Annotated in this window: 47 protein-coding genes, 1 pseudogene and 1 riboswitch (1 of these 49 running past the window's edge); of the genes and pseudogenes, 26 read left to right on the plus strand and 22 right to left on the minus strand. The window is 56.3% G+C overall.

The features are described 5' to 3' along the window. Positions 1–152 precede the first annotated feature (152 nt). The 3 genes from asmA to udk form a co-directional block, all read right to left on the minus strand. Positions 153–2,003, minus strand: coding sequence for an outer membrane assembly protein AsmA (gene asmA / locus C6A40_RS06975; protein WP_045337242.1), 1,851 nt, complete (start codon positions 2,001–2,003; stop codon positions 153–155). A 22-nt stretch (positions 2,004–2,025) separates the two neighbouring features. Further along, positions 2,026–2,607, minus strand: coding sequence for a dCTP deaminase (gene dcd, locus C6A40_RS06980; RefSeq protein ID WP_008500854.1), 582 nt, complete (start codon positions 2,605–2,607; stop codon positions 2,026–2,028). A 91-nt stretch (positions 2,608–2,698) separates the two neighbouring features. Next, positions 2,699–3,340, minus strand: coding sequence for a uridine kinase (gene udk, locus C6A40_RS06985; RefSeq protein ID WP_008500855.1), 642 nt, complete (start codon positions 3,338–3,340; stop codon positions 2,699–2,701). Between the two features lie 346 nt (positions 3,341–3,686). On the opposite strand from udk, the gene C6A40_RS06990 reads away from it, so the two are divergent. Then, on the plus strand, positions 3,687–7,016 hold the full coding sequence (locus tag C6A40_RS06990) for a diguanylate cyclase (RefSeq protein ID WP_008500856.1): 3,330 nt from the start codon (positions 3,687–3,689) through the stop codon (positions 7,014–7,016). On the opposite strand, the gene alkA is transcribed toward C6A40_RS06990, so the two are convergent. Next, positions 6,975–7,853, minus strand: a complete 879-nt coding sequence (gene alkA, locus C6A40_RS06995) for a DNA-3-methyladenine glycosylase 2 (RefSeq protein WP_045337240.1) — start codon at positions 7,851–7,853, stop codon at positions 6,975–6,977. The genes C6A40_RS06990 and alkA overlap by 42 nt on opposite strands. A 130-nt stretch (positions 7,854–7,983) precedes the next feature. Between alkA and yegD the strand changes: the two genes are divergently transcribed. The 8 genes from yegD to trhP all read left to right on the plus strand — a co-directional run bounded on the left by yegD (position 7,984) and on the right by trhP (position 22,072). Next, entirely contained in the window at positions 7,984–9,336 is a 1,353-nt protein-coding gene (yegD, locus tag C6A40_RS07000; RefSeq protein WP_045337238.1) for a molecular chaperone, read from the plus strand. A gap of 268 nt (positions 9,337–9,604) precedes the next feature. Next, positions 9,605–10,807, plus strand: a complete 1,203-nt coding sequence (locus C6A40_RS07005; RefSeq protein ID WP_045337236.1) for an MdtA/MuxA family multidrug efflux RND transporter periplasmic adaptor subunit — start codon at positions 9,605–9,607, stop codon at positions 10,805–10,807. Beyond that, the gene (locus C6A40_RS07010) at positions 10,807–13,929 is read left to right on the plus strand and encodes an MdtB/MuxB family multidrug efflux RND transporter permease subunit (protein WP_045337234.1); all 3,123 of its coding nucleotides are present in this window, start codon (positions 10,807–10,809) and stop codon (positions 13,927–13,929) included. Before C6A40_RS07005 ends, C6A40_RS07010 begins: the two co-directional genes overlap by 1 nt. After that, on the plus strand, positions 13,930–17,007 hold the full coding sequence (mdtC, locus tag C6A40_RS07015; protein WP_045337233.1) for a multidrug efflux RND transporter permease subunit MdtC: 3,078 nt from the start codon (positions 13,930–13,932) through the stop codon (positions 17,005–17,007). It begins immediately after the preceding gene. Continuing rightward, positions 17,008–18,423, plus strand: a complete 1,416-nt coding sequence (gene mdtD / locus C6A40_RS07020; protein ID WP_045337232.1) for an MFS transporter — start codon at positions 17,008–17,010, stop codon at positions 18,421–18,423. Continuing rightward, entirely contained in the window at positions 18,420–19,823 is a 1,404-nt protein-coding gene (gene baeS / locus C6A40_RS07025) for an envelope stress sensor histidine kinase BaeS (RefSeq protein ID WP_023325638.1), read from the plus strand. The genes mdtD and baeS overlap by 4 nt, the downstream gene beginning before the upstream one ends. Then, on the plus strand, positions 19,820–20,542 hold the full coding sequence (gene baeR / locus C6A40_RS07030) for an envelope stress response regulator BaeR (protein ID WP_008500865.1): 723 nt from the start codon (positions 19,820–19,822) through the stop codon (positions 20,540–20,542). The genes baeS and baeR overlap by 4 nt, the downstream gene beginning before the upstream one ends. Positions 20,543–20,710: 168 nt before the next feature. Then, positions 20,711–22,072: a prephenate-dependent tRNA uridine(34) hydroxylase TrhP gene (gene trhP / locus C6A40_RS07035; protein ID WP_008500866.1), complete on the plus strand. Its 1,362-nt coding sequence runs from the start codon at positions 20,711–20,713 to the stop codon at positions 22,070–22,072. A 161-nt stretch (positions 22,073–22,233) separates the two neighbouring features. On the opposite strand, the gene C6A40_RS07040 is transcribed toward trhP, so the two are convergent. Continuing rightward, positions 22,234–22,734 (minus strand): DUF523 domain-containing protein, encoded by a 501-nt coding sequence (locus C6A40_RS07040; protein ID WP_045337231.1) that lies wholly within the window; start codon positions 22,732–22,734, stop codon positions 22,234–22,236. Between the two features lie 141 nt (positions 22,735–22,875). Between C6A40_RS07040 and yegS the strand changes: the two genes are divergently transcribed. Continuing rightward, entirely contained in the window at positions 22,876–23,775 is a 900-nt protein-coding gene (gene yegS, locus C6A40_RS07045; RefSeq protein ID WP_021241471.1) for a lipid kinase YegS, read from the plus strand. A gap of 53 nt (positions 23,776–23,828) precedes the next feature. Here yegS and fbaB read toward each other — a convergent pair whose 3' ends face one another. Next, positions 23,829–24,881, minus strand: a complete 1,053-nt coding sequence (gene fbaB, locus C6A40_RS07050) for a class I fructose-bisphosphate aldolase (protein WP_008500869.1) — start codon at positions 24,879–24,881, stop codon at positions 23,829–23,831. Positions 24,882–25,131: 250 nt separating this feature from the next. On the opposite strand from fbaB, the gene C6A40_RS07055 reads away from it, so the two are divergent. Genes C6A40_RS07055 through C6A40_RS07065 form a run of 3 tightly spaced genes read left to right on the plus strand, consistent with a single transcriptional unit; the run spans position 25,132 to position 28,360 of the window. Further along, entirely contained in the window at positions 25,132–26,409 is a 1,278-nt protein-coding gene (locus tag C6A40_RS07055) for a nucleoside permease (protein ID WP_044597925.1), read from the plus strand. After that, positions 26,406–27,410: an ADP-ribosylglycohydrolase family protein gene (locus C6A40_RS07060; RefSeq protein ID WP_045337230.1), complete on the plus strand. Its 1,005-nt coding sequence runs from the start codon at positions 26,406–26,408 to the stop codon at positions 27,408–27,410. Before C6A40_RS07055 ends, C6A40_RS07060 begins: the two co-directional genes overlap by 4 nt. Next, the gene (locus tag C6A40_RS07065; protein ID WP_032675184.1) at positions 27,407–28,360 is read left to right on the plus strand and encodes a PfkB family carbohydrate kinase; all 954 of its coding nucleotides are present in this window, start codon (positions 27,407–27,409) and stop codon (positions 28,358–28,360) included. The genes C6A40_RS07060 and C6A40_RS07065 overlap by 4 nt, the downstream gene beginning before the upstream one ends. On the opposite strand, the gene C6A40_RS07070 is transcribed toward C6A40_RS07065, so the two are convergent. The 4 genes from C6A40_RS07070 to C6A40_RS07085 all read right to left on the minus strand — a co-directional run bounded on the left by C6A40_RS07070 (position 28,334) and on the right by C6A40_RS07085 (position 31,200). Next, entirely contained in the window at positions 28,334–29,080 is a 747-nt protein-coding gene (locus tag C6A40_RS07070) for a GntR family transcriptional regulator (protein WP_023325645.1), read from the minus strand. The two genes, C6A40_RS07065 and C6A40_RS07070, sit on opposite strands and share 27 nt — an antisense overlap. 42 nt (positions 29,081–29,122) lie before the next feature. Continuing rightward, positions 29,123–29,923 (minus strand): bifunctional hydroxymethylpyrimidine kinase/phosphomethylpyrimidine kinase, encoded by an 801-nt coding sequence (thiD, locus tag C6A40_RS07075; protein ID WP_045337228.1) that lies wholly within the window; start codon positions 29,921–29,923, stop codon positions 29,123–29,125. Then, positions 29,920–30,690, minus strand: coding sequence for a hydroxyethylthiazole kinase (thiM, locus tag C6A40_RS07080; RefSeq protein WP_021241475.1), 771 nt, complete (start codon positions 30,688–30,690; stop codon positions 29,920–29,922). The genes thiD and thiM overlap by 4 nt, the downstream gene beginning before the upstream one ends. 35 nt (positions 30,691–30,725) lie before the next feature. Next, a riboswitch (TPP riboswitch) is annotated at positions 30,726–30,823 on the minus strand. Positions 30,824–31,023: 200 nt separating this feature from the next. Next, positions 31,024–31,200: a DUF3606 domain-containing protein gene (locus tag C6A40_RS07085; RefSeq protein WP_072050952.1), complete on the minus strand. Its 177-nt coding sequence runs from the start codon at positions 31,198–31,200 to the stop codon at positions 31,024–31,026. Positions 31,201–31,436: 236 nt separating this feature from the next. Between C6A40_RS07085 and C6A40_RS07090 the strand changes: the two genes are divergently transcribed. From C6A40_RS07090 to C6A40_RS25535, 3 genes are all read left to right on the plus strand, one after another. Then, positions 31,437–31,685: a hypothetical protein gene (locus C6A40_RS07090; protein WP_072050951.1), complete on the plus strand. Its 249-nt coding sequence runs from the start codon at positions 31,437–31,439 to the stop codon at positions 31,683–31,685. A 313-nt stretch (positions 31,686–31,998) separates the two neighbouring features. Next, positions 31,999–33,126: a PAAR domain-containing protein gene (locus C6A40_RS07100; RefSeq protein ID WP_045337224.1), complete on the plus strand. Its 1,128-nt coding sequence runs from the start codon at positions 31,999–32,001 to the stop codon at positions 33,124–33,126. Next, positions 33,116–33,379, plus strand: coding sequence for a hypothetical protein (locus C6A40_RS25535; protein WP_047074910.1), 264 nt, complete (start codon positions 33,116–33,118; stop codon positions 33,377–33,379). The genes C6A40_RS07100 and C6A40_RS25535 overlap by 11 nt, the downstream gene beginning before the upstream one ends. A gap of 103 nt (positions 33,380–33,482) precedes the next feature. Here C6A40_RS25535 and C6A40_RS25540 read toward each other — a convergent pair. Next, positions 33,483–34,689, minus strand: a pseudogene (locus C6A40_RS25540) (integrase). A 792-nt stretch (positions 34,690–35,481) separates the two neighbouring features. Between C6A40_RS25540 and C6A40_RS07115 the strand changes: the two are divergent. Both C6A40_RS07115 and C6A40_RS25085 read left to right on the plus strand, forming a co-directional pair. Then, positions 35,482–36,555, plus strand: a complete 1,074-nt coding sequence (locus tag C6A40_RS07115; RefSeq protein ID WP_045334410.1) for a YadA C-terminal domain-containing protein — start codon at positions 35,482–35,484, stop codon at positions 36,553–36,555. 222 nt (positions 36,556–36,777) lie between these two features. Then, positions 36,778–37,239, plus strand: a complete 462-nt coding sequence (locus C6A40_RS25085; protein WP_063448250.1) for a hypothetical protein — start codon at positions 36,778–36,780, stop codon at positions 37,237–37,239. A gap of 78 nt (positions 37,240–37,317) precedes the next feature. Here the strand turns inward: C6A40_RS25085 and C6A40_RS07125 are convergent, their stop codons facing one another. Continuing rightward, positions 37,318–38,751: a glycoside hydrolase family 32 protein gene (locus tag C6A40_RS07125; RefSeq protein ID WP_045334407.1), complete on the minus strand. Its 1,434-nt coding sequence runs from the start codon at positions 38,749–38,751 to the stop codon at positions 37,318–37,320. 16 nt (positions 38,752–38,767) lie between these two features. Further along, on the minus strand, positions 38,768–40,009 hold the full coding sequence (locus C6A40_RS07130) for an MFS transporter (protein WP_045334405.1): 1,242 nt from the start codon (positions 40,007–40,009) through the stop codon (positions 38,768–38,770). A 238-nt stretch (positions 40,010–40,247) separates the two neighbouring features. Here C6A40_RS07130 and C6A40_RS07135 point away from each other — a divergent pair, with 238 nt between their 5' ends. From C6A40_RS07135 to C6A40_RS07145, 3 genes are all read left to right on the plus strand, one after another. Beyond that, complete coding sequence (locus C6A40_RS07135; protein ID WP_045334403.1) at positions 40,248–41,255, plus strand: LacI family DNA-binding transcriptional regulator; 1,008 nt, start codon at positions 40,248–40,250, stop codon at positions 41,253–41,255. A gap of 332 nt (positions 41,256–41,587) precedes the next feature. Beyond that, positions 41,588–42,964 carry a diaminobutyrate--2-oxoglutarate transaminase gene (locus tag C6A40_RS07140; RefSeq protein WP_014884533.1) on the plus strand — a complete coding sequence of 459 codons (1,377 nt, stop codon included), beginning with the start codon at positions 41,588–41,590 and terminating at the stop codon, positions 42,962–42,964. A gap of 18 nt (positions 42,965–42,982) precedes the next feature. Further along, entirely contained in the window at positions 42,983–44,449 is a 1,467-nt protein-coding gene (locus C6A40_RS07145; protein WP_032652716.1) for a pyridoxal phosphate-dependent decarboxylase family protein, read from the plus strand. A 36-nt stretch (positions 44,450–44,485) separates the two neighbouring features. Here the strand turns inward: C6A40_RS07145 and C6A40_RS07150 are convergent, their stop codons facing one another. The 4 genes from C6A40_RS07150 to C6A40_RS07165 form a co-directional block, all read right to left on the minus strand. Then, entirely contained in the window at positions 44,486–45,001 is a 516-nt protein-coding gene (locus C6A40_RS07150) for a protein disulfide oxidoreductase (protein ID WP_045334400.1), read from the minus strand. A 76-nt stretch (positions 45,002–45,077) separates the two neighbouring features. Then, positions 45,078–47,258, minus strand: a complete 2,181-nt coding sequence (locus C6A40_RS07155) for a polysaccharide biosynthesis tyrosine autokinase (RefSeq protein WP_045334397.1) — start codon at positions 47,256–47,258, stop codon at positions 45,078–45,080. A gap of 17 nt (positions 47,259–47,275) precedes the next feature. Continuing rightward, on the minus strand, positions 47,276–47,707 hold the full coding sequence (locus C6A40_RS07160) for an arsenate reductase/protein-tyrosine-phosphatase family protein (RefSeq protein ID WP_021241484.1): 432 nt from the start codon (positions 47,705–47,707) through the stop codon (positions 47,276–47,278). Positions 47,708–47,709: 2 nt separating this feature from the next. Continuing rightward, positions 47,710–48,846, minus strand: a complete 1,137-nt coding sequence (locus C6A40_RS07165; RefSeq protein WP_008500886.1) for a polysaccharide export protein — start codon at positions 48,844–48,846, stop codon at positions 47,710–47,712. Positions 48,847–49,334: 488 nt separating this feature from the next. Between C6A40_RS07165 and C6A40_RS07170 the strand changes: the two genes are divergently transcribed. Both C6A40_RS07170 and C6A40_RS07175 read left to right on the plus strand, forming a co-directional pair. Continuing rightward, positions 49,335–49,667 (plus strand): RcnB family protein, encoded by a 333-nt coding sequence (locus C6A40_RS07170; RefSeq protein ID WP_008500887.1) that lies wholly within the window; start codon positions 49,335–49,337, stop codon positions 49,665–49,667. Continuing rightward, entirely contained in the window at positions 49,612–50,097 is a 486-nt protein-coding gene (locus tag C6A40_RS07175) for a GNAT family N-acetyltransferase (RefSeq protein WP_008500888.1), read from the plus strand. The genes C6A40_RS07170 and C6A40_RS07175 overlap by 56 nt, the downstream gene beginning before the upstream one ends. A 95-nt stretch (positions 50,098–50,192) precedes the next feature. Here C6A40_RS07175 and apbC read toward each other — a convergent pair whose 3' ends face one another. Further along, positions 50,193–51,302, minus strand: coding sequence for an iron-sulfur cluster carrier protein ApbC (gene apbC, locus C6A40_RS07180; protein ID WP_008500889.1), 1,110 nt, complete (start codon positions 51,300–51,302; stop codon positions 50,193–50,195). A gap of 137 nt (positions 51,303–51,439) precedes the next feature. On the opposite strand from apbC, the gene metG reads away from it, so the two are divergent. After that, complete coding sequence (gene metG, locus C6A40_RS07185; protein ID WP_023344532.1) at positions 51,440–53,473, plus strand: methionine--tRNA ligase; 2,034 nt, start codon at positions 51,440–51,442, stop codon at positions 53,471–53,473. Between the two features lie 110 nt (positions 53,474–53,583). On the opposite strand, the gene C6A40_RS07190 is transcribed toward metG, so the two are convergent. From C6A40_RS07190 to C6A40_RS07200, 3 genes are read right to left on the minus strand one after another with little or no spacing between them, the layout of a single operon-like run. Continuing rightward, positions 53,584–54,054, minus strand: a complete 471-nt coding sequence (locus C6A40_RS07190) for a DUF1456 family protein (protein ID WP_008500891.1) — start codon at positions 54,052–54,054, stop codon at positions 53,584–53,586. Positions 54,055–54,100: 46 nt separating this feature from the next. Then, the gene (btsR, locus tag C6A40_RS07195; protein ID WP_045334395.1) at positions 54,101–54,820 is read right to left on the minus strand and encodes a two-component system response regulator BtsR; all 720 of its coding nucleotides are present in this window, start codon (positions 54,818–54,820) and stop codon (positions 54,101–54,103) included. After that, the gene (locus tag C6A40_RS07200; protein WP_032622865.1) at positions 54,814–56,499 is read right to left on the minus strand and encodes a sensor histidine kinase; all 1,686 of its coding nucleotides are present in this window, start codon (positions 56,497–56,499) and stop codon (positions 54,814–54,816) included. The genes btsR and C6A40_RS07200 overlap by 7 nt, the downstream gene beginning before the upstream one ends. Positions 56,500–56,717: 218 nt before the next feature. Here C6A40_RS07200 and mlrA point away from each other — a divergent pair, with 218 nt between their 5' ends. Together mlrA and C6A40_RS07210 are read left to right on the plus strand one after the other, a co-directional pair. Continuing rightward, positions 56,718–57,458 carry an HTH-type transcriptional regulator MlrA gene (mlrA, locus tag C6A40_RS07205; RefSeq protein WP_008500894.1) on the plus strand — a complete coding sequence of 247 codons (741 nt, stop codon included), beginning with the start codon at positions 56,718–56,720 and terminating at the stop codon, positions 57,456–57,458. A gap of 69 nt (positions 57,459–57,527) precedes the next feature. Continuing rightward, positions 57,528–57,641, plus strand: a complete 114-nt coding sequence (locus C6A40_RS07210) for a protein YohO (protein ID WP_008500895.1) — start codon at positions 57,528–57,530, stop codon at positions 57,639–57,641. Here C6A40_RS07210 and C6A40_RS07215 read toward each other — a convergent pair. Beyond that, positions 57,616–57,671: the final stretch of an ABC transporter permease gene (locus C6A40_RS07215; RefSeq protein ID WP_045334394.1), read on the minus strand. It continues 682 nt past the right edge of the window; the window shows 56 of its 738 coding nt (coding positions 683–738); the start codon falls outside the window, past its right edge — the gene reads right to left on this strand; it ends in the stop codon at positions 57,616–57,618. The genes C6A40_RS07210 and C6A40_RS07215 overlap by 26 nt on opposite strands.

Raw genomic sequence — 57,671 nt, forward strand, 5'->3', positions numbered from 1 at the left:
GTCTCCTCTTCTATGCCAGTTATAACTGTTACCCATGTATCCGGTCTAAAGTGTTACCCATGTTTCCGGTTCATACCTTTCGCTCACACGGCCTGCGGTGTTCGGTTTTTGTAGGCCGGGTAAGGCGAAGCCGCCCCCCGGCGCAACAGGCATCAAAGCTTATCCAGCAGCTTCTTCACATCCTTGCCGTCCTGTGAATCTTTATTACGATCCGCCCAGCCGCTGAGTCGACGTTTCGCTTCATCCTGCAGATGCTTACGCAGGATCTGATCCACCTGCAGACTGTAATTCAGGGCCTGCCATTTGCCGTATACGCTCAATGGGACCGGCGTCTCTTTCAGGAAGTCAATGAGCTTGCTTTCGCCCTGCCAGCCGGAAAGTACCCGCACGTTAAAGCGCGTGTCCGCCGTCTCTTTGACCAGATCCAGCTGACCCTCGCCCGTTACTGATAAGAGTGAAGAGGTACCCTGCATTCCGTCGAGAGAGAGTTGTCCGTTGTTCAGCGTCAGGTCCGTGGTGAAGCTGTCGAGGCGCGTGGCACTGTCGTAGCTCTCCTGGGCTTTCACATCGCTGCTGCGCTCCACCGCCTGCTGCACCAGTTGCTGGAAGTTAAGCCCTTCCATACGGGAGTTTTTCAGATCAAGATGCGCCTGCCCTTGCCACTCGCGGCGGAAAGCATCGGCATCAATTTTCGTGCCGGAGAAGTCCCCCGCCAGCGTCAACTGCCCCGTCAGAGAGATCGGGTAGTTAAACGCGGTCAGGATGGTGCCTATCTCAACGTTATCGAGACGCGGCTGGAATTCGGCGCTGGCAACGTCTTTACGGACATCCAGCGTGCCGGGCAGTGAGAGGTGTCCTGCGCCCATCTTGCCGCTCAGTTCGGAGATCACCAGCAAACCGTTATGGTTAAACATCTGGCTGCTCACGTCGGTAAAGTCCATGCCGCGCCAGCGCAGGCTGGTGGCTTTCAGCAGAATATCCGCCGTGAATCCGCGCAGAGCGTTATAGTCAGGTTGATCGAGATTCGACGAAATAACCGGACGTGATACCGGTGCCTGGCTTTGCCCCGTCTGCGTCGCCTCGCTGTCCGTGGCGCTGGCTGGCAGAGGTGGCAACAGGTTTTCCAGGTTGAGCTTGTCAAATTGCAGATTCAGCACCCACTTCGGCTTCTCTTCAAAGGTAACGCTCGCCTGCCCCTTCAGGCTACTGTCATTTGCCTGCAGGTTGAGATTATCCAGCTCCAGCTGTTTTTGTTCCTCACGCCACACGGCCTGCAGCGTCCCCTGACCGGCGATCCCCTGGGTGGGCAGATTGGCCCCCGTCAGCTGCCAGTTAAGCTGCTGGATGTTCGCCGTGAGCTGATGCGGATAGTCTGACGCATTCACATTAGCATTCAACGACAGCGTCAGATCCCGCTGATCGCGGTTCACGCGCCCGCTAAATTCCACCGATGCAAGATGGTGCTCATCCTGTTCCATCTGCAGATTAATGTTGCGAACGGTGACCAGCTCTTCGTGCTCATGCTGGAAAACCAGCACGCTATCGGCCACTTTCAGTTTGCCAATATCAAAGGACCAGCCAGTATCAGACGGTTCATCAGGCAGGGTATTTTCACGCGGTGCCACCGGCGCGTTGGCATCACGGACAGCTTCAGTTTGCGGGGTGAGCTGAATCACCGCGCCTTTCAGCATCACCTGATTCACCTGCAGCTGATGGGAAATGAGCGGGATCAGCGCCACATCAAGGCGCATGTTGTCTGCGGACACCAGCGGCTGGGACGCCCCCGGCGCCGTGAGCGACATGCGGCCAGAGAGAATGCTGAGCTGCGGCCAGACGTGCCAGCGCAGCGGCCCGTCCAGCTTCAGTTGATAACCACTGCGTGCCTCAACCTGCCGCACCATATACGCGCGGAAGTCATTAGGGTTAACCAGCAGAACCAACGCCGAAAGGCCAGCCACCAGCACCACCAGCAAAATCATCAGCGTTGTCAGAACTCTTCTCATGGCATCCTCAATGGACTAACGATCAGTCTTTATCAATACGGCTGGCAACCGCACCCTGCTGGTCGCGATATTTTGCGTCCTGACGGCGGTTATACGGCCTGTCTGCCGGGCCTGACAGCGGTTCAAAACTTAACGCGCCGATCATCATCCCCGGACGAAGCGCCAGCGGCAATTTACCGGCATTGAAGAATTCCAGCACAATACGGCCCGACCAGCCTGGATCGATACGGTGCGCGGTCACGTGTACCATCAGTCCCAGTCGCGCCAGCGAAGAACGGCCGTCAAGCCAGCCGACGAGGTCCGCAGGCAGGGTGACGGATTCAAACGTTACCGCCAGCGCCAGTTCACCCGGATGCAGATAAAAGGCTTCGCCATCTTCGATTACGATTTCGTCACTCATCACGCGATCGAGCGCGGCGCTGACTTCGTCCTTCGGTCCGCTGAGGTCAATGAACGGTGCGGTATGGCCGCTAAAGGTGCGGAATTTATTCCCCAACCGGACATCGACGGTCACCCCATTGATACGCTCAACAGGTGGACGTGGGGTAATAGACAAACGGCCTTCATCCAGCCAGGCTTCAATATCGCGATCACAAAGACGCATGCCTTTTTCTCCTTTCATGCATCGTACCCTGAGCCGGTAAGCGCTCAGGGTAAAACCAGGTTATCTCTGAACGGTACACAATTCACGCGGCTTATTCAAAAAACTGGCTGATTTTCGCTTTTAAGATATCGATCGCGATGCGGTTTTTACCCCCGCGCGGCACGATGATATCGGCGTATTGTTTGGAGGGCTCAATAAACTGCAGGAACATCGGGCGGACCGTTTTCTGGTATTGCGCCATCACGGAGTCCATTGAGCGGCCACGTTCATTAACGTCACGCTTGATGCGGCGCATCAGGCAAATATCCAGCGGGGTATCGACGAAAATCGAGAAGTTCATGGATTCACGCAGGCGGGCGTCGGTCAGCAGCAGGATGCCTTCAAGGATAATGACCTTTTTCGGCTCGATGCGGATCGTTTCCTGGGTGCGGGTATGTTCTACGTAACTGTAAACGGGCAGTTCGATCGCCTGGCCGCTCTTAAGCGCTTCTAAATGCTGGAACAGCAGGCTGTGATCCATCGCATTTGGGTGGTCGTAGTTCGTTTTAACGCGTTCTTCCATCGACAGATGGGATTGATCTTTGTAATAGCTGTCTTCGGGAATGACGCCGATATGCTCATCACCTACTTGTTCACGCAGTTCGCGATAAAGCGTACTGGCAATTAGACTTTTACCTGAAGCCGATGCGCCGGCGATGCCTATAATGACGCACTGATGAGACTTATCAGTCATAAATTTAGCGACCTGATTAACCTGGATGTAAAGGAAGGACGACGCCGGAGCGTCAAACGCGGCAATTATAGGGATTTCGCGGGCGTGATACCAGTCGAATACTCAGGTTCTGCGAGACTGACCGAAAAGTGACGAGTTATTCCCTGAATGAAATTTAAATGCGCATTTTTTCGCCGCTTACCCGTTTTTTTTCACGGAGTAAGTATTTAATAAGTCTGTGTTGTCAAATTCTGAGCGGTCACCATATGAATTGTAAATTGTTTGTACTAGCATAAACCAAATTATCAAATTCACGCGTTCGGACATCTTCTTCCCTGACGGCATGGCGTCTCTGGATAAAGCGGTAATGAATAAACAATACCAGCGGGTTTTGGTGACCACCCCACATCCTTTATTACGACTTGTCTGTCTGGGCCTGGTCACCTTTATCTTTACCTTATTTTCGCTGGAGCTCACCCGCTTCGGCACCCTGCTGGCCCCGCTCTGGTTTCCCACCGCCATTATGATGGTGGCGTTTTACCGCCATGCCGGAAAAATGTGGCCGGGCATTGCCCTGGCCTGTTCGTTCGGCAATATTCTGGCCTCATGGATGCTGTTCTCCTGGGGGTCGGTCAGCCTCATCTACCCTGCGGTCAACGTCATTGAGGCCGTTATCGGCGCGCTGTTCCTGCGTAAATGGCTCCCGTGGTACAACCCGCTGCAGAATCTGAACGACTGGATCCGCGTGGCCATCGGCAGCGCGCTGGTGCCGCCACTGATGGGCGGCATTCTGGTGTCTCTGCTGGCACCCGGCTCTGAGCCCCTGCGTAATTTCTTCGTCTGGGTGTTGTCAGAAGCCATTGGCGCACTGGCACTGGTGCCACTGGGGCTGTTATTTAAGCCGCATTATCTGCTGCGCCACCGTGACCCGCGATTGCTGCTGGAAACGCTGACCACGCTGGCCGTGACGTTAGCCCTCAGTTGGGCAGCCATCACCTGGCTGCCGTGGCCCTTCACCTGCGTGATCGTTCTGCTGATGTGGAGCGCCGTGCGCCTGCCGCGGATGGAAGCGTTCATGGTGTTTCTGGTCACCGTGATGGTGGTGTCGCTGATGATTGCCCGCAATCCTCTGGCGCTGACCACCCAGCACGCCGGGCCGATGCTGAACGCCCCCTGGCTGCCGTTCCTGATGCTGCTCCTGCCCGCTAACGTAATGACCATGGTGATGTACGCCTTCCGCGCCGAACGCAAACATATCACCGAAAGCGAAGAGCGCTTTCGTAACGCGATGGAATATTCCGCCATCGGCATGGCGCTGGTCAGCATTGAAGGCAAATGGCTTCAGGCTAACAAGGCGCTGTGCAATTTCCTCGGCTACAGCCAGACGGAGCTTCAGTCGCTGACCTTCCAGCAGCTCACCTGGCCAGAAGATCTGAATACCGACCTCGAGCAGCTCGAACAGCTGGTCAACGGCGAGATCAATACCTACTCCCTCGAAAAGCGCTATTACACCCGCGACGGGGAAGTGGTCTGGGCGCTTCTTGCCGTCTCCGTGGTGCGTCATGCCGACGGCTCGCCGCTCTATTTTATTGCCCAGATTGAAGACATTAACGATCTGAAGCAGACCGAATGGGTCAATAAGCGCCTGATGGAGCGCATTACGCTGGCTAACGAAGCCGGGGGCATCGGCATCTGGGAGTGGGATCTGGAACCCGACATTATCAGCTGGGATAAGCGGATGTTTGAGCTCTATGAAATACCGCCGCACATCAAGCCCACCTGGCAGCTCTGGCACGACACGATGCTGCCGGAGGATCGCGTCCACGCTGAGCAGGTGCTGCGGGACTCCCTGATTTCCCGCCTGCCGTTTAAGCTGGAATTCCGCATCCGCGTGAAGGAAGGCGTGCGTCATATTCGCTCCCTGGCGAACCGGGTGCTCAATAAGCAGGGGGAAGTTGAACGGCTGCTCGGCATCAACATGGACATGACCGAGGTTAAGCAGCTTAACGAGGCCCTCTTCCAGGAAAAAGAGCGTCTGCACATTACCCTCGACTCCATCGGTGAAGCGGTGCTGTGCACCGATATCAACATGAACGTCACCTTTATGAACCCGGTCGCGGAGAAAATGAGCGGCTGGCTCCAGACCGAGGCTATCGGCCAGCCGATCCTGAAGGTGTTACACATTACCTTCGGTGAAAAAGGGCCGCTGATGGAGAATATCCACAGCGGCGATATGTCCCGTTCCGATATCGATCAGGACGTGGTGCTGAACTGCCGTACCGGCGGCAATTATGATATCCACTACAGCATTACGCCGCTCAGCACGCTGGATGGACAGAATATTGGCTCGGTGATCGTCATTCAGGACGTGACCGAGTCACGCAAAATGCTGCGCCAGCTGAGCTACAGCGCCTCCCACGATGCCCTGACCCATCTGGCAAACCGGGTCAGCTTCGAAAACCATCTCAAACGGCTCTTGCAGACCGTTCGCGAAACGCGCCAGCGCCATGCCCTGGTGTTTATCGACCTCGATCGCTTCAAAGCCGTCAACGACACGGCTGGCCACGCCGCGGGCGATGCCCTGCTGCGGGAACTGGCTTCCCTGATGTTGACCATGCTCCGCTCCAGCGACGTGCTGGCGCGTCTGGGCGGGGACGAGTTCGGGTTACTGTTACCGGACTGCAACCTGGAAAGCGCACGCTATATCGCCGGTCGCCTGATTCATGCCATCAACGACTATCACTTTATGTGGGAAGGCCGCCTGCACCGGATCGGCGCCAGCGCCGGCATCACGCTGATTGATGAAAATAACCACCAGGCGTCGGAGATCATGTCGCAGGCGGACATTGCCTGTTACGCCTCAAAAAACAGCGGGCGCGGCATGGTGACGGTGTATGAACCCCAGCAGGAGCGGGATCATCACACGCGCAGCATGATGTCGCTTGATGAACAGTGGCACATGATTAAAGACAATCATCTGATGATGATTGCCCGCAGCGTCGCCTCCCCGCGCATCCCGGAGAGCAGTAATTTCTGGCTGCTGTCGTTACGCCTGTGGACCAGCCAGGGCGAAGTTCAGGAAGAGCATGCCTTCCGCTCGGGTCTGGCGGAGCCTGAGCTTCTGCACGCCCTCGACAGACGGATCTTTAGCGAGTTTTTCCGCACCTATGCCACCCAGATCGCCAGTAAAGGCATGGGCGTGGCGCTGCCGCTCTCGGAGGCCGGTTTAGCCAGCGTGACGCTGGTCGATGAACTACTCGACCTGCTGGATAAAAGCCCGATGCCGGGCCGTCTGCTGCATCTGGTTATCTCTGCCGATGTGGTGTGCAACCCGGATAAGAACCTGCATCGGGGTCTGCAAAAGCTTCGCCAGGCGGGCTGCCGCGTGATCTTCAGCCAGGTGGGACGCGACATGAACGTCTTTACCCACCTGACCGCGAATATGGCCGACTATCTGATGCTGGATGCAGAGGTGGTAACCAACGTGTATGGCAATCTGATGGATGAGATGATGGTGACCATTGTTCAGGGCCACGCCCAGCGTGTGGGAATGAAAACTATCGCGGGCCCCTGTAACCAGCCCATCATGATGGATACGCTCTCCGGCATCGGCATCGATTTTATCTTTGGTGACACCATCGCCGAGCCGCAGCCATTAGATCTTCTGCTCAACACCAGCTATTTCGCCATCAACTGACGGTGCCCAGCCGTCGGTATACCAGATGTGCAGCAGCGCGTAGGAGCGCCACGGCTTCCAGCGTTCGGCATAACGACGAATTTGCGCGGGCGTCATTCCGGCGAAGCGCTGTTTAATCAGGTAATCATCCGGCAGAAACACATCTTTCGCCTGCCAGCCGCGCAGGGCCAGATAATTTGCCGTCCAGCGCCCTATCCCCGGCCGCTGCTGTAACGCCTTCATCCCCTCTTCTGTATTCGCGGGCGGGGAAAGCGGAAACGTTCCGTCGATAACCGACTGCGCCAGATGAATCAGCGACTCCGCGCGCTTTAGCGGCATGCCCAACGCCTTCAGCGCCAGCGGGTCCGCTACCGCCAGCGCCTGCGGCGTGGGGAAGCAGAGATAGCCCGGACAGTCCGCCACCGGTTCGCCACAGAGCGCCACCACGCGTGACGCCAGCTTCGCCGCCATCGCCACGCTCACCAGCTGCCCGAGGATCGCCCGGACGCCCTGCTCGTACGCATCCATCGCCCCCGGTAAACGCAAGCCTGGCCTTGCAGCACCGAGTTCGCCCAGCGTTTCTGCTATTTGCTGCGGGTTACAGCGGAGATCGAACAGGCGTTCGATGCGTTCAAGACACGCCTGCGCAACCGGAATTAACCCCGGGCTGAGCGTCACGCTCAGCGTATGGCTGGCGATATCCGGCGTCACGCGGAAAATCCCCTGATGCCCCTCGCAGGCAAAACTGCGCTCATAGTAATCGTTGGTGACGGTTTCAATGCCCGTTACCGCGCGCGCGCCAAGAAAACCAAACATCCACTGCCAGTCATAAGGGGGAAGCCAGGTGAGGGTATACATCGTTGCTCCTTTTTTAGTGTTATCAGCATAAACGTAAAGACCCTGTTTTGCCTTGCTTTCATATTCCTGTTGTCGCCATGCAGACATTTCGTTAAAGTCTCGCCCCTTCTCACCGGCATGGGGATTCATCGTGTTTATTGGATTTGACTACGGTACGGCAAACTGCTCGGTTGCGATTATGCAAGACGGGCAGCCACGGCTCCTGAAAATGGAAAAAGAGAGCACGCTGCTGCCGTCTATGCTCTGCGCACCGACGCGTGAAGCGGTGAGCGAGTGGCTGTTTCGCCACCATCAGGTTCCGGCCACGGCGGCGGAGACCCAGGCGCTGCTGCGCCGGGCGGTCAGCTTTAACCGCGAGGAAGATATCGACGTTACGCCCTCCAGCGTGCAGTTCGGCCTCTCCTCGCTCGGGCACTACATTGAAGACCCCGAAGAGGTCTATTTCGTTAAGTCGCCAAAATCCTTCCTCGGCGCCAGCGGCCTGAAGCCGCAGCAGGTCGCGCTGTTCGAAGACCTGGTGTGCGCGATGATGCTGCATATTCGCCAGCAGGCGCAGACGCAGGTCTCCGATGCGATTACCCAGGCGGTGATTGGCCGCCCGATCAACTTCCAGGGGCTGGGCGGCGACGAGGCCAACCAGCAGGCGCAGGGGATCCTGGAGCGCGCGGCGCACCGCGCAGGCTTCCGCGACGTGGTATTCCAGTATGAGCCGGTTGCCGCAGGGCTGGACTTCGAAGCCACGCTGACGGAAGAGAAGCGCGTACTGGTCGTGGATATCGGCGGGGGCACGACGGACTGCTCGCTGCTGCTGATGGGGCCGCAGTGGCATCACCGTCGCGATCGTGAAAACAGCCTGCTCGGGCACAGCGGCTGCCGCGTGGGCGGTAACGATCTGGATATCGCCCTGGCCTTCAAGAGCCTGATGCCGCTGCTCGGCATGGGGGGGCAAACCGAAAAAGGCATCGCCCTGCCGATCCTGCCGTGGTGGAACGCGATAGCCATCAACGACGTGCCGGCGCAGAGCGATTTTTACAGCACCGCCAACGGCCGCTTCCTTAACGATCTGGTGCGCGATGCCCAGGACGGCGAAAAGGTCGCCCTGCTCTATAAAGTGTGGCGTCAGCGTCTGAGCTACCGCATGGTGCGTACGGCGGAAGAGAGCAAAATCGCCCTGTCCGACCGCGCTGAACATGCGGTCTCCCTGCCGTTTATCAGTGACGAACTGGCCACTGCCATTTCGCAGGACGGGCTGGAGACGGCGCTTGCCCAGCCGCTGCAGCGCATTCTGGAACAGGTGCAGCTCGCGCTGGAGAACGGCAAAGAGAAGCCGGACGTGATTTACCTGACCGGCGGTAGCGCTCGTTCACCGCTGATCAAGAAAGCACTGGCCGAACAGCTGCCGGGAATACCTATCGCGGGTGGCGATGACTTTGGCTCCGTTACCGCAGGGCTGGCGCGCTGGGCGCAGGTGATGTTTAGCTAGTGCGGTTGTGCCGGGTGGCGGCTTCGCCTTATCCGGCCGACAAAACGTGTGTTGTTGTAGTGCGGTCTGGTGCCCTCTCCCACAAAACACCAAAAACGGCAACATCCGTTGCCGTTCGCATTTACCTTGTAGGCCGGGTAAGCGAAGCGTCACCCGGCAACACTCAGACAATTCCCGACAGTCTTCCATATTTCCTCCATTTTTCCGCTGTGTTGCCTGACTAAACTAGTATCATTCCCCGAAGTATTCAGGATGAGAACGTATAACGATGAAAGGCAGTAACAAATCCCGCTGGGCAATCGCCGCTGGCATCATTGTGGTGGCCCTTGCCGCCGCCTGGTACTGGCACAGTCAATCCGCGAACACCGCCGCACCGGCCGGCGCCACCAGCCAGACCCAGCGCCCAACGGGTGGAGGTCGTCACGGCATGCGCGGCGGCGCGCTGGCGCCGGTTCAGGCGGCGACGGCGGTGAATAGAGCCGTTCCTCGCTATCTCACCGGTCTCGGGACCATTACCGCTGCCAACACCGCCACGGTGCGCAGCCGCGTCGACGGCCAGCTCATCGCGATCCACTTCCAGGAAGGTCAGCAGGTCAAAGCGGGCGATCTGCTGGCGGAAATCGACCCGAGCCAGTTTAAGGTCGCCCTTGCCCAGGCGCAGGGACAGCTCGCGAAAGACAACGCGACCCTCGCCAACGCCCGGCGCGATTTAGCCCGCTACCAGCAGCTGGTGAAAACAAACCTGGTGTCCCGTCAGGAGCTGGATACCCAGCAGTCGCTGGTCAGTGAAACGCAGGGCACGATCAAAGCGGACGAAGCCGCGGTGGCCAGCGCCCAGCTGCAGCTGGACTGGAGCCGCATCACCGCGCCGATTGACGGACGCGTCGGCCTGAAGCAGGTCGATATCGGCAACCAAATCTCCAGCGGCGACACCACGGGCATCGTGGTGATCACCCAGACCCACCCGATTGATTTAGTCTTTACCCTGCCGGAAAGCGATATCGCGACCGTCATGCAGGCGCAAAAAGCCCGTAAAGGCCTGGTGGTGGAAGCCTGGGACCGTACCAACACGCAGAAGCTGAGTGAAGGGTCTCTGCTCAGTCTGGATAACCAGATCGACACCACCACCGGCACCATCAAGCTGAAGGCGCGCTTTAATAACCAGGACGATGCCCTCTTCCCGAACCAGTTCGTCAATGCGCGCATGCTGGTGGCGACCGAAGAAAACGCGGTCGTGATCCCCACCGCTGCGCTGCAGATGGGTAACGAAGGTAACTTTGTCTGGGTGCTTAACAGCGACAATAAGGTCAGCAAGCACCTGGTGAAAACCGGTATCCAGGACAGCCAGACGGTGGTCATCAGCGCCGGGCTTTCCGCAGGCGACCGCGTGGTCACCGACGGCATTGACCGTCTGACCGAAGGGGCCAAAGTGGAAGTGGTGGAACCGGCGAAACAGGGAGCGACCTCCTGATGCAGGTGCTGCCGCCGGGCTCTACAGGTGGGCCGTCACGCCTGTTTATCCTCCGTCCTGTCGCCACCACGCTGCTGATGGTGGCGATCCTGCTCGCCGGGATTATCGGCTATCGCTTCCTGCCGGTCTCGGCGCTGCCGGAGGTGGATTACCCCACTATTCAGGTGGTGACGCTCTATCCCGGCGCCAGCCCGGATGTCGTGACGTCCGCCATCACCGCCCCGCTGGAGCGCCAGTTCGGCCAGATGTCGGGGCTAAAACAGATGTCCTCCCAGAGTTCAGGCGGGGCGTCCGTCGTGACGCTGCAGTTCCAGCTGACGCTGTCGCTGGACGTCGCCGAGCAGGAGGTACAGGCCGCGATTAACGCCGCCACCAACCTGCTGCCGTCGGACCTGCCTAACCCGCCGGTCTACAGCAAAGTGAACCCGGCCGATCCGCCGATCATGACGCTGGCCGTCACCTCCTCCGCCATGCCAATGACCCAGGTCGAAGACATGGTCGAAACGCGCGTGGCGCAGAAAATTTCTCAGGTCTCCGGCGTCGGCCTCGTCACCCTGGCGGGCGGACAGCGCCCGGCGGTGCGCGTCAAGCTGAACGCGCAGGCCATCGCCGCGCTGGGGCTCACCAGCGAAACCATCCGCAGCGCCATCAGCAATGCCAACGTCAACTCGGCGAAGGGCTCGCTGGACGGCCCAACCCGCGCCGTCACGCTCTCGGCGAACGACCAGATGCAGTCCGCCGACGAATATCGTCAGCTGATTATCGCCTACCAGAACGGCGCGCCGGTGCGTCTGGGCGACGTGGCAACCGTAGAACAAGGCGCGGAGAACAGCTGGCTGGGAGCCTGGGCCAACAGGCAGCAGGCGATCGTGATGAACGTGCAGCGCCAGCCGGGCGCAAACATCATCGAAACCGCCGACAGCATCCGCACCATGCTGCCGCAGCTGATCGAAAGCCTGCCGAAGTCGGTCAGCGTGAAGGTGCTTTCAGACCGTACCACCAACATTCGCGCGTCGGTCACCGACACCCAGTTCGAGCTGATGCTGGCGATTGCGCTGGTGGTGATGATCATTTATCTGTTCCTGCGCAACGTTCCGGCGACCATTATTCCCGCCGTCGCCGTACCGCTCTCGCTGGTCGGCACCTTTGCGGTGATGGTGTTCCTCGATTTTTCGATCAACAACCTGACGCTGATGGCGCTCACCATCGCCACCGGGTTCGTGGTGGATGACGCTATCGTCGTCATCGAGAACATCTCGCGCTATATCGAGAAAGGTGAAAAACCGCTGGCCGCCGCGCTGAAAGGCGCAGGAGAAATCGGCTTTACCATTATCTCGCTGACCTTCTCGCTGATTGCGGTGCTGATCCCGCTGCTGTTTATGGGCGATATCGTTGGGCGTCTGTTCCGCGAGTTTGCCGTGACGCTGGCGGTCGCCATTCTGATCTCCGCCGTGGTGTCGCTGACCCTGACGCCGATGATGTGCGCCCGCATGCTGAGCCATGAGTCCCTGCGCAAGCAAAACCGCTTCTCGCGCGCCTCCGAGCGCATGTTCGAGCGCATTATTGCCGCCTACGGTCGCGTGCTGGCGAAAGTCCTTAACCACCCGTGGGCCACGCTCGGCGTGGCGCTGGGAACCCTGGCGCTCAGCGTGATGCTGTGGATTTTCATTCCGAAAGGCTTCTTCCCGATCCAGGACAACGGCATTATTCAGGGCACGCTTCAGGCCCCACAGTCGGTCTCTTTTGCCAATATGGCGCAGCGCCAGCAGCAGGTATCTGACATCATCATGAAGGATCCGGCGGTAGAGAGCCTGACCGCTTACGTCGGCGTGGACGGCACCAACCCGTCGCTCAACAGCGCGCGTCTGCAGATCAACCTTAAGCCGCTGGATGAGCGCGACGATCGCGTCAACGCCGTCATTGAGCGGCTGCAAAGCGCCGTCGCCCGCGTGCCGGGCGTTGAGCTGTACCTGCAGCCGATTCAGGATTTGACCATCGATACCCAGGTCAGCCGCACGCAGTACCAGTTCACGCTGCAGGCCACCTCGCTGGACGCGCTCAGCACCTGGGTGCCGCAGCTGGTGGATAAACTCAAAACCCTGCCGCAGCTCGCCGACGTCAGCAGCGACTGGCAGGACAAAGGGCTGGCGGCGTACGTGAACGTCAACCGCGACGCCGCCAGCCGTCTGGGCATCACCATGGCGGACGTGGATAACGCCCTGTACAACGCCTTCGGTCAGCGTCTGATCTCCACCATCTACACCCAGGCGAACCAGTACCGCGTGGTGCTGGAGCACAACACCGACAACACGCCCGGCCTGGCGGGGCTGGACTCGGTGCGCCTGACCAGCAAAGATGGCGGCATTGTGCCGCTGAACGCTATCGCCACGGTGGAAGAACGCTATACCCCGCTGTCGATTAACCATCTGGATCAGTTCCCGTCCACCACCATCTCCTTTAACGTGCCGGACAATTACTCTCTGGGTGAAGCGGTGGAGGCCATTCAGGCGGCGGAAAAAGCGGTAAGCTTCCCGGCTGATATTCAGACCCAGTTCCAGGGCAGCACCCTGGCGTTCCAGGCCGCGCTGGGCAACACCATCTGGCTGATCGTGGCGGCGGTCGTGGCGATGTACATCGTGCTCGGCGTGCTGTACGAAAGCTTTATCCACCCGATCACCATCCTCTCTACCCTGCCGACGGCGGGCGTGGGGGCACTGCTGGCATTAATGCTGGCGGGCAGCGAGCTGGACGTGATTGCCATCATCGGTATCATCTTGCTCATCGGGATCGTGAAGAAAAACGCCATCATGATGATCGACTTCGCCCTGGCCGCCGAGCGCGAGCAGGGCATGTCGCCGCGCGATGCGATTTTCCAGGCCTGCCTGCTGCGTTTTCGCCCCATCCTGATGACCACGCTGGCCGCCCTGCTGGGCGCGCTGCCGCTGATGCTCAGCACGGGCGTCGGCGCGGAGCTGCGCCGTCCGCTGGGTATCGGCATGGTCGGCGGTCTGCTGGTGAGCCAGGTGCTGACGCTGTTCACCACGCCGGTGATCTACCTGCTGTTTGACCGCCTGGCGCTGTGGACCAAAAGCCGCTTCCCGAAACGTGAAGAGGAGGCATAAGTGAAGTTTTTCGCCCTCTTCATTTATCGCCCGGTGGCGACGATTTTAATCTCGCTCGCCATTACCCTCTGCGGCGTGCTGGGCTTCCGGCTGCTGCCGGTGGCCCCCCTGCCGCAGGTGGACTTCCCGGTGATCATGGTCAGCGCCTCGCTGCCGGGCGCCTCGCCGGAAACCATGGCCTCGTCCGTTGCCACGCCGCTGGAGCGTTCGCTCGGGCGGATTGCGGGGGTCAACGAGATGACCTCCAGCAGCTCGCTGGGCAGCACGCGCATTATTCTCGAATTTAGCTTTGACCGGGATATCAACGGCGCGGCGCGCGACGTGCAGGCGGCCATCAATGCCGCACAGAGCCTGCTGCCGAGCGGGATGCCGAGCCGTCCGACCTACCGCAAGGCCAACCCGTCCGACGCGCCGATCATGATCCTGACGCTGACCTCGGATACGTATTCGCAGGGGCAGCTGTACGATTTTGCGTCTACCCAGCTGGCGCAGACAATCTCACAAATTAACGGCGTCGGCGACGTGAGCGTCGGGGGGAGTTCCCTGCCCGCGGTGCGCGTGGGGTTAAACCCGCAGGCGCTGTTTAACCAGGGCGTGTCGCTGGACGACGTGCGCTCCGCCATCAGCAACGCCAACGTGCGTAAACCGCAGGGGGCGATTGAGGACAACAGCCACCGCTGGCAGATCCACACCAACGACGAGCTGAAAACCGCGGCGGAATATCAGCCGCTCATTATTCACTACAACAACGGCGCGGCGGTGCGCTTAAGCGACGTGGCCAGCGTCACCGACTCGGTGCAGGACGTACGCAACGCCGGAATGACCAACGCCAAGCCGGCGATTCTGCTGATGATCCGCAAGCTGCCGGAAGCGAACATTATCGAGACAGTGAACAGCATTCGCGCCCGTCTCCCGGAGCTGCAGGAGACCATCCCGGCAGCAATCGATCTGCAAATTGCTCAGGATCGCTCCCCGACCATTCGCGCCTCGCTGGAAGAGGTGGAGCAAACGCTGGTGATTTCCGTCGCGCTGGTGATCCTGGTGGTCTTCCTGTTCCTGCGATCCGGCCGCGCGACGCTGATCCCGGCGGTGGCCGTGCCGGTCTCGCTGATCGGCACCTTTGCCGCCATGTATCTGTGCGGGTTTAGCCTCAACAACCTGTCGCTGATGGCCCTGACGATTGCCACCGGCTTCGTGGTGGATGACGCCATCGTGGTGCTGGAAAACATTTCCCGCCATCTGGAAGCAGGCGTGAAACCGCTGCAGGCCGCGCTGCAGGGCACGCGCGAGGTGGGCTTTACGGTGCTCTCCATGAGCCTGTCGCTGGTGGCGGTCTTTCTGCCGCTGCTGCTGATGGGCGGGCTGCCGGGCAGGCTGCTGCGCGAATTTGCCGTCACCCTTTCGGTGGCTATCGGCATCTCGCTGATTATCTCGCTGACGCTCACGCCAATGATGTGCGGCTGGATGCTCAAGCGCAGCAAGCCGCACTCGCAGCCGCGCCGCAAAGGCTTTGGCCGCGTGCTGATGGCAATGCAGGAGGGCTACGGCAAATCGCTGAAGTGGGTGCTGAACCACACAAGGCTGGTCGGCCTGGTGCTGATCGGCACCATCGTGCTCAACGTGTGGCTGTATATTTCCATCCCGAAAACCTTTTTCCCGGAGCAGGATACCGGCGTGCTGATGGGCGGCATTCAGGCGGACCAGAGCATTTCCTTCCAGGCGATGCGCGGCAAGCTGCAGGACTTTATGAAGATCATTCGGGAAGACAAAGCCGTGGATAACGTCACTGGCTTTACCGGCGGGTCGCGCGTCAACAGCGGGATGATGTTTATTACCCTGAAACCGCGCGGCGAGCGCAACGAAACCGCCCAGCAGGTGATTGACCGCCTGCGGGTGAAGCTTGCCAAAGAGCCGGGGGCCAACCTGTTTTTGATGGCCGTTCAGGATATCCGCGTCGGCGGGCGACAGGCGAACGCCAGCTATCAGTACACGTTACTCTCGGACGACTTAGCCGCCCTGCGCGAGTGGGAGCCGAAGATCCGCAAGGCGCTGGCCGCCCTGCCCCAACTGGCGGACGTAAACTCCGATCAGCAGGACAACGGTGCCGAGATGGCTCTGACCTACGACCGTGAAACCATGTCGCGGCTGGGCATTAACGTTGAAGCCGCCAACAGCCTGCTGAACAACGCCTTCGGCCAGCGCGAGATCTCCACCATCTACCAGCCGATGAACCAGTACAAGGTGGTGATGGAGGTTGACCCGCGCTACACCCAGGACATCAGCGCCCTGGATAAAATGTTTGTGATCAACAACGACGGCAAGGCGATTCCGCTCTCGTACTTTGCCAGCTGGCAGCCTGCCAACGCGCCGCTGTCGGTGAACCATCAGGGGCTGTCGGCGGCGTCGACCATCTCCTTTAACCTGCCCGCCGGTTCGTCACTTTCCGAGGCCAGCGACGCAATCAACCGCGCGATGACGCAGCTTGGCGTGCCGTCCACCGTGCGCGGCAGCTTTGCCGGGACCGCGCAAGTATTCCAGGAGACGATGAACTCGCAGGTGATTTTAATTCTGGCCGCCATCGCTACGGTCTATATTGTGCTGGGCGTGCTGTATGAAAGCTACATGCACCCGCTGACCATCCTTTCGACGCTGCCGTCGGCGGGCGTGGGGGCACTGCTGGCGCTGGAGCTGTTCGGCGCGCCGTTCAGCCTTATCGCACTCATCGGGATCATGCTATTGATCGGCATCGTGAAGAAAAACGCCATCATGATGGTGGACTTCGCGCTGGACGCCCAGCGCAACGGCAACCTCTCGCCGCAAGAGGCCATCTTCCAGGCCTGCCTGCTGCGCTTTCGTCCGATCATGATGACCACCCTGGCGGCGCTGTTTGGCGCGCTGCCGCTGGTGATCTCGGGCGGCGACGGTTCCGAACTGCGCCAGCCGCTGGGGATCACCATTGTCGGCGGCCTGGTGATGAGCCAGCTGCTGACGCTGTACACCACGCCGGTGGTCTATCTGTTCTTCGACCGCCTGCGGCTGCGCTTTTCACGTAAAAACAGAGAAACGGTAAACGGGTAAATGACAGAGCTTCCCAGCAACGTTCGCTGGCAATTATGGATAGTCGCCTTCGGCTTCTTTATGCAGTCGCTGGATACGACCATCGTCAACACCGCCCTCCCCTCCATGGCGAAAAGCCTCGGGGAGAGCCCGCTGCATATGCACATGGTGATTGTCTCCTACGTGCTGACGGTTGCCGTGATGCTGCCCGCCAGCGGCTGGCTGGCCGATAAGGTCGGCGTGCGGAATATCTTCTTTACCGCCATCGTGCTGTTTACCTCCGGCTCGCTATTTTGCGCGCAGGCCAACACCCTCGACCAGCTGGTCATGGCGCGCGTGCTGCAGGGCATCGGCGGGGCGATGATGGTGCCCGTCGGGCGACTAACGGTGATGAAGATTGTACCGCGCGAGCAGTACATGGCGGCGATGACCTTTGTCACCCTGCCCGGCCAGGTGGGGCCGCTGCTTGGGCCTGCGCTGGGCGGTATGCTGGTGGAGTACGCCTCCTGGCACTGGATCTTCTTAATCAATCTGCCGGTGGGCATCATCGGCGCCATCGCTACCCTGACGCTGATGCCGAACTACAAAATGCAGACCCGGCGCTTTGATTTCTTCGGCTTTATTCTGCTGGCGGCGGGCATGGCCACGCTTACCCTGGCACTCGACGGGCAAAAGGGGCTGGGGATTTCGACCCTGATGCTCGGGTTGCTGGTGGTTATCGGCATTTCCACCATTGCAGGGTATTTGTGGCATGCTCGCGGCAATGACCAGGCGCTGTTCAGCCTGAACTTGTTTAAAAACCCTACCTACCGTCTCGGGCTGTTCGGCAGCTTTGCCGGACGCGTCGGCAGCGGCATGCTGCCGTTTATGACGCCCGTGTTTCTGCAAATTGGCATGGGCTTTTCGCCATTCCACGCGGGCCTGATGATGATCCCAATGGTGCTGGGCAGCATGGGGATGAAGCGGATGGTGGTGCAGGTGGTGAACCGCTTTGGCTACCGTCACGTGCTGGTGGCCGCCACGCTGGGGCTGGCGCTGGTCAGCCTGCTGTTTATGGCCGTGGCGCTGATGGGCTGGTACTACGTCCTGCCGCTGGTGCTGTTCTGCCAGGGGATCATCAACTCCATGCGCTTCTCGTCGATGAATACCCTGACGCTGAAGGACCTGCCGGACGATCTGGCGAGCAGCGGCAACAGCCTGCTGTCGATGATTATGCAGCTCTCCATGAGCGTGGGCGTGACGATCGCGGGGTTGCTGCTCGGCATGTACGGCCAGCACCATCTCAGCGTCGACACGCCGGTGGCGCATCAGGTCTTTATGTATACCTACCTCAGCATGGCGGTCATCATCGCCCTGCCCGCGTTCATCTTCGCCCGCGTGCCGGATGATACCAGCAAGAACGTCGTGATTAGGCGCGGCAAAAGGAGTGGCTCATGAAATTCTGGCGTCCGGGAATTACCGGCAAGCTCTTTCTGGCGATTTTTGCCACCTGTATCGTTTTGCTGATCACCATGCACTGGGCGGTGCGCATCAGCTTTGAGCGCGGCTTTATTGATTACATCAAGCATGGCAATGAGCAACGTTTGCAGGGCTTAAGCGATGCGCTGAGTGAACAGTACGCCCAGCACGGCAACTGGCGTTTTCTGCGCAACAATGATCGCTTTATTTTCCAGATTCTGCGCTCGCTGGAGCACGATACCGGTGACGACCGTCCGGGCCCGGGCATGCCGCCGCACGGCTGGCGCACCCAGTTCTGGGTGATCGACCAGGACATGCGCCCCCTGGTTGGCCCGCGCGCGCCGATACCGCCGGACGGCACCCGTCGGGCGATTAAAGTGAATAACGCGACCGTCGGCTGGGTGATCGCCTCGCCGGTGGAGCGCCTGACGCGCAACACCGACATCAACTTTGACCGCCAGCAGCGCCGGACCAGCTGGCTGATTGTCGCCCTCTCCACGCTACTCGCCGCGCTCGCCACCTTCCCGCTGGCGCGCGGTCTGCTCGCCCCGGTGAAACGGCTGGTGGAGGGCACGCACAAGCTGGCCGCGGGGGATTTCACCACCCGCGTCGATACCCGCAGCCAGGACGAACTGGGCAAGCTGGCGCAGGACTTTAACCAGCTCGCCAGCACGCTTGAAAAAAACCAGCAGATGCGCCGCGACTTTATGGCCGATATCTCGCACGAGCTGCGTACGCCGCTGGCGGTGCTGCGCGGCGAACTGGAGGCCATTCAGGACGGCGTGCGCCAGTTTACGCCGGAATCGGTGGCCTCTCTGCAGGCGGAGGTGGGCACGCTCACCAAGCTGGTGGACGATCTCCACCAGCTCTCCATGTCCGACGAAGGCGCGCTGGCCTACCAGAAGGCGCCCGTAGACGTCATTAACGTGCTGGAAGTAGCGAGCGGCGCCTTCCGCGAACGCTTTGCCAGTCGCAACCTGAAAATCGACCTCTCCCTGCCGGACAGCGCGGTGGTGTTTGGCGACAAAGATCGGCTGATGCAGCTGTTCAACAACCTGCTGGAAAACAGCCTGCGCTACACCGACAGCGGCGGCGGGCTGCATATCTCCGGCAGGCAGGACAACGGGCGCTTTGCCCTCACCTTCGCGGATTCCGCCCCCGGCGTGCAGGACGCGCAGCTGGAAAAACTGTTTGAACGTTTTTACCGTACCGAAGGCTCCCGCAATCGCGCCAGCGGCGGCTCCGGCCTGGGGCTGGCGATTTGCGTTAACATCGTCGAGGCGCATAATGGCACGATCCGCGCCGCCCATTCGCCTTTTGGCGGGGTTAGCATTACAGTAGAGTTACCTCTGGAACGGGATTTATCGAGAGAAGTATGACCGAGTTACCGATTGACGAAAACACGCCGCGCATTTTGATCGTCGAAGACGAACCCAAGCTGGGACAGCTGCTGATCGACTATTTACGCGCGGCCAGCTATGCCCCGTCACTGATCGGCCACGGCGACCAGGTGCTGCCCTACGTGCGCCAGACCCCGCCGGACCTGATCCTGCTGGATTTAATGCTGCCAGGGGTAGATGGATTGACCCTGTGCCGGGAAATTCGTCGCTTCTCCGACGTACCGATCGTCATGGTCACCGCCAAAATTGAAGAGATTGACCGCCTGTTGGGGCTCGAAATCGGCGCTGACGATTATATCTGCAAACCCTACAGCCCGCGTGAAGTGGTCGCCCGCGTGAAAACCATTCTGCGCCGCTGCAGGCCGCAGCGCGAGCTTCAGGTGCTGGACGCCGAAAGTCCGCTGATTGTGGATGAAAGCCGCTTCCAGGCGAGCTGGCGCGGCAAGCTGCTGGACCTGACGCCTGCTGAGTTCCGCCTGCTGAAAACCCTCTCCCACGAGCCGGGAAAAGTCTTCTCCCGCGAACAGCTGCTGAACCATCTGTATGACGATTACCGCGTGGTGACCGACCGCACCATCGACAGCCACATCAAAAACCTGCGCCGCAAGCTGGAGGCGCTGGACGCCGAGCAGTCGTTTATCCGCGCGGTGTATGGCGTGGGGTATCGCTGGGAAGCGGATGCGTGCAGGATTGCCTAGTGAGCCGCTAGTCAATCCAGGCCGGGTAAGGCGAAACCGCCACCCGGCACAATAACTTTACCTCCCTGCCCCGCAGCGCTACAATGCCCGCCCTTAATGTGGGGGATCTCCCCTTACCGCTGCACCAGGTGCACGCGGATCTGACCTGTCATCAGAACGAGAACAAACATGTTTAAACCGGAACTCCTTTCCCCGGCGGGAACGCTGCAAAATATGCGTTACGCTTTCGCCTATGGCGCCGACGCCGTGTATGCGGGCCAGCCGCGCTACTCGTTGCGCGTGCGTAACAACGAATTCAACCACGAGAACCTGCAGCTCGGCATCAACGAGGCGCACGCTCTGGGTAAAAAATTCTACGTGGTGGTCAACATCGCGCCGCACAACGCCAAGCTGAAAACGTTCATCCGTGACCTGAAGCCGGTGGTGGATATGGGGCCGGACGCGCTGATCATGTCGGACCCGGGTTTAATCATGCTGGTTCGGGAGAACTTCCCGGAGATGGATATTCACCTCTCCGTACAGGCTAACGCCGTCAACTGGGCGACGGTGAAATTCTGGAAGCAGATGGGGCTGACCCGCGTCATCCTGTCCCGCGAGCTTTCGCTGGAAGAGATCGAAGAGATCCGCACCCAGGTGCCGGATATGGAAATCGAAATCTTCGTTCACGGCGCGCTGTGCATGGCCTACTCCGGCCGCTGCCTGCTCTCAGGCTATATCAACAAGCGCGACCCGAACCAGGGCACCTGCACCAACGCCTGCCGCTGGGAATATAACGTCCAGGAAGGCAAAGAGGACGACATCGGCAACATCGTCCACAAGCACGAGCCGATCCCGGTGACTAACGTCGAGCCAACGCTGGGCATCGGCGCGCCAACCGACAGCGTGTTTATGATTGAAGAAGCCAAACGTCCGGGCGAGTACATGACCGCCTTTGAAGACGAGCACGGCACCTACATCATGAACTCGAAAGATCTGCGCGCCATCGCCCACGTCGAGCGCCTGACCCAGATGGGCGTGCACTCCCTGAAGATTGAAGGCCGCACCAAATCCTATTACTACTGCGCGCGTACCGCACAGGTGTACCGTAAAGCCATCGACGATGCGGCTGCCGGTAAACCGTTCGATACCAGCCTGCTGGAAACGCTGGAAGGCCTGGCGCACCGCGGCTATACCGAAGGCTTCCTGCGCCGTCATACCCACGACGACTACCAGAACTACGAGCACGGCTACTCCGTTTCCGAGCGCCAGCAGTTTGTCGGTGACTTCACCGGCGAGCGCAAAGGCGCGCTGGCGGCCGTGGCGGTGAAAAACAAGTTTACCAAAGGCGACAGCCTGGAGCTGATGACCCCGCAGGGCAACATGAACTTCACGCTGGAGCATCTGGAAAACGGCAAAGGCGAAGCGATTGAGGTCGCGCCGGGCGACGGGCACACCGTCTGGCTGCCGGTTCCGGAAGAGGTGGAGCTGAAGTTCGCGCTGCTGATGCGTAACTTCAACGGTGAAAGCACCCGAAACCCACACGGCAAATAGTCAATCAGGGAAATTTTTTCGCGCTGGGATAATTCTTAGAATCGGATCACATACCGCTTCGTTCAATACGGGTATTATCCCCCCGCTGAAAAACATAACCCATAAATGCTAGCTGTACCAGGAACCACCTCCTTAGCCTGCGTAATCTCCCTTACGCGGGCTTATTTTTTGCCTTCTCTCTCCTCAACCCAGGCAATGAGTTCGTCGATTTGCTTCTCTGAGAACACGGCGATCCCATGCTCTGCGAGCAACGATGCCGCAACCCCCCTCCCCGCTTTCTGTATACCGCGAAACGATCCGTCATAAATAAACTCACTGCCGCACGTTGGGCTGCCATCGGTTAACAATGCAGCGCTACACCCCGACGCCTGAGCAGCGCGTAGCGCGAGCCAGGCTGCAAGCTGATAATGTGCGGTCACGTCCTGCCCGGTATTTTCCATAATTCTGGCTTGCCCGAGCATCACGTTTTTCCCATCAGCAGACATAATCTCTGCCGGTGGACGAGGCACAGGCAACCCGGCTGCAAGCTCTGGGCAGTGGATAACCAGACGTTGTTCCTGTTGCCAGCGAGCGAGTTGCTCGTTCATTCGCGCTTTTTCACTTCCGTTATAACGGACCCTGAAGCCCATCAGGCACGCGCTTACCAAAATTTTATTCATCATCACTTTCCTGTGATTACATTAATCTCATCGCTGAAGTGTAACGCGCTTTTGTGCCTGTTTTGTTCCTTTCATCCTGTTCTTACCCGCTTTTTCCCTCTCTGCTATACACTCTTACTAACGCTAAAAAAGGGAGCAGCGCGGATGGCAACCTATCCAGACAGTTTATTGATTCTCAACGGCAAAAGTGCAGGCAACGATCTGCTGCGTCAGGCCATTCAGGGTTTGCGTGACGACGGCGCGCGCATCCACGTAAGAGTAACATGGGAAAAAGGCGACGCGGCACGCTATATCAATGAAGCCCTCGGGCTTGGCGTTGAGACCATCATTTCCGGCGGCGGCGATGGCACCATCAATGAGATCGCGTCAGCGCTGATCGACCTGCCCCCGGCAGACCGCCCGGTGATGGGCATTTTACCGCTCGGCACCGCCAATGATTTTGCCACCAGCGCCGGGATCCCCGAGGCGTTAGAGAAAGCGCTTCAGCTGGCGATCCTCGGTAAAGCGACCGCGGTAGATATTGCGCAGGTGAATGACAAAACCTGCTTTATTAATATGGCCACCGGCGGGTTCGGCACGCGCATCACCAGCGAAACGCCGGAAAAACTCAAGGCTGCGCTGGGCGGCGTGTCGTATCTGATCCACGGTCTGATGCGCATGGATACCCTCAAGCCTGACCGCTGCGAAATTCGCGGCGAAGATTTCCAGTGGCAGGGCGACGCGCTGGTGATTGGCATCGGTAATGGTCGTCAGGCCGGCGGCGGGCAGCAGCTGTGCCCGGAGGCGCTGATCAATGACGGTCAGCTACAGCTGCGGATTTTCACGGGTGACGGCCTGCTGCCCGCGCTGTTTACCACGCTGACGCAGCCGGAAGAGAGTCCGAATATCATTGACGGGAAATCGGCGTGGTTTGAGGTAAATGCCCCTCATGGGATGACCTTTAACCTCGACGGGGAACCGCTCAGCGGGACGCAGTTCCGCATTGAGGTGTTGCCCGGCGCGCTGCAGTGTCGGTTGCCGCCAGACTGTGTGCTTTTGCGCTGATGGTATTGCCGGGTGGCGGCTACGCCTTACCCGGCCTACGCTTCGCCCTCAGGTCAGGCAATCGTGACTTTGCTGTCCAGATAAACGTCCTGTACTGCATTGATCAGCTTCACGCCGTCAGCCATCGATTTCTTAAACGCCTTACGGCCAAGGATCAGCCCCATGCCGCCCGCGCGTTTGTTGATAACCGCAGTACGCACCGCGTCTGACAGGTCAGTATCGCCGCCCGCCGCGCCGCCGGAGTTAATCAGCCCTGCGCGGCCCATGTAGCAGTTCGCCAGCTGGTAGCGCACCAGGTCGATCGGGTTATCGCTGGTCAGCTTGCTGTAAACGCGGTCATCGGTGTAACCAAAGTTCACTGCTTTATATCCGCCATTATTCTCGGCCATTTTCTGCTTCACGATATCCGCGCCGATGGTCGCCGCCAGATGGTTCGCCTGCCCGGTCAGGTCGGCCGACACGTGGTAATCTACGCCGTCTTTTTTGAACGCCGAGTTACGCAGATACGCCCACAGCACGGTCACCATACCCAGCTCGTGCGCGCGCTCAAACGCCGCAGAGATCTCTTCAATCTGACGACGAGACTGTTCTGAGCCGAAATAGATGGTCGCCCCAACGGCAACCGCCCCCATATTGAACGCCTGCTCGACGCTGGCATAGAGCGTCTGGTCATATTCGGTGGGGTAGCTCAGGGTTTCATTGTGGTTCAGCTTCACGAGGAACGGAATGCGGTGGGCATAGCGACGCGAGACGGAGGCCAGCACGCCGTAGGTGGACGCCACGCAGTTACAGCCCGCTTCAATCGCCAGCTCAACAATGTTCTTGGGATCGAAATAGAGCGGATTCGCCGCGAAGGAGGCGCCCGCCGAGTGCTCAACGCCCTGGTCTACCGGCAGAATAGAGAGATATCCGGTGCCGCCGAGCCGACCGGTGTTATAGAGCGTCTGCATATTTCTTAGCACGGCAGGCGGACGGTTGTTATCGACCATCACGCGGTCAACGTAGTCATGACCAGGCAGATACAGCTGGTCGGCTGGAATGGTCATACAACGATGCTGTAAAAGGCTGTCGGCGTCTTTGCCAAGCAACTGCGCAATATCAGTCATGTGATACTCCCGTAAGTTCGACGTCATGTCGGTGTGCGTTTATCCAGTCCCATCTTTTATGGGCAGACTAAGCCTGGTACCGACTTAACAGATTTTCCACCCTTTGCAATTTTTTTCAGCACAATCTGCTGGCTCGATTCGTGTACAACAAAACTGTTACATTGATCAAACAATCGCCACAAAGGTATTTAAAAGGTATTATTGAATGGTATGTTAAAGGCGTACCCTCTCTGACATGCAGGATTAAAAAATGAAAACGAAAGTCCAACTGTCATTCATGATGTTTGTTGAATGGTTTATCTGGGGCGCGTGGTTTGTGCCGCTGTGGCTGTGGCTGAGCAAAAGCGGTTTTACCGCCGGGGAAATCGGCTGGTCTTATGCCTGTACCGCCATTGCCGCTATCCTCTCCCCAATTCTGGTCGGATCGCTGACGGACCGCTTCTTCGCCGCACAGAAAGTACTGGCGGTGCTGATGTTTGCCGGCGCGATTCTGATGTACTTCGCGGCACAGCAAACCCAGTTCAGCACCTTCTTCCCGCTGCTGCTGGTTTACTCCCTGACCTACATGCCCACCATCGCGCTGACCAACAGCATTGCCTTCGCGAACGTGGACGACGTCGAGGCCGACTTCCCGCGTATCCGCGTGATGGGCACCCTCGGCTGGATAGCCTCCGGTCTGGCGTGCGGCTTCCTGCCGCAGATGCTGGGCTATAGCGATATTTCCGATACCAATATTCCCCTGCTCATGACCGCCGCCAGCTCCGCCCTGCTCGGCGTGTTTGCCCTCTTCCTGCCGAACACACCGCCAAAAAGTACCGGCAAGCTGGACTTTAAAGTGATGCTGGGGCTGGACGCGCTGATCCTGCTGCGCGACAGAAACTTCCTCGTGTTCTTCTTCTGCTCGTTCCTGTTCGCCATGCCGCTGGCCTTCTACTACATTTTCGCCAACGGCTATCTCACTGAAGTGGGGATGAAAAACGCCACCGGCTGGATGACGCTCGGCCAGTTCTCTGAAATCTTCTTTATGCTGGCGCTGCCGTTCTTTACCAAACGCTTTGGTATTAAGAAGGTCTTGCTGCTGGGTCTGATTACCGCCGCCATCCGCTACGGGTTCTTCGTTTACGGCGGTGCGGAACAATACTTCACCTACGCCCTGCTGTTCCTCGGCATTCTGCTGCACGGCGTGAGCTACGACTTCTACTACGTCACCGCATATATCTACGTGGATAAAAAAGCGCCGGTGCATATGCGCACCGCCGCGCAGGGCCTGATTACGCTCTGCTGTCAGGGCTTTGGTAGCCTGCTGGGTTACCGCCTGGGCGGCGTGATGATGGAAAAAATGTTCGCCTACAAAGAGCCGGTGAATGGGCTGACCTTCAACTGGGCCGGAATGTGGACATTTGGCGCGATCATGATTGCCGTGATTGCCGTGCTGTTTATGCTGTTTTTCCGCGAATCGGACAAAGAGATCGCTGCAATTGCGGTGGTTGATGGCGATGCCGCGCTGACACAAGGGGAAGTTAAATGAAACAAGAACGTATTCTCGGTGCCCTTTACGGGCAGGCATTAGGGGATGCGATGGGCATGCCGTCGGAACTGTGGCCGAGAAAGCGCGTCAAGGCGCACTTCGGCTGGATCGACCGCTTTTTACCCGGCCCGGCAGAAAATAACGCGGCCTGCTATTTCAGGCAGGCAGAGTTTACAGACGATACCTCAATGGCGCTGTGCCTGGCCGATGCGATCATCGAGTGCGACGGGGAGATTAACGCAGACGTTATCGGCAAGCATATCCTGAACTGGGCGCTCGATTTCGACGCGTTCAACAAGAACGTGCTTGGCCCCACTTCCAAAATCGCGCTGAATGCGATTCGTGACGGGAAGCCGGTCAGCGCGCTGGAAAACAACGGCGTGACCAACGGGGCGGCGATGCGCGCCTCCCCGCTGGGCTGTCTCCTTCCGGCGACGCGGCTGGAACACTTTGTTGAACAGGTGGCGCAGGCCTCCAGCCCGACCCATAAATCGGACCTCGCGATTGCCGGCGCGGTGGTGATGGCCTGGGCGGTTTCCCGCGCCATCGACGGCGAAAGCTGGCAGAACATCGTTGATGCCCTGCCGGGGATCGCCCGCTATGCGCAGGAGATGAAAACCACCACCTTCAGCGCGTCGCTGGCGGCACGTATTGAGCTGGCGCTTAAGACCGTACGGGAAGCCAACGGTATTGAGTCCGCCAGCGAGCAGGTTTATCAGCTGATTGGCGCGGGAACCAGCACCATTGAGTCCGTTCCGGCGGCCATTGCGATGGTGGAACTGGCAGGAACCGACCCGAACCGCTGCGCCATCTTATGCGCCAATCTGGGCGGTGATACGGACACTATTGGCGCCATGGCGACGGCCATCTGCGGCGCGCTCCACGGCGTGCAGGCGATTGATCCGGCGCTCAAAGCCGAACTCGACGCCGTCAACCAGCTCAACTTCGGCCATTATTGCGAGAAACTGCTGCGCTTCAGGGAGCAAAGGGAGGGCGTATGAAGGCATTTGCTCAACGTCTCGAAAATCTGCACGCCACGCGCCCGGTGACGGTGCTGGGCGCCGCGGTGATTGACGTCATCGCCGACGCCTACGCCCTGCCCTGGCGCGGGTGCGATATCGAACTTAAGCAGCAGGGCGTTAATATTGGCGGCTGCGCGCTGAACATTGCCATCGCCCTGAAACGCCTCGGGATCGCCGCGCAAAATGCCCTTCCCGTCGGCCATGGCGTGTGGGCGGATATTATCCGCAACGCCATGGCGAAGCAGGATCTGCACAGCGCCGTAGAGGCTGAAACCGGCGACAACGGCTGGTGTCTGGCGCTGGTAGAGCCTGACGGCGAGCGCACCTTTATGTCCTTTAGCGGCGTGGAAAACCAGTGGCAGCAGCGCTGGCTGGATGCGCTTCACGTTCCGCAAAACAGCCTGGTTTATCTCTCCGGCTACCAGCTGGCCTCGCCGTGCGGCGAGCTGCTGACAGGCTGGCTGGAGGGATTACAGGACGTGACGGCCTTTATCGATTTCGGCCCACGCATCGCGGATGTTCCTGATGCGCTGATGGAGAGAATCATGGCCTGCAGGCCAATCGTGTCGCTCAATCGTCAGGAAGCGGGGCTCGCGGCTGAAAGACTGGGTGTGGAGGCTGAAAACCTGGGTGAAGTGTGGCAGCAGCGCTTTGGCGCCGCGCTGATCGTGCGCCATGATAAAGACGGTGCTACGTGGTATGACGGTGACGCCTCGGGCGTTGTTCCGGCGTTTCCGGCGACGGTTGTGGATACCATTGGTGCAGGCGACAGCCACGCGGGCGGCACGCTGGCCGGGCTGGCTGCGGGATGGTCACTGGCAGATGCCGTTCTGCTGGGGAATGCCGTGGCGTCATGGGTGGTCAGCCACCGCGGCGGCGATTGCGCCCCGACGCGCGAGGCACTACTCCTCGCACACAAAGACGTATAGATCGCTGCGACAGTAGCTGATGCTGTACTCAATCGGCCGGTGCTGCTGGTCAAGCGCGACCTGCTTGATCACCAGCACCGGTATTTTTTCATCCATCTTAATGTGCGTCTGAAACTCGCTGTCGGGCATGCGGGCGCTCACCCTTGAGCGGGTGCGCTGCGGGTAGATATTCTGACTGCGGAAGTAGTCATAGAGCGAAATGCCAATCGCATCCGGGTCGGGAATTAACCCGACGGGGACCCAGGACTCTTCAATCGACACCGCATCGTCATCGACATAGCGAATGCGCTTGAGCAAAAAGACCTCGCTGTCCGGGGAGATCGACAGGTGGTTGGCCACCTCTTCCGGACACTTCACCACCCGCTTGTTGACCCAGAGCGTATTCGGCTTCTTGCCGCGCAGCACCACCTGCTGGGAAAAACCGCGCGCCTCTTTCAGCGAATATTCGAAGATATTGTTGATTTGCGTGCCATAGCCACGGGCGCGCGTCACCACGCCCTCTTCTTCCAGCGCCTGCATCGCTTTACGCACGGTAATGCGCGACACCCCGGTCAACTGGCTCAGATCGCGCTCGCCGGGCAAAATATTCCCGTGCTCCAGCACCCCGCTGCGCACCGCGTTTTTTACCGTTTCGGCAAACTTCAGGTACAGCGGCGTGTTATCGGGCGCGGCGATCCGTTCATTCAGTTGAGCGATTAACCGGGTATGCGCTTGTTCCATCTCTGTTTTCTCAGGCGTGATGTATTCTGCCAGTATACTGGCTTACCACCATGCATGAAAATGGTGTACCGGCCCAATACCGTGACCGACTTCCAGAGTATCGGCTTTTGCCAGCGCCGCCGAGAGCCAGGCTTTTGCTTCGCTAACCGTATCGGCCCAGCTTTCATAACGTGGGCGCAGCGCCGCCAGCGCGGCCGAGAGCGTACAGCCCGTGCCGTGGGTATTTTTGGTCTGCACGCGCGGCGCGGTAAAGCGTACTTCGCCGTCGCGGGTAAAGAGCCAGTCCGGACTTTCCGGATCATCAAGATGCCCGCCCTTCATCAGCACCGCCCCGCAGCCCATCGCCAGCAGCGCATTGCCCTGCTCTTTCATTTCCCGTTCAGTTTGCGCGTGCGGCGCGCCCAGCAGCGCGGCGGCTTCCGGCAGATTGGGCGTGATGAGCGCCACCTGCGGCAGCAGCTTATTGCGCAGCGTCTCGACGGCGGAGGCGGAGAGCAGCGGATCGCCGCTTTTTGCCAGCATGACGGTATCCAGCACCACGTTTTGCACCTGATAGCGCTTAAGCCGTTCGGCCACCGCTTCCACAATGTCCGTTTCGGCCAGCATGCCGATCTTGGTGGTATCAATACGCACGTCGCTGAACACCGAATCCAGCTGCGCGGCAACAAAATCTGGCTCGATGCGGTAGACCGACTGCACGCCGCACGTGTTTTGCGCCACCAGCGCGGTAATCACCGAGCAGCCGTACGCGCCCAGCGCCGAGAAGGTTTTCAGGTCTGCCTGGATACCCGCGCCGCCGCTGGGATCGGTGCCGGCAATGGTCAGGGCGTTAATCCGCTTCATGCCTGCTCCTCCAGCGTGTAGAGCGCGTCGAGGAACGCGCTGGCAAAACTGCCCGGGCCGCGCGAGTGCGCAACGGCCACCGTTCCGGCCCGCTTCATCCATCCGCAGGCGGCGGCGATGTTATCCAGCCGATCACCCGGCAGCGAGCAGCTCGCCGCCACAACGGCAGAGAGCGCGCACCCGGTGCCCACCACGCGCGTCATCAGCGGGTCACCGCCGGTAACCGTTCGGGTGCGTTGCCCGTCCGTGATGTAGTCCACCTCGCCGGTGACCACCACAATCGTATTGATCTGCCGGGCCAGCGCCTGGGCAGCAGGCACCGCGCTGGCGGCGGTATCGGTCGTATCGACGCCGCGCCCGCCCGCGCTCATCCCGGCGAGGGCAAGGATTTCGGAAGCATTGCCGCGAATGGCGGCCGGTTTCAGGGCAAGGATTTGATGGCAAAACCGGGTGCGGAACGCCAGGGCGCCCACGGCAACCGGGTCCAGCGTCCAGGGTTTGCCTGCCGCTACCGCACTTTCAATAGCACGACGCATCGACTGGGCGCGCAGCGCGGTCAGCGTGCCAACGTTAACCAGCAGCGCATCGGCTATCGCGGCAAACTGCTCGGCCTCTTCGGCCTCGATCACCATCGCCGGAGATGCGCCAAGCGCCAGCAAAACGTTGGCCGTAAAGGTTTGTACGACGTCATTGGTCATACAATGGGTCAGCGGAGAACGGGTTCGGAAGTGGTGTAAAACGTGTAAATCGAGCAGGTCAGGCTGCATGGGTTCGCTCCTGCCTTGCGTGAAGAAGCGATGACCGGGAAGGCATCTGACTTCCCTACGCTGGCATTATCCAGATCAGGTAATACGGGTATTTCTCAGCCTTCAATGAAGAAGGGCACCCCGAGTCAAATAAACAAAATCAAAAGCTTGCGATTAACGTCCCGTTAATCGCTGTTCTGGATCATGCCAGCGGGAAGCCAAAGACTCAACCCTAAAAAATGCTCTGTGTGCCAGCTTATGTCCCAGGTTGTGGCTCACAGTACCAAACACCGAACACAAAAAAGGCCGGGTTTCTCCAGCCTCAACAGCACAATTGAAGATGCCTTCACAAACCTATTTACCTAGATATGCTTTTACCTTAGCGGTGCCATTACCAACAGCTCTAACAGCAGCCCTAAGCTGAGATTCAGTAACATCCAACGCTTGGGTCCAATATGCCACTTCCCAAGATTCACTCAAGCTGATGAAACGTTTATCTTCTGGCTGCCGACGCTGTAAGTTATCTGCCATTTGGTTTGTCCTGAGTATTACAAGCTTATGCCTGCACACTACCTATATGACTTCTCTACCACTTCGTAAACGGTCAGTTATCAAACAATTGACACTGGTCATAAAACCAGTAAAAACTTTTTTTTCCGAGCTTGCTAAGCTTGCCGCTTCGCTTCTATCATAACTACTACATATTGTGTTTATTGATATAAAAAATACAATATATCCAAAAATCCATCCCGTGAATAGGTGTTGAAATGGCGAACAATGATAAGCAATCCTCGAAAGATGTAGCTCATCTGGCAGCAGAGACTCTAAACAACCCAAACGCCTCTGCAATTCAGAAAAGTTTAGCGGGTTCGGTGCTATCACAAGCAGGAACAAAAAATCAGACTGGCGCGAACATGGAAGCCAAAGCATCAGCAGCTTTGAAAAACCCACGTTCAAGCGAGGTTATTAAAACCTTAGCTGGTTCGGTTGTTTCTCAATCGAATAAAAAGCGCTAAAAAAGCCGGGATTAACCCGGTTCTCATGTTTTCAGTTTCCGTTGTCGCTGTTCGCTCAAGTAGTACCTAATAGTGCTGTCGAATCCATGCGTATGGATGTGGTCAAGCAGGTTGGAACGACTACACCCCAGCCGACGCGCCAGCGCTGACATGTTGATAATCGCATCATCGCCCTTGCCATCTAGGATCCACTGCATCAGCGGCATGTTGCGAGTAACCATCTATCACTTTGTTACAACTGCTCATTTACTCGCCAGCCCCAAAAACCTACACTTTCATTAAGGATTTCAAAGCAACACAAGGATAAAAATAAATGGCTATTGGTCACTACTTATTCAGGGGCGATAAGACTGTTTGCGGTGGTCGGATTATTGAAGGATGTACCGATCATCAGTTTTTCGATAAAGACATGGCCTGTGAAGGGCATAAAGTGACGTGTGGTAAACATGCGGGTAGATTCCGCATAGTGGGAGGGCTTGAAAACCAAGACATACACGGTAAAAGAGTAGCCGGAACACTGCATAGCCGTAGCTCTTGCCCCTGCAAATCACGTTTTATTCCGTCCATCTTCGACACTTACGAATTTTCTAAAGAACCAGCAAAAGCCGAAACCACCCAATCTCACATCGTTGAATTTCCCGTTCTCCCTGGCCCGATTGCCGCTCCTAAAACTGATAGCTTCGCTGACACCTGTAAACCAACAGATAACCGGCTATTGAAAGGCGTTTACATCTGGACTGAAACAACAAGTGCAGGTCATGCTTTCGTTTCGGTGCATGAGAATAACTCGATCTACCTTTACACCTATGGACGCTATGGACGCACAGACAGAAGCACGCTAACCGGAGATGGGATTTTAGACATCTTCCAAGATGAAGATGCACGGAAGTATTACCGTTACGAACTTTATGAAATGAGTGCTCGTGCATTTCGGATTGATGATGCTGATCCTGAATTAATCCGTAAGTTCTTCGAAAAATTATGGAATAACGGTGTATCACCGATTCAAACACCAAAGATGCAGGACGGCACAATACGTAGAGGCCGCACGATTGATAAGTATGACGTAACTGGGAATAACTGTACTACTCACTCAGTCGAGGGGATCAAGTTTGCTGGTTCAAAGGTATTCGAACACGGTTACACCACCAGGACTACACAGCTACCAATTGAGATAGAAGAAGATTTCACTATCCCGGTATCACTGCAAAGTTACCTTGAAAAAAAGAGTGCAGATTACTCCTCAATGCTCGTCGTCGAGATGACAAGTACGTTCAAGCAGCAGTATCCAAACATTGAGAACAAAAGCCCTCAACCAATTGGGGGAAGTGCAAAAATCCAACAAGTATCGGCTGATTCTGCTGCTGTTGCTGGCTCAATTTCTCCATACTCAGGCGGCACAGTAGGCGGATCGTTGGGAAGTACATACGATGATGAATAAAAAGTTCTGGATCAGGTGGGTTAGCATTGCGCTGATCTGCATAGCGTATTATGTAATCGTGCTGTATTTCGATCTGGTCTTCGCACTTAACTTTTCAGAGACAATGAGCCAAGGCGGGGAGTTTACGCCTTCTCAATTCACGTGGTTTATTAAGGAACTATCGCAAAATCACTCTGATTCAGCGTTGGCCTCCATTGTTGGTTTCGCTGTTTGCGTACCTCTGATTCTGCTCATCTTCAAGAAGGTGAGATGACCGCCAAAGGCTGGAGGTCTCCAGCCTTTTCCCCTTACCCTTTCCCCACTTTTAGATAATAGAAGCATAAAGCCCGTTGGTGGTAAGACAACGCGCGGAGCCGTTAAGATTCCCAACACAAGCCGTCAATCACATAAGAAACTGAGGACAAGGGGAACGTATGCAGGTAGCGCCTAGTGATTTCTGAGGCGCTTTTCTCATGTCCTACCACTTGTTGCAAGTGCGCCAGGTTACCAAACCAACCAGCGAAAAAGGTTTAAATCATGGTATGCCGGAAACTATGCACTAATCGCCGCTGCCCATAATCATCAAGGTACGGAATACCAAGCTGATCTCTAATATCTCCTAAAACTTTGCCGATCTTCGGCATGTTCTTACCCGACACAGGAGAGAAGAATATCTTTTTCTATTGGCGGTTCACAAAATCGAGGAACCCCCACTCGATCAGTTTGGGATGTATCGCCACCTGCCTTGTAGCGTTCTCAGTTTTACCCTGTCCTCCTTGAGCGATCAGGAGATAGTGCCGCTGGCTATCTTCATCAAGTTTGATCTGTGATTTCTCCAGCTTGGCGGTCTCCCCTCTTCTGGCTCCCGTGTACGCCAACAGCAAGGTGATCCACTTCTGCCAGCCATCAGGCTGTTTTCGTGCCCATCCCACAAACTTTCTCATTTCTGCTGCACTGCAAGTTCCAAACCTCGCTTTCGACGGTGCGGCGACTACTCCATCAGTCGGAGATTTAACCAGAATATCTTTATTGTCAGTCAGGAAGGTTTTAAACAGCGATTTGTAAATTTTCAAATGCTTGTGGATAACTCAGCGCCAACCAAATCTTCTGACGGAACATCATCACACCCGATGAGTTGATGAACCGTCATCGGCCGATAAGGCTGCACAACACGCCTAGGCAGGTTTTCTACAACTTCCATCACCTGCTTAATGTCCTGCTTTGTAATCGTGGTTACATCAGTTGATGAACCCAAGACAATCAACAGGATCTCCATAAAGCGCTCATTGGCCTGCGAGATTGCCTTCGTCCAGTTCAGGGCCTTCTCTTTTTTGTACATATTCCAAGCGCCAGCCAGTGTTCATTCTGTTGCTTTAAGCGGTTGCAGAAGTCAGAAAGACGTTGACCAAACTGAGCCGGGTGAATGGTTCCACGTTTGACTAATGGAATGGATGGAAATGCAAATGACATCAAGAGTTGCGCGTGGCTGTGGCTATCTGTCTCTAACGACCGACAGAAATATTTATGACCCGGCAGGCGAAAGCTGACGTAGTAGATCCCGTTACGGATAATGGTGTGATTGATCGGGGTGTGTCATTTTGTTTGTCTCTGAGAGTGACAACATAAAAAATGAAGAGAAAAAACCATGCAAATCTTTGATTCATATCTTAGATGATCGCCGGGACTACGCTGACATTATCCAGATCAGGTAATACGGGTATTTCTCAGCCTTCACGTGGAAGGGCACCCCGAGTCAAAATGCTTTTAAAACAATGATTTATTAAAATCATTGTTCTCAATCAGTGTAACCGTGGCCACAGGGCAGGCGCAAGGAGTTTTGATTTATCACGGCAGCGTTCGCGTTATGAATCTTCCTAAACACTTTTTCGCTAGCATCTTCAACATAAATATTTTTTCCTGGTATATCCCGGAACAAAAATGAGCTGAGTTCATTTTCATTCGAAGCTGACGAAAGGTTCGATAATAAATAATCGGCAAAAACCCATAAATTTACATAAACTGTTATGTGTATTATTAACCCATTTTAATCAAAACACTTAAATACAATTAATGTATTGGTGTTTTATATCTAATTTCACTCTCATCCATTATGAAAGGCTATCTTATTGTATTATAAGATTATTACGCCAGGTCTTTCTGGATCGACTCGTTTAGCTATTCCTGCTATTTATGATTTAGATCAATAATCAAAATTACACATTCATAGATAGTTACTGCACGTTACGAAATAAGTTATCAAACCAAAATTTCCACCGTTAATCGTGAATTAACTCAGATATAACAAGACGTTGTATCTTCCCGCCAGGATAGCGCCCTTACTTTATTTTTTCTTGTAGTGATGATGAGAGCTTTAAAATGAACTATTTAAATACAACAGCTATCGCTGTTTTTGGTTTTGTGTTCGCTGGTTCAATGAATACTGCAAATGCTGCGGAAGTAAACGTAAACCTTGACGATAACGTCAATAATCCAGGTGCTCACATTCAAATTCAGGGTACCGATAAAACCGCCTACAACCTTGATAACATCGAGGGGAGTAACATTAAGCAAGACGGGCAAATCTATAACCTTCAGGGCGATATTGACAGAGCAAATACAGCTATTAATAAAGCACAAGATACAGCTAACACCGCTCAAGATGGCGTAAACGCTAACACTCAAGCTAACGCTATCCTTAATCAGAAAGTCGACGATAACAAAGCAGATCAGACAATCACTGATAACAAACAGAATATATTGATTGATAACACTAATAATAAAGCAGATGCGGCTTTACAAGGCGTTATTACTAACGGTCAAGCAATCATTGATACAAACACAAGAGTAGATAAAGCTGAACTCACCGCTACCAATGCGAACAACAAAGCAGATGCTAACACTCAAGCGCTGGCAGGTAAGGTAGATAAAAGCATTTTCGACGCCGATCAGGATAGACAAGATCACGCCCTTCAGGATGCCTCTGACAAAGCGACTCAGGCATTTAATACGGGCGCTTATGCGCAATTTTTAGCGGTTGATGCACAAACGGTAGCCGCTGCTAACAAAGCTGCTGTTGCTAACGTTCAGTCACGCCAGCAAACGCAGGAAACGACGATTCAGAATCACAGCGCACAATTAGCGAATCATGAATCACGTATTACTGCGTTAGAGAGTCAAAATAACGCTAAGTTCTCTTCTCTGGAGAATCAGCAGAATGAGGATCGCAAGGAATATCGTGCTGGTATCGCTGGCGCTGCTTCTCTTGCTGGTTTGCATTACGTTGATACCGATAACGCGGTTGCCGTCGGTGCTGCCAACTTCAAAGATGCACAAGGTTACGCAGTCGGTTACCGTCATAAGTTCGCTGAGAATATAGCCGCTACCCTCTCTACATCAGGTACATCCAACGGTGATGAAATTGTTGCGGCGTCCGCATCTTACGGATGGTGATTTAACAATATTAAATTAAAATGCCAGCAAACCGCCAATCAGCCAAAAAACTCACCATTGAGTTTAATTAGCTGACTATAACTCAATACATTGCTGCTAGCACAAAAATGACAAAGTACATTTTTATTTCCGCTGTTTTGTATCTCACTTTTATTTTATTAGGGATATGGATCGGCTTGATGTTAGGCACCTATATTTATAATTGTAATTACTGAGGCAATAATGAAAAAGTTAATGATGGTAGCGGCTATATTATCTCTTGCTGCGTGTTCCTCACCAGCTCAACGGATGGCTGATTGTCAAAGCAAAGGAGTGAGTAAAGATGCTTGTTATATTGCAGAGCAAAACCGCACCACAGCCATTAACGCTGCGGCTGAAAAACAGGCTTTAGAGAATGCTGCTCAACTTGCACAGTCAGCGCACAGGCGCCTTCCTGAAGGCTGCACTCAGGTTATGGATGCTGCCGGTCGTTGTGATAGCAAGCCAGCCAAAGTAAGCGGTGATTTAAAAAAGTTATCAGGTGATGCGGATCACGTTATGAATAAGCCTGTCTCTGATGCTGCTGAATATCTGCTTTCGAAAGGCTGGAAGCCAAATAAAGGTTCATGGCACAAGGGTAGCTATATTATGCAGCTGGTTGTCGAAAAAGAGAGAGTTGTAAACGCACAATTATCAAAAATGTGATCTTTGCAGGATGCTACCACCTGATAAGATTTACGTAGCCCCATGTTTATGGGGCTTTGTTTTAGCTCGTTAATAGATTTACTCCAGCTGCCACGCCCCGCCATGAATAAGCGATGCTCCTCCCGTCCAGGCAAATAACGCCAGCTCGCGGCAGTCGGCATCAGGATATATACGGCTGCTGAGGCACGCCTCACCCTCGTTAACAAACACTTCCACGGAAGAGCTATCAAAGAACAAACGAAGATTAAGCGCGTTGCTCAGGTTAAGCGCGACGCTTCGGGTACCGCACAGGCCATACTGCGGATAGTCTCGCTCCAGCACCAGGCGCTGCATCTGCGCATCAACATAAAGGCGTAACCCGTCGCCAAGACGAATGCCGTACTGCTCCGCGCTGCTGTTGGCGCAATCCCACTGCAGAATGACCTCCATCGCATCGCAGTGTTCCACCAGCGTCATCTGCTGGTTATTAAGCGTACTTATCGGGCAGGGGAACCACGCCCCGCGCAGGCTTTCCACTTCTCTGGCTGGCCGCATCTGCAGGCGGTTATCCGCGCTTAGCGTCAGTTCGCGCGGTAAAGAGAGCATGCCAGCCCACCCGTCCTCCTGTTCCGGAAGGGGAGATTCCCACATGTCCAGCCAGCCGATGACGATGCGTCGGCCATCCGGCGTCAGGAAACTTTGCGGCGCATAGAAATCATGCCCGTAGTCCATCTCCACAAATTCACCTTCACGCACAAAAGGCTGACCAGGCTGCCATTCGCCTACCAGATAGCCGCTCTGGAAGAGATTGCGATGTTTAAATCCGTCTGCCGCCAGTCCCTGAGGCGAAAACATCAGCACGCGTTTACCATTGAGAGTGAAAAAGTCCGGGCATTCCCACATATAACCCAGCTCCTTTTCAGCCACCGCGAGCACGCCCCTGTCCTGCCACTCGCGCAGATCGGCAGACCGGTACACACGCACCTGGCCCGTATCCCCCTCTCGCGCGCCAACGACCATGTACCACCACGCCCCTTCACGCCATACCTTCGGATCGCGGAAGTGATGCAGCCCGGGCGGTGTATCAATGACTGTCCCGTGCCGCACAAAATGGATGCCGTCACGGCTGGTTGCCAGGCACTGAACCTGGTAGAGATTAGCCTCATCGCCGGGATCGCCGTGGAATTTGTGGCCGGTGTAGATCAGCGCCAGCGTGTCGCCATCCACCACCGCTGAGCCGGAAAAACAGCCGTTCTTATCGTCTGGCCCTTCCGGGGCCAGCGCGACCGGGAGGTGCTCCCAGCGAACTAAATCTTTGCTGCGCGCATGGCCCCAGTGCATCGGCCCCCACTGGGTCGAATAAGGATGGTGTTGATAAAAGGCGTGATACCAGCCGTCAAACCAGACCAGGCCATTCGGGTCGTTCATCCAGCCAGCGCGCGCAGCGAGGTGGTAACGGGGATACCAGCGCAGGTTAAGCCCTTCGCGCCTGGACTGCAGTTCCTGTTCTGCTTTCGTAATGGAATAGGTCATTTCTCTACTCTTTCGATCAGATGGTGGAAGGTTGCGGCATGAGCGGGTCAGATGAGGACTTGCCCGAGCGCAACAGGAAGATGGATATAAACGTGGTGCTGAAGACCAGTAGCCCCATAATGAAATAGGACTGGGCAAAGCCGTATTTCTCATAGCTGTAGCCTGCGAGCGGTGACAGCACCGAGGCAATCACCGAGCTTGTACAGGCAAAGCCCACAAGATAGAGGGTGGAAGAGAGCCGCTTATCAAAGTGCAGGCTGTTGTATTTAAAGATGGAGACCAGCAGTACGGGCAGCTCCACCGCGTGCAATAGCTTGGTAATGGAGATCAATACCGGCCCCTCAACCAGACCCGATGCCACCATACGCATCGCCATCACCATTCCGGCGAAAATCAGGCCGTTTTTCGCACCGAGTCGATTCACCAGCCACGGGGCGCAGAACATGCCCGCCGCTTCCAGGAAAACCTGGAAGGAGTTGAGATAGCCGTACATGGCGTTTCCTTCCTGCAGCGTCGGGAACTGTGAGGAGAAATAGACCGGGAACTGCTGGTCGTAAACGCCGTAAATACAGGTGCCAATAACGAAAAACACCAGCGCCCAGAAGCGCGGCAGCGTCAACAGGCGTAAGGCATCCTCCAGCGTGACCTTACCGCCGGATACCACCTCCTGCATGGCGTGCGGCGCGGAAGAGACTCTTAGGCGCGCCAGCAACACAAAAAACACCAGCCCGGCGCAGCTCGCCACCGCGAAGTTCAGCTTCGGATTGATGTTGAACAGCAGACCGGCAAAAAAGGTTGCCACCGCCCAGCCAAGGGATCCCCACATCCTCGCCTTGCCAAACTCAAACTGACTCTGGCGGGCCACGCGCTCGGTATAGGATTCCAGTACACCAATCCCGCCGTTAAACGTCAGCCCGATATAAATCCCGCCGAAAATACTGCCGAGCAACACGTTAATCTGCAGCAGATAACCAAACAGCAGGAAGGCCGGACCGGAAAGAATGAGCAGGCTGGTCAGAAACCAGAGCAGGTTTTTTCGCAGGCCGAGTTTGTCCTGAATGAAGCCGTAGCAGATTTGCGCGCACAGCGCGGAGACAGACAGCACGGCATAGATGACCCCCGTATCCCCTGCCTTTAACCCCACCTCCTGGTGAAGCCAGATAGAGAGCAACGAGCCGGAAGATGACCACGTGACAAAAAAGAAAAACAGTAATGCGCTTAATAAAGGGTAGCTGTGAGAGTGATGCGTTTTCATCATGACATTCTCATGTTGGAGTAATGACGCAATGGTAACGTTAACATTTACGTTTTCTCATGCTGTTTGGCTGAAATTTAAGATGTTAATCACGAAAGTTAACGTTAACATTAAGAGAATGAGATCGCGATCAAATATTCATCACTGAGGTAAACATGACCCGGCCTGGGCATCAGCCTTTCTTTTACATCAGCGACTTAGTTGTATACCCTTTCACGCAGAACATTCACGGAGTAAGACAATGGCTTCCCTGAAGGACGTCGCAAAGCTGGCTAACGTATCGCTGATGACGGTCTCCCGCGCGCTGAACAGCCCGGAGCGCCTTAAGCCGGAAACGCTGGCGCGCGTTCAGCTGGCTATCGAGCAGACCAGCTACGTGCCCGATCTGTCCGCCAAGAAAATACGCGGCGCGCATGCCTCGCCTAAAACCATAGGGGTACTGGCGCTCGATACGGTGACGACGCCGTTCTCGGTGGAGATCACGTTGTCTATTGAAGAGACGGCCAGAATGCACGGCTGGAACAGCTTCGTGATGAATATGTTTACCGATGACAATCCGGACGCCATTGTCGACCTTCTCCTCTCTCATCGGCCAGACGGAATTATCTACACCACCATGGGGTTACGTCAGGTTCCTCTCCCGGCCAAACTCCTCACCCTTCCCTGCGTGCTGGCCAACTGCGAAAGCGACGGCGAAAAGGTCGCCAGCTATATTCCCGATGATGAGCAGGGGCAATATACCGCCGTGCGGGCGTTACTCGCGGAGGGTTATCGACGCCCTCTCTGCCTGCATTTACCTGAGGGGCATCTGGCCACAACCCGCCGTCGTCAGGGGCTGGAGCGTGCATGCCGTGAAGCGGGGCTCGATCCGGACAGCCTGGAGCACTGCTATATGGCACTCGGCGATGAGCACTATCGCGACATTCCGGCCGTGTTGCTGGCGCACATGCAGAATGGCATTCCCAGGTTCGACGCCGTTATCTGCGGTAACGATCGTATCGCGTTTATGGTGTACCAGACGCTACTGGGACAAGGGCTTCGTATACCGGACGACGTCGCGGTGATCGGCTATGACAATATGGTGGGCATTGGGGAGTTGTTCCTTCCTCCTCTCACGACGGTACAACTGCCGCACTATGAAATTGGTCGCCTGAGCGCCCTGCATATTATTAACGGTGAAGAACATCAGGAAACCACGCGCGTAGAAAGTCCATTTTTACTGCGTGATTCCGTTGCACAGGTAACGTGAGCACCGTTTTCTGCACCTGCCGGATAAACAGGGAAAGCTTCCCTCCTTTTATGCCGTTCAATGGCACGATTTGTCACACTCTTTTCTGCGACTTTACACACCGGGCAAATAGCCTGTAACTAGCTGTTTTTACTTGGCATAAAATACAATTTTCATTTTAAAAAAGGGGATATTTCCTCGCTATACACACGTGTCACAAAACAGTAAACAAATTAACCATTGAGCCCCGTGGCAAAAGGCTCTATATTGGCGGCGTTTTTTTCAGGCCCCTTCTGTTTTTTAACTTTTTATTCAATCGTGGCTCATAACGAAGCGGCGGTTGTAGGAGTGATATGATGACGGATAAAGTCCGTATTGACACCGTAGATGCCCACAAAAGCAACGAAACCTATCTGGCCCGTCAGGCCGAGTTTGAATCTAACGTCAGGAGTTATCCGCGCAAACTGCCTTTAGCTATCACTAAAGCAGAAGGCGTGTGGATCACCGATGCAGATAATAAAGAATACCTTGACTGTTTAGCAGGTGCAGGGACCCTTGCGCTTGGCCATAACCATCCTGATGTGCTGAAAAGCATCCAAAATGTCATTACCAGCGGCTTGCCGTTACATACTCTGGATCTGACAACGCCTCTGAAAGACGCGTTTTCCGAATACCTGCTCTCTCTGCTGCCTGGCCAGGGCAAAGAGTACTGCCTGCAGTTCACCGGTCCATCCGGTGCTGACGCCGTTGAAGCAGCGCTGAAGCTGGCGAAAAAAGTGACCGGCCGTAGCGGTATCATCAGCTTCTCTGGTGGTTACCACGGCATGACCCACGGCGCACTGTCCGTGACCGGCAACCTGTCACCGAAAGAAGCGGTAGACGGTATGATGCCAGAAGTGCAGTTCATGCCTTACCCGCACGAATACCGTTGCCCGCTGGGTATCGGTGGTGAAGCGGGCGTGAAAGCGCTGACTTACTACTTCGATAACCTGATCAACGACGTTGAAAGCGGCGTGCGTAAACCTGCTGCGGTGATCCTGGAAGCGGTTCAGGGCGAAGGCGGCGTGAACCCGGCTCCGGCTGAGTGGCTGCAGCGCATCCGTAAAGTGACTCAGGAACACGGCATTCTGCTGATCCTCGACGAAGTTCAGGCTGGCTTTGCCCGTACCGGTAAATTCTTCGCCTTCGAACACGCGGGCATCGAGCCAGACATCATCGTGATGTCTAAAGCCGTCGGTGGCGGTCTGCCGCTGGCCGTGCTCGGCATCAAAAAGCAGTTCGACGCATGGGCGCCAGGTCACCACACCGGTACCTTCCGCGGCAACCAGCTGGCGATGGCAACCGGTCTGACGACGCTGAAAATCCTGAAAGACCAGAACATCGCAGGCAAAGTGGCGGCACAGGGCGAATGGCTGAAAGGCCAGCTGAAAGAGATGGCGAAACGTTATCCGGTTATCGGTCACGTTCGCGGTCTGGGCATGATGATCGGTATTGAGATCGTTAAGCCGCACGAAGCCGCTGACCACATGGGCTGCTTCCCGGGCGACGGCGAGCTGTCTGCACTGATTCAGAAGAAGTGCTTCGAAGCCGGTCTGATTCTGGAGCGCGGTGGTCGTAACGGTATCGTTCTGCGTCTGCTGCCTTCTCTGCTGATCAGCGATGAAGAGCTGAAGATCTTCCTGGATAAATTTGAGCAGGCACTGCTTGCTGCGGGCGTTCGCCCGGCGTAACCGGAGTTATTGATTACGATGTCTGATTCAAACCCAATTTTGTTCTCCTCTGCGCAGAGCATTGAAGCTTACCAGCAGGCGATTGAACAAAGCACTCAGGCTGTGATGCAGTGGCTGAAACAGCCTGAGATGTACCAGGGCAAAACGGTCGCGGAACTGCGCGACCGTATTAAGCTGGATTTCAACCCGAAAGGGCTGGGCAACGAAGCGGCGATTGAACGCGCCGTGGAGTTCTTCCTGAAAGACAGCCTGTCCGTTCATCACCCGCAGTGTGTGGCGCACCTGCACTGCCCAAGCCTGGTGGTAAGCCAGGCGGCGGAAGTGCTGATCAACGCCACTAACCAGAGTATGGACTCCTGGGATCAAAGCCCGTCCGCAACCATCATCGAGATCAAACTGATCGAGTGGCTGCGTACCCGCGTGGGTTATCAGGCTGGCGACGCCGGTGTCTTCACCAGCGGCGGAACCCAGAGCAACCTGATGGGCCTGATGCTGGCGCGCGATGCGTTCTTTGCGCGTCAGGGTCACTCCGTTCAGCAGGACGGTCTGGTGGGCGATCTGCGTAAGATCCGCGTACTGTGCTCTGAAAACGCGCACTTCTCCGTGCAGAAAAACATGGCGCTGATGGGTCTGGGCTACCAGTCCGTGGTGCAGGTGAAAACGGACGAATTCTCCCGCATGGATCTGACCGATCTGGCGGCGAAAATCGAACAGTGCAATGCGAACGGCGAGCAGATTCTGGCGATCGTCGCAACGGCAGGTACCACCGATGCCGGCGCTATCGATCCGCTGCGCGCCATTGCTGAACTGGCGGCGAAGCAGAACATCTGGGTACACGTTGATGCGGCCTGGGGCGGCGCGCTGCTGATGTCTGAGCAGTATCGTCACTACCTGGACGGCATTGAGCTGGTGGATTCCGTCACCCTGGACTTCCACAAGCAGTTCTTCCAGACCATCAGCTGCGGCGCGTTCCTGCTGAAAGAAGCGCGCCACTATGAGCTGATGCGCTATCAGGCGGCTTACCTGAACTCTGAGTTCGACGAAGAAGCCGGCGTGCCGAACCTGGTGTCCAAATCGCTGCAGACCACCCGTCGTTTCGACGCGCTGAAGCTGTGGATGAGCCTGGAAGCGCTGGGTCAGGAGCAATACGCGGCGATCATCGATCACGGCGTGACCCTGGCACAGCAGGTTGCGGCGTACGTGAAAGCGCAGCCTGCGCTGGAACTGGTTATGCAGCCGCAGCTGGCAAGCGTGCTGTTCCGCTTCCGTGGCGAGGTGCAGGCAGATGATGCCGGTATCGCCCTGCTGAACCAGAAAATTGGTGATGCGCTGCTGGAATCCGGCCGTGCAAACGTCGGCGTGACCGAGCATAACGGCGTGACCTGCCTGAAGCTGACGCTGCTGAACCCAACCGTGACGCTGGAAGATATCAAAACCCTGCTGTCTCTGGTTGAGCGCACCGCGCAGGAAGTTCTGGCTAAGTAATACAAAACCCCTCTCCCGCCGGGAGAGGGGTTATTCTTATAAGCCCGCCCACCACATCCTGATTTTTAATCCCCAGTAGCTCGTCCAGCCCGTTGTGGTACTGACCACGTTCCCCTTCGATACAATGACTAACGTCGGCGTCACGCTCACCTGCCACGCCTGCGACAGCGCACCGTTTTCATCGTTTATCACCGGCATTTTAAGCTGTTTCTTGTCAACCCAGCGTGCAAGCTTTGCGTTATCACCAGAGCGCATGGCGATACTCACCACGTTCCCGTCCTCTTCTGCCAGCTGATTAACCGCAGGCGTGGTGTAACGGCAAATGCTGCACCAGGTCGCCCAGACGTAGATCAGCAGCGGACGCTCCTGGCTGAGCGCCGCAATATCATGCATTTTTTCGTCGATGCTCGTCATCGGCGTTGCACTAAAACTGGCGGGGAGTGTCGGTTTTCGGTATTGATCAACTCCCCACGCCACGGCCAGCGTCAGCAGAACGAGTATGACTCCTTCCCGCGCCCAGCGGCGCAGTCGATTGATTTTGCGGTTATCCATTGTGACCTCGTGTTTTAACGAAGGTCATCTTAACGGGCAATACACCATCACGCTGTAAAGAAATGTCGCGCCAGGGTTACTCCCGGGTATAGCCATAGTCGTAAGCGCTATACCCCGAGTTGTAATAGAGCGCCGCCGATTTCACAATGTCATTGAGGATCACGCCATTTACCTTTACGTTCATCCGTTCCATACGCTTAAGGCTGGTCTCGATCTCTTTCACGCTGGTTTTACCAAAGCGGGCGACCAGCAGCGTTGTGGCTGCTGCTCTGGCGATCAGCAAAGCATCCGTCACGGCAAGCACAGGTGGAGTGTCGATAATCACGATGTCATACCGCTTTTCAATCTGCGCCATCACATCCTGGAAGCGTTCACTCATGAGCAGGTCAACGGGATGCGTAGGTTGAGGTCCGCAGGTCAGTACATCAAAACCGCCTTTCTCAAAGCGTTGAACCGCCTCCTGCCACCCAACGGTTCCGTCGAGCACGCAGGACACCCCCCGATGATTGTTCAGCCTGAACACATTGTGGACATACCCTTTGCGCATATCCGCATCAACAAACAGCACCCGCTGTCCGGCCTGTGCCACAATCGACGCCAGTGAAGTACTGACCAACGTCTTTCCGCAGTCCTGCGTGGGGCCAGACACCACGACAACCCGGTTTGCGGTATCCATCATGGTAAAATGCAAACTGGTGCGCAGCCCACGCATCGCCTCGACAAACGTATCAGCCGGACGGTCAATGGGCAGGAAAGGCACGTTGGATATCCTGTGCTTCCAGTGGGAAGTAAACAGGTTTCTCCTGCGCAGGTGCGTTTTTTTCCATAACCATACCGAGCGCGGAAGCGTTACCAGCAGCGGCATCCCGAATTCTTCAAGTTGTTCTGACGAGGTAATGCCCCGCTTGAAGGCGGAACGCACTAAAACCGTTCCGGCAGAGAGGAGCAGCCCTATCATCATGCCAAACAGAATGACGAGGGCTTTGCGCGGTCTGACTGGGGCCGGCTGCGTCACCGCCGGGTCTATGATCCGCACATTCCCGATAGCGCTGGAGCGCGAGATGCTCAGCTCTTGCTGACGCGTCAGCAACTGCATGTATACGGCGCGCCCGGATTCAACATCACGACTCAGGCGTAATATTTCCTGCTGCGTGGATGGCATGGAGGAGACGCGGCTATACAGGCGCGCGCGTTCCCGCTCAAGCGTTTGTTTTTTCTCCAGTAAAGCACGGTAGGTGGGATGGTCCTTTTTGAACAGCTGAGAGACCTCTGCCTCGCGAAACGTCAGCGCGTTAAGCTGATTTTCCACGTTAACCACCTGATCAAGAACCGACTTTGCCTCAAGAGATAAATCGACCGAATCGCTTTGCTCTCGATAGGCATTCAGTCGCGCCTCGGCTTCATCCAGTTCGCGACTGATTTTAGGTAACTGATCCTGTAAGAACGTGAGGCTACGGGAATCTTTAGCTTCCTGGCGCGCAATGTTCTGGCTGAGAAAATTTTCGGCAATCGTATTAAGTACCGTAGCGGTCTTGCCGGGATCGTCACCCGTTAACGTTAAGGCGATCATACCACTCTGTTTCGACGACTCCACAACCGTCAGTCTGCTCTGAATGGCGTTGATGGCCTCAAGCCTGGTAACGATGTTGAGGGTAAACTGGGTTCCCGGTGCCGCATTGAGGGAGGTCACCAGAAGAGAGACGCCCTCTTTAAGCAGCGCTTTTCCAACAACGCCTTCTGCCTCAAGCGTTTGTCCCTCAAGACGATATCGCCCTTGCTCGAGAACAGTGAGTAAAAGCGTTTGTGGATCCCCCTCCACAGACGGAATATTCAGCGAGCCAATCGTGATTTCAGCGGGGTTGTGCCCCTGCACGTGCTCCCAGAAAGCCCCAATGACGGGGAACAAGCGCCTATTAACCTCGTAGGTCAGCCCTAACCGATCAACGGTCTGTCCGAGGACCATCCGTGATTTAAGGAGTAAAAGTTCTGGAGCGACATCGGGTGAGAGATCGGATCTGAACGAGGTCAGGTTCTTGAGCAGCGCGTTGCCCTGCTTCGCTTCGACCTGCACCAGGGCATCAGCCTGATAAACCGGCGTGACGCTGAAGGCGTAGATCCCCGCACATACCGTGAACAGAAGCGTAACGCACGCGATCATTACCCGGTGATCGAACATCTCAGCAAGCAACTGAATGAGATCCATTTCGTTATTCTGCGGTGTCGCAGCACTATATTTGTCTGATTTAGAAGACGACATTACGGCTTCATTCCTTGTTAACTCAAACGACGAGCCCATTCCTGACTGGCTTTCCCCAATTGCCCGAAAACATATTCAAAGGCTTCACGGCTTTTGCGATACGGGTCGGGAATGTCCTGGGTTTCCAGCCATTGTCCAAATAGCAGCGATTTTCCCCGGTTCTCCGGGGCCATTGTGGCAATAAAACGAAGGTGTTCCGGCTCCATCACCAGAATCAAGTCGGACTGTTGCAACAGACTGCACGTCACCCTGCGGGCAACGTGCCCCTCCAGCGAAAGGCCGTGACGCAAGGCCACAGCCTGCGCACTCGCATCCGCCGGGCGTCCTTCTAGTCCGAAAATACCTGCAGAGGTGACCTGCCTGCCGGGTAATTGCTGACGCAATAGCCGCTCACCAATGGGTGAGCGGCAAATATTGCCGGTGCAGACCACTAAGATTGAATGGAACATGACTACGGCCACGATCGGATGTTACGAACGGTTTCGGTCAGGTCATGTACGCCGCTGATGGTGGGCACCAGTTGGGAGATCACGCGATTCCAGCGCGATAGCGGTGCCGTGGTGACGTAGACAATGTCATACGGCTCAAGCTGGAATTCCGTACCCAGCACCATGGCTGAAGCATCTTCCGCATTCAGCTGATAGATATTGGCGATTTTGTCGGTGTCACCTTTTTTCGATACCTGGCGAATAACAAAAATGCCGGTTGCATCGGCCATATTTTGGTTAAGCCCCCCGGCATTTCCCAGGGCCTCGGCCAACGTCATGCCGCTACGATCCATCTTAAGGGTGCTCTGTTTCACCACCTCGCCCATTACGAACACTTTCAGCGCGTCGTTCCGGGGAACAAACAGGATATCGCCAGGATAAAGCAGCTTATTTTGGGTCAAATCGCCATGCTGCATCAGGGCATAGAGTGAGAGGTGGGCGTCCTGTCCATTGTGTGTGAGCACGACGTTACGCCAGTCGGCATCCGCCGAGAGCCCACCCGCGGCGTTAATCGCATCCATCACCGTCAGCGGAATATTGGTTATCGGCTGTTGACCCGATTTTTCCACCTCTCCGGTGACGTAGGCTTTTTGTGAACGGAAGGAGGCTACGCTGACGTCCACCTGCGGACTCTCAATGACGCTATCCAGTCGAGCCGTAATCTCTTCACGTACCTGTGAAACCGTTTTTCCTGCCACCCGCAGTTTACCGACATAGGGATAAAAGAGCGTACCGTCAGCGTTGACCCAGTTGCCTGTATCGCTCGCGCTACGATATTGTCCTGCGGGCGTTGTTAATTCAGGGTGATCCCAGACGGTGACCGTCAGGATGTCGCCTGCACCAATACGGTATTCCCAGTTTTTGATCTGCTTGTCCAGATTAGGATTTGCCTGAGATTTCGACACGGGCGGGCGCAGTTTTTCAATCCACTCCGGGGTCAGCGGAAAAATTTCCACGCGCTTATCAAGCTGATAATTTGCCTCTTCCGCCGAAATAACTTTCTTACCTGACACACTTAAGTTCTGACCAGGTGAAAAAACACACCCTGTTAACTGACTAATACTGAGAAATAACAGCGAAAATGCAGTTGTACTTTTCATTAATATAAATATTTCTTTTTAACGTTGCGTTTATCGTTAAGCCTGTAAAAAGACCCAATCCAACCCCATGAAATGTAATCAATTATGCTTATGAGAGATGAACTTCCTGTCCTTATAAAACACACCTCACCCGCGTTTTAAAAAACAGATCCTATACTCGATCTGGTTAAAAAAACGGATGTCAGCACGCTTCATCCGGAGGCAATATTAAATGCTCTTCAGAGAGAAAGCATTCGCCTCGCTTTCTAACTTTGATATGGAAAGTTATTTTCAGAATTAATTAATGAAATGATAAATATTAAAAATATAATGCATCGACAATATTCCCGACACTGATAAACATCACGCAATTGGGCTACACAAAATCGTCCACTTTTGTTACATTTTTTTTCAAACATACCCTGCGTGGATACTTAAAATGGACTGTCTGCTTCGCTTTCGACGTCCCGCAGACGAAAAGTATCTGTAACGATATCACTGGAGAAAAAATGGCTAAGCGTAAACTGCTGCTTCTGGGTGTATTACTGTCTCTGGCGGGATCCGCATTCTCTGCCCCGCAAACGGCCGCTGCACCCTCCGGCATCAAGGCCTATGAAGAACAAGAGTTCATCGCTGACTTCACGAAATTCAAGATTGGCGACACGGCGCCGGCGCAGTATCAAACGCCGGAGTACACCATCAAACAGTACCAGCTGCGTAACCTGCCGGCTCCGGATGCCGGGACCCACTGGACCTACATGGGCGAGAACTACGTGCTGATCGGCGATGCGGACGGCAAAATCTACAAAGCCTATAACGGAGATATTTTCTATCACCGCTAAGACCATTCTGATCCGCCCCTGGCAGGAAAGCGATCGTCCTTTCCTGCGCACGCTCTTTCTCCACGCCCGGCGTGAGGCATGGCCATGGCTGGACAGCTCAGACTGGCAGCTTGAAGACTTTGACGCGGCCACCCGTGACGAAGTGATTTGGGTTGCCACGCAGAACGGCCATCGCCTGGGCTTTGCCTCCGTCTGGGCGAACGATAATTTTCTGCACAACCTCTTTGTTGACCCGCAGTATCAAAGCCACGGCGTCGGGAAAATGCTTCTGGAACAGGTGCAGAAGACGTTTACCAGTACGGGTTCGCTTAAGTGTCTGGTGAAGAATGCGCGGGCTGTCGCGTTTTACCAGCGGCACGGCTGGCACATTGAGGCGACGGGGGATTCTCCGGAGGGAGAGTATTATTTGATGCACTATCGGCTTGGGTAAAGTCAGGTGGCGCTTCGCTTACCTGACCTTCAAAACCGTATTTCGTAGGCCGGGTAAGGCGAAGCCGCCACCCGGCACTAAGCGAAGAAGAGGTATTACACCGCGCGGAACGCGATTTCGCCCGGGATGACTTCGCCCTGCCAGTAAAGCTGCGCCGCAACGCGTCCCGCCAGCTGACGATACATCTCTGCAAATTCGCTGTCCGGACGGCTGACCACCGTCGGCTTGCCGCTGTCCAGATCTTCACGCAGGGTAATGTGCAGCGGCATCTGTCCCAGCAGTTGGGTGTGATACTTCGCAGCCAGTTTTTCTGCCCCGCCCGTACCGAAGATAGGTTCGTGGTGACCGCAGTTGCTGCAGATGTGCATGCTCATGTTCTCAACGATACCGAGCACCGGCACTTCCACCTTCTCGAACATCACGATGCCTTTTTTGGCGTCGATCAGCGCGATATCCTGCGGCGTGGTCACCACAACGGCACCCGTCACCGGAATGTTCTGCGCCAGCGTGAGCTGGATGTCACCGGTCCCCGGCGGCATGTCCAGCACCAGATAATCCAGATCCGGCCACATCGTCTCCTGCAGCATCTGCAGCAGCGCTTTGCTGGCCATCGGGCCGCGCCAGACCATGGCGTTATCGTCAGTCACCAGGTAACCGATGGAGTTGGTCGCCAGACCGTGCGCCATGATCGGCGCCATGTGGGTCCCATCGGGCGAGGTTGGACGCTGGTTTTCCGCGCCCAGCATGTTTGGAATAGACGGGCCGTAGATGTCGGCATCCAGAATACCGACCTTTGCCCCTTCCGCTGCCAGCGCCAGCGCCAGGTTTACGGCAGTAGAGGATTTCCCCACCCCGCCCTTGCCCGAGCTGACGGCAATGATGTTTTTCACGCCGTTGACGCCAGGCTGGTTTTTCACGCGCTTCAGCGTGGCGATGCTGTGGCTCAGCTTCCAGTCGATCGCCTTCGCGCCGGTAATGCGCAGCAGCTCGGCGCTGGTCTGCTCTTTCAGCGCGTCAAAGGCGCTGGTCCAGACGAACGGCATCTGCAGCTCAACGTGCAGCGTGTCGTCCAGCCAGGCAACGTGGTGTAACGCTTTCAGCGTAGTGAGATTGTGCTTCAGGGTTGGATGCTGAAAGTTAGCCAGCGTCCCGGCGACCATTGCTCGTAAGGCTTCCGGTGATTTGGCCTGGGATTGAGAACTCATCCCGACTCCTTTGTTCTTGTGAATAAGACCTTAGATGAACAAGTTTACCTGAAAGGCCGTGGTTTGTGCTTACTTAATAATGCCCCTTTTGGTAATATCAAAAACCCTTTTCACAGTTAAAAGAAGTAATGCCTACTATGACTCAAGTCGCGAAGAAAATTCTGGTAACGTGCGCACTGCCGTACGCCAACGGCTCAATCCACCTCGGCCACATGCTGGAGCATATCCAGGCTGATGTCTGGGTCCGTTACCAGCGAATGCGCGGCCACGAGGTTAACTTCATCTGTGCGGACGATGCCCACGGCACGCCGATCATGCTGAAAGCGCAGCAGCTGGGGATCTCCCCGGAGCAGATGATTGCCGAAATGAGTCAGGAGCATCAGACCGATTTTGCTGGCTTTGACATCAGCTATGACAACTATCACTCCACGCACAGCGACGAAAACCGCGAGCTGTCGGAGCTGATCTACACCCGTCTGAAAGAGAACGGTTTTATCAAAAACCGCACCATCTCTCAGCTGTACGATCCGGAAAAAGGCATGTTCCTGCCGGACCGCTTCGTCAAAGGCACCTGTCCGAAATGTAAATCCCCGGACCAGTACGGCGATAACTGCGAAGTGTGCGGCGCGACCTACAGCCCAACCGAGCTTATCGAGCCGAAATCCGTGGTTTCCGGCGCCACGCCTGTGATGCGTGACTCCGAGCACTTCTTCTTTGACCTGCCGTCCTTCAGCGAAATGCTGCAGGCATGGACCCGCAGCGGCGCGCTGCAGGAGCAGGTAGCGAACAAGATGCAGGAGTGGTTCGAATCCGGCCTGCAGCAGTGGGATATCTCCCGCGATGCGCCGTATTTCGGCTTCGAAATCCCGAACGCGCCGGGCAAATACTTCTACGTCTGGCTGGACGCGCCAATCGGCTACATGGGCTCCTTCAAGAACCTGTGCGACAAGCGTGGCGACATCGTCAGCTTCGACGAATACTGGAAGAAAGACTCTACCGCCGAGCTGTACCACTTCATCGGCAAAGACATCGTTTACTTCCACAGCCTGTTCTGGCCGGCCATGCTGGAAGGCAGCAACTTCCGCAAGCCAACCAACCTGTTTGTTCACGGCTACGTGACGGTGAACGGCGCCAAGATGTCCAAGTCCCGCGGGACGTTCATCAAGGCCAGCACCTGGCTGAACCACTTCGACGCGGACAGCCTGCGCTACTACTACACCGCGAAGCTCTCTTCCCGCATCGACGATATCGACCTGAACCTGGAAGATTTCGTGCAGCGCGTAAACGCGGACATCGTGAACAAGGTGGTGAACCTGGCGTCCCGTAACGCGGGCTTTATTGCCAAGCGCTTTGACGGCGTGCTTTCTGCCGAACTGGCCGATCCGGCGCTGTATAAAACCTTCACCGATGCCGCCGCTGCGGTTGGCGAAGCCTGGGAAAGCCGTGAATTCGGTAAAGCGATTCGTGAAATCATGGCGCTGGCCGACGTTGCCAACCGCTATGTGGACGAGCAGGCCCCGTGGGTTGTCGCGAAACAGGAAGGCCGTGACGCCGACCTGCAGGCGATCTGCACCATGGGTCTGAACATGTTCCGCGTGCTGATGACCTGGCTGAAGCCGGTTCTGCCGCAGCTGGCAGCCCGCGCTGAAGCGTTCCTGAACACCGAACTGACCTGGGATGCTATTCAGCAGCCGCTGCTCGGCCACAAGGTGAACACCTTCAAGGCGCTGTACAACCGCATCGAGATGAAGCAGGTTGAAGCCCTGGTAGAAGCATCCAAAGAAGAAGTGAAGGCGGCTGCGGCACCGGTCACCGGCCCGCTGGCGGACGATCCGATTCAGGAAACCATTACCTTTGACGATTTCGCCAAAGTCGACCTGCGCGTGGCGCTGATCGAGAACGCGGAGTTCGTGGACGGCTCTGACAAGCTGCTGCGCCTGACGCTGGATCTGGGCGGCGAGAAGCGCAACGTCTTCTCCGGCATCCGTTCTGCCTATCCGGATCCGCAGGTGCTGATCGGCCGTCAGACCGTGATGGTCGCCAACCTGGCACCGCGCAAAATGCGCTTCGGCATCTCTGAGGGGATGGTGATGGCCGCAGGCCCTGGCGGGAAAGATATCTTCCTGTTAAGCCCTGACGAAGGCGCGAAGCCTGGCCAGCAGGTGAAATAACAAAAAAGCCGGAGATTATCTCCGGCTTTTTTTTGCCCGGCGGCGCTACGCCTGCACGGGCCTACGGGTTTTGTAGGCCGGGTAAGGCGAAGCCGCCACCCGGCTAAACATCATGCCTTCGGGTGATGCACCCGGTGGGTCAGCCCGCGCAGGAAATTACGCAGGAACTGGTCGCCGCACTCGCGGTAGTTTTTATGATCCGGTGCGCGCATCATGGCGGTCACTTCCGGCACGGATACGCGGAATTTTTGCTCGGTCATGATCGCCACGATATCGTCCGTTTTCAGCGAGAACGCGATACGCAGCTTTTTCAGCACCGTGTTGTTGTTCACCCGACGCTCCAGCGCCAGCTCTGGCGCGGCAGGATCTTTGCCGCGCTTATCGTAAATCAGGCCGTTCAGGAAGCCAGACAGAATGATATCAGGACAGCGGACAAACCCCTCTTCGTCTTCTTTGGTCATCCACGTGTCAAAACTGGCAGACGTGGATTCCATGTCGGACAGCGCAAGAATGCGCACCATGTCGTTATTGTTCGCTTTCAGGGTGTAGCGCAGGCTACGAAGAATATCGTTACTTAGCATAGTGCCTTCGAATGTCGATGATGCAATGGCGCGCAGTGTACCAGCTTTACAGCCCAATCGCCTCTTTCAAACTCTTCAGGTAGCGGCGGCTGACCGGGACGGTTTGCCCGGCGCGCAGCACCAGCTCGGCCTGGCCGTTATCTTCCAGGCGGATCTCCTTCAGATGCGCCATATTCACCAGGTACTGGCGGTGACAGCGAATCAGCGGCGTGCGGCTCTCCAGCGTGCGCAGGGTCAGCTCGGTAAACCCTTCGTTCCCTTCCGCGCTGGTAACAAATACCCCGCTCAGGCGGCTGCTGACAAAGGCCACATCATCCATCTGCAGAAGATAGATCCGGCTGTGCCCGGTGCAGGGGATAAACTTCAGCGGCTGCTGGTTCTCCGCCAGCAGCGTGACGTCCTGCACGATGCGCTCCTGGCGTAAACGGGTGAGCGTTTTATCCAGACGCTTCTCTTCAATCGGCTTGAGTAAATAATCAAACGCATGCTCCTCAAAGGCCTTAACGGCATATTCGTCGAACGCCGTCAGAAACACGATGTAGGGACGATGGTCCGGGTCAAGCATGCCGACCATCTCCAGCCCGCTGATGCGGGGCATCTGAATATCAAGGAACAGCACGTCCGGGCGCAGCTTGTGCACCGCGCCGATAGCCTCAATGGCGTTGGCGCACTCCCCCACAATCTCAATATCCGGCTGCTCCTGCAGCAGAACGCGCAGGTTTTCCCGTGCCAGCGGCTCGTCATCCACAATCAGCACTTTTAACATGCGTTTTCCTCCAGCGGCAGTCGTAGGGTAATACGGGTAAATCGGTCGGGCTCGCAGGCGACGGTAATGCCACAGTCATCGCCAAAATGGGCGCGCAGGCGTTTATCCACCAGGCTCATCCCTAATCCGCCGGAGGCGGAAGGCTGATAAAGCCCGGCATTATCTTCAATATCCAGCACCAGGTGATGGTTGAATCGGCTGGCGGCAATGGTTATCTCCCCCCTTCCCAGCAGCTGTGATGTACCGTGCTTAATGGCATTTTCGACAATCGGCTGCAGGGTAAAGGCCGGAAGATGCTGATACGCCAGCTCGTCCGGCACGGAGAGCGACACCTGCAGACGCGACTGGAAACGCGCCTGCTCAATCTGCAGATAGGCATTCACGTGCTCAATCTCATCGGCGAGGGTCACGATCTCCGACGGCCGCTTCAGGTTCTTGCGGAAAAAGGTCGACAGAAACTGCACCAGCTGCGCGGCCTGATCGCTGTCGCGGCGGATCACCGCTTTAAGCGTATTGAGGGCGTTGAACAGGAAATGCGGATTGACCTGCGCATGTAGCAGCTTAATCTCCGACTGCGTCAGCAGGGCTTTCTGCCGCTCATACTGTCCGGCGAGGATTTGCGCGGACAGCAGCTGGGCGATCCCCTCCCCCAGCGTGCGGTTGATGGAGCTGAACAGACGGTTTTTCGCCTCATACAGCTTGATGGTGCCCATCACCCGCTGATTCTCGCCGCGAAGCGGAATCACCAGCGTGGAGCCCAGCTTGCACTGGGGATGCAGCGAACAGCGGTAAGGCACTTCGTTACCGTCGGCATACACCACCTCGCCGGTTTCGATGGCGCGCAGCGTATAGGCTGAGGAGATCGGTTTGCCCGGCAGATGGTGATCGTCGCCGGTGCCGGTAAAGGCCAGCAGCTTTTCCCGATCGGTTATCGCCACCGCGCCGATATCCAGCTCCTTGTAGAGCACCTGGGCCACCTTCATGCTGTTCTCTTCGTTAAACCCCTGGCGCAGGATCCCTTCGGTCGAGGCGGCAACCTTCAGCGCCGTGGCGGAAAAGGCCGAGGTGTACTTCTCAAACATGGCGCGCTTGTCGAGCAGGATGCGCATAAACAGCGCCGCGCCCACGGTATTGGTCACCATCATCGGAGCGGCAATGCTGCTGACCAGGTGCAGCGCATCCTCAAACGGACGGGCAATCAGCAGAATGATCGCCATCTGCGCCATTTCGGCCACAAAGGTAATGGCTCCGGCGGTGAGCGGGCTGAAGACTTTATCCGGGCGACCGCGCTTGATCATATAGCTGTGCACCAGGCCGCCGAGGAGCCCTTCAACAATCGTGGAGATCATACAGCTCAGAGCCGTCATCCCCCCCATGGAATAGCGATGCAGCCCCCCGGTTAAACCGACAAGCCCCCCGACGACGGGACCGCCGAGCAGCCCGCCCATCACCGCGCCGATAGCGCGCGTATTGGCAATAGAGTCTTCGATATGAAGACCAAACCAGGTCCCCATAATGCAGAATATGGAAAATACGACGTAGCAGAGGAATTTGTGCGGCAGACGGACGGTGACCTGCATCAGCGGGATAAACAGGCGCGTTTTGCTCATCAGCCAGGCAATGACCAGAAACACGCACATCTGCTGAAGCAACAGCAGCACCAGGTTAAACTCGTACATACTCAAAACCGCACATGCTAAAAAACGCGTAACATACACGGATGCGGCTCAACTTTCTTTGAAGCATCCCAAAAAAGCGCAAAATCGTGCCCGTTATCACACCTTTTTCAGAATATCGCATACGCTTCGCATTCTTTGTGCAAAAAACAATCAATTCTTCCTGGTTCGGCAAAGTGGGTCTACAGTTAAGCTGGGGACGCGTAAGCCAGGGGGCGAATATGGCGCTTTACACGATCGGTGAAGTGGCACTCCTTTGTGATATCAATCCCGTTACCCTACGGGCGTGGCAGCGACGGTATGGATTACTCAAACCGCAGAGGACCGACGGTGGGCATCGCCTTTTTAATGATGACGATATCGACCGCATTCGCGAAATCAAAAGCTGGATTGACAACGGCGTGCAGGTTGGGAAAGTGAAGTCCCTGCTGAGCCACGACGACCCGGATACGCAACATCTCTGGCGCGAACAACAGGAAACCCTGCTGCGGCTCCTGCAGGCGGGCAACCTGCAGCGCCTGCGTGGATGGATAAAAGAGCAGGGTCGCGATTACCCGGCGCAGACGCTGATATCCCATCTTTTCATTCCGCTCCGGCGACGCCTGCAGTGCCAGCAGTCCACCCTGCAGGCGCTGCTCAGCATGCTCGACGGCGTGCTGATCAACTACATTGCCGTCTGCCTTGCCTCAGCGAAGAACAAAGCCGGAAAAGATGCGCTGGTTGTCGGCTGGAACGTACACGACACCACCCGCCTGTGGCTGGAAGCGTGGATTGCCACCCAGAAGGGCTGGCGCGTGGATGTTCTGGCGCACTCGCTGGCGCAGCTCAGACCTGAGTTTTTCGACGGCCAGACCCTGCTGGTCTGGTGTGGCGAAGTGCCGTCCGCCTCGCAGCAACAGCTGCTGACGGAATGGCGTGAGAATGGTTACCCGGTCTATTCCCTTGGTCCGGATGAGCCATAACGGCATTTAATGGTTCATTAACAGCTGCGCTTCACCGTATAATTGTTCCGTTAACAACAGGAGCACATGATGAAGGCAACCAAACTGGCCATTATTACCCTTTTTGTCCTGATGGCCGTAAGCGGTATCGGCGGCGTGATGCTGGCAGGGTACTCGTTTATTGTTCGCGGCGGTGTCGGCTGAGGTACAGCGCCAGCCGCTCAAAAGCGCGAT

The organism is Enterobacter sp. GER_MD16_1505_Eko_090, assembly GCF_003331015.1.
Classification (GTDB): domain Bacteria; phylum Pseudomonadota; class Gammaproteobacteria; order Enterobacterales; family Enterobacteriaceae; genus Enterobacter; species Enterobacter roggenkampii.

Coding starts and splice junctions, on each gene's coding strand:
- asmA (WP_045337242.1), bottom strand. CDS start 2,003: ATGAGAAGAGTTCTGACAACGCTGATGATTTTGCTGGTGGTGCTGGTG.
- dcd (WP_008500854.1), bottom strand. CDS start 2,607: ATGCGTCTTTGTGATCGCGATATTGAAGCCTGGCTGGATGAAGGCCGT.
- udk (WP_008500855.1), bottom strand. CDS start 3,340: ATGACTGATAAGTCTCATCAGTGCGTCATTATAGGCATCGCCGGCGCA.
- C6A40_RS06990 (WP_008500856.1), top strand. CDS start 3,687: ATGAATAAACAATACCAGCGGGTTTTGGTGACCACCCCACATCCTTTA.
- alkA (WP_045337240.1), bottom strand. CDS start 7,853: ATGTATACCCTCACCTGGCTTCCCCCTTATGACTGGCAGTGGATGTTT.
- C6A40_RS07005 (WP_045337236.1), top strand. CDS start 9,605: ATGAAAGGCAGTAACAAATCCCGCTGGGCAATCGCCGCTGGCATCATT.
- C6A40_RS07010 (WP_045337234.1), top strand. CDS start 10,807: ATGCAGGTGCTGCCGCCGGGCTCTACAGGTGGGCCGTCACGCCTGTTT.
- mdtD (WP_045337232.1), top strand. CDS start 17,008: ATGACAGAGCTTCCCAGCAACGTTCGCTGGCAATTATGGATAGTCGCC.
- baeS (WP_023325638.1), top strand. CDS start 18,420: ATGAAATTCTGGCGTCCGGGAATTACCGGCAAGCTCTTTCTGGCGATT.
- baeR (WP_008500865.1), top strand. CDS start 19,820: ATGACCGAGTTACCGATTGACGAAAACACGCCGCGCATTTTGATCGTC.
- trhP (WP_008500866.1), top strand. CDS start 20,711: ATGTTTAAACCGGAACTCCTTTCCCCGGCGGGAACGCTGCAAAATATG.
- C6A40_RS07040 (WP_045337231.1), bottom strand. CDS start 22,734: ATGATGAATAAAATTTTGGTAAGCGCGTGCCTGATGGGCTTCAGGGTC.
- yegS (WP_021241471.1), top strand. CDS start 22,876: ATGGCAACCTATCCAGACAGTTTATTGATTCTCAACGGCAAAAGTGCA.
- fbaB (WP_008500869.1), bottom strand. CDS start 24,881: ATGACTGATATTGCGCAGTTGCTTGGCAAAGACGCCGACAGCCTTTTA.
- C6A40_RS07055 (WP_044597925.1), top strand. CDS start 25,132: ATGAAAACGAAAGTCCAACTGTCATTCATGATGTTTGTTGAATGGTTT.
- C6A40_RS07060 (WP_045337230.1), top strand. CDS start 26,406: ATGAAACAAGAACGTATTCTCGGTGCCCTTTACGGGCAGGCATTAGGG.
- C6A40_RS07065 (WP_032675184.1), top strand. CDS start 27,407: ATGAAGGCATTTGCTCAACGTCTCGAAAATCTGCACGCCACGCGCCCG.
- C6A40_RS07070 (WP_023325645.1), bottom strand. CDS start 29,080: ATGGAACAAGCGCATACCCGGTTAATCGCTCAACTGAATGAACGGATC.
- thiD (WP_045337228.1), bottom strand. CDS start 29,923: ATGAAGCGGATTAACGCCCTGACCATTGCCGGCACCGATCCCAGCGGC.
- thiM (WP_021241475.1), bottom strand. CDS start 30,690: ATGCAGCCTGACCTGCTCGATTTACACGTTTTACACCACTTCCGAACC.
- C6A40_RS07085 (WP_072050952.1), bottom strand. CDS start 31,200: ATGGCAGATAACTTACAGCGTCGGCAGCCAGAAGATAAACGTTTCATC.
- C6A40_RS07090 (WP_072050951.1), top strand. CDS start 31,437: ATGGCGAACAATGATAAGCAATCCTCGAAAGATGTAGCTCATCTGGCA.
- C6A40_RS07100 (WP_045337224.1), top strand. CDS start 31,999: ATGGCTATTGGTCACTACTTATTCAGGGGCGATAAGACTGTTTGCGGT.
- C6A40_RS25535 (WP_047074910.1), top strand. CDS start 33,116: ATGATGAATAAAAAGTTCTGGATCAGGTGGGTTAGCATTGCGCTGATC.
- C6A40_RS07115 (WP_045334410.1), top strand. CDS start 35,482: ATGAACTATTTAAATACAACAGCTATCGCTGTTTTTGGTTTTGTGTTC.
- C6A40_RS25085 (WP_063448250.1), top strand. CDS start 36,778: ATGAAAAAGTTAATGATGGTAGCGGCTATATTATCTCTTGCTGCGTGT.
- C6A40_RS07125 (WP_045334407.1), bottom strand. CDS start 38,751: ATGACCTATTCCATTACGAAAGCAGAACAGGAACTGCAGTCCAGGCGC.
- C6A40_RS07130 (WP_045334405.1), bottom strand. CDS start 40,009: ATGATGAAAACGCATCACTCTCACAGCTACCCTTTATTAAGCGCATTA.
- C6A40_RS07135 (WP_045334403.1), top strand. CDS start 40,248: ATGGCTTCCCTGAAGGACGTCGCAAAGCTGGCTAACGTATCGCTGATG.
- C6A40_RS07140 (WP_014884533.1), top strand. CDS start 41,588: ATGATGACGGATAAAGTCCGTATTGACACCGTAGATGCCCACAAAAGC.
- C6A40_RS07145 (WP_032652716.1), top strand. CDS start 42,983: ATGTCTGATTCAAACCCAATTTTGTTCTCCTCTGCGCAGAGCATTGAA.
- C6A40_RS07150 (WP_045334400.1), bottom strand. CDS start 45,001: ATGGATAACCGCAAAATCAATCGACTGCGCCGCTGGGCGCGGGAAGGA.
- C6A40_RS07155 (WP_045334397.1), bottom strand. CDS start 47,258: ATGTCGTCTTCTAAATCAGACAAATATAGTGCTGCGACACCGCAGAAT.
- C6A40_RS07160 (WP_021241484.1), bottom strand. CDS start 47,707: ATGTTCCATTCAATCTTAGTGGTCTGCACCGGCAATATTTGCCGCTCA.
- C6A40_RS07165 (WP_008500886.1), bottom strand. CDS start 48,846: ATGAAAAGTACAACTGCATTTTCGCTGTTATTTCTCAGTATTAGTCAG.
- C6A40_RS07170 (WP_008500887.1), top strand. CDS start 49,335: ATGGCTAAGCGTAAACTGCTGCTTCTGGGTGTATTACTGTCTCTGGCG.
- C6A40_RS07175 (WP_008500888.1), top strand. CDS start 49,612: ATGCGGACGGCAAAATCTACAAAGCCTATAACGGAGATATTTTCTATC.
- apbC (WP_008500889.1), bottom strand. CDS start 51,302: ATGAGTTCTCAATCCCAGGCCAAATCACCGGAAGCCTTACGAGCAATG.
- metG (WP_023344532.1), top strand. CDS start 51,440: ATGACTCAAGTCGCGAAGAAAATTCTGGTAACGTGCGCACTGCCGTAC.
- C6A40_RS07190 (WP_008500891.1), bottom strand. CDS start 54,054: ATGCTAAGTAACGATATTCTTCGTAGCCTGCGCTACACCCTGAAAGCG.
- btsR (WP_045334395.1), bottom strand. CDS start 54,820: ATGTTAAAAGTGCTGATTGTGGATGACGAGCCGCTGGCACGGGAAAAC.
- C6A40_RS07200 (WP_032622865.1), bottom strand. CDS start 56,499: ATGTACGAGTTTAACCTGGTGCTGCTGTTGCTTCAGCAGATGTGCGTG.
- mlrA (WP_008500894.1), top strand. CDS start 56,718: ATGGCGCTTTACACGATCGGTGAAGTGGCACTCCTTTGTGATATCAAT.
- C6A40_RS07210 (WP_008500895.1), top strand. CDS start 57,528: ATGAAGGCAACCAAACTGGCCATTATTACCCTTTTTGTCCTGATGGCC.